This is a genomic window from Nocardia thraciensis (assembly GCF_054782435.1).
In genome coordinates, this window is the sequence record NZ_BAAGSM010000023.1 from 1 (window position 1) to 56,277 (window position 56,277).

54 protein-coding genes, 1 tRNA gene and 1 pseudogene (1 of these 56 only partly in view) are annotated in these 56,277 nt (G+C 68.0%); 21 read left to right on the forward strand and 35 right to left on the reverse strand.

Features of this window, described 5'->3' with window-relative positions:
* Positions 1-233: 233 nt before the first annotated feature.
* Together ACYVLQ_RS13700 and ACYVLQ_RS13705 are read left to right on the forward strand one after the other, a co-directional pair.
* Complete coding sequence (locus ACYVLQ_RS13700) at positions 234-668, forward strand: hypothetical protein (RefSeq protein ID WP_460697830.1); 435 nt, start codon at positions 234-236, stop codon at positions 666-668.
* 169 nt (positions 669-837) lie between these two features.
* Positions 838-2,403, forward strand: a complete 1,566-nt coding sequence (locus ACYVLQ_RS13705) for an HNH endonuclease signature motif containing protein (RefSeq protein ID WP_460697831.1) — start codon at positions 838-840, stop codon at positions 2,401-2,403.
* Between the two features lie 416 nt (positions 2,404-2,819).
* On the opposite strand, the gene ACYVLQ_RS13710 is transcribed toward ACYVLQ_RS13705, so the two are convergent.
* From ACYVLQ_RS13710 to infC, 4 genes are all read right to left on the reverse strand, one after another.
* Entirely contained in the window at positions 2,820-3,656 is an 837-nt protein-coding gene (locus tag ACYVLQ_RS13710; RefSeq protein WP_460697832.1) for a TrmH family RNA methyltransferase, read from the reverse strand.
* Between the two features lie 88 nt (positions 3,657-3,744).
* Entirely contained in the window at positions 3,745-4,125 is a 381-nt protein-coding gene (rplT, locus tag ACYVLQ_RS13715; RefSeq protein ID WP_068017719.1) for a 50S ribosomal protein L20, read from the reverse strand.
* Between the two features lie 63 nt (positions 4,126-4,188).
* Positions 4,189-4,383 (reverse strand): 50S ribosomal protein L35, encoded by a 195-nt coding sequence (rpmI, locus tag ACYVLQ_RS13720; RefSeq protein ID WP_068017722.1) that lies wholly within the window; start codon positions 4,381-4,383, stop codon positions 4,189-4,191.
* Between the two features lie 68 nt (positions 4,384-4,451).
* Complete coding sequence (gene infC / locus ACYVLQ_RS13725; protein ID WP_460698247.1) at positions 4,452-5,120, reverse strand: translation initiation factor IF-3; 669 nt, start codon at positions 5,118-5,120, stop codon at positions 4,452-4,454.
* A 408-nt stretch (positions 5,121-5,528) separates the two neighbouring features.
* On the opposite strand from infC, the gene ACYVLQ_RS13730 reads away from it, so the two are divergent.
* The 5 genes from ACYVLQ_RS13730 to ACYVLQ_RS13750 all read left to right on the forward strand — a co-directional run bounded on the left by ACYVLQ_RS13730 (position 5,529) and on the right by ACYVLQ_RS13750 (position 9,129).
* Positions 5,529-5,870, forward strand: coding sequence for a DUF1844 domain-containing protein (locus tag ACYVLQ_RS13730; RefSeq protein ID WP_460697833.1), 342 nt, complete (start codon positions 5,529-5,531; stop codon positions 5,868-5,870).
* A 90-nt stretch (positions 5,871-5,960) separates the two neighbouring features.
* A complete protein-coding gene (locus tag ACYVLQ_RS13735; RefSeq protein WP_460697834.1) occupies positions 5,961-6,659 on the forward strand; it encodes a formylglycine-generating enzyme family protein in 699 nt (232 codons plus the stop codon).
* 52 nt (positions 6,660-6,711) lie between these two features.
* Positions 6,712-7,416, forward strand: coding sequence for an alpha/beta fold hydrolase (locus ACYVLQ_RS13740; protein WP_460697835.1), 705 nt, complete (start codon positions 6,712-6,714; stop codon positions 7,414-7,416).
* A 178-nt stretch (positions 7,417-7,594) separates the two neighbouring features.
* Positions 7,595-7,816: a hypothetical protein gene (locus ACYVLQ_RS13745; protein WP_460697836.1), complete on the forward strand. Its 222-nt coding sequence runs from the start codon at positions 7,595-7,597 to the stop codon at positions 7,814-7,816.
* Complete coding sequence (locus ACYVLQ_RS13750) at positions 7,816-9,129, forward strand: hypothetical protein (protein ID WP_460697837.1); 1,314 nt, start codon at positions 7,816-7,818, stop codon at positions 9,127-9,129. Before ACYVLQ_RS13745 ends, ACYVLQ_RS13750 begins: the two co-directional genes overlap by 1 nt.
* Before the next feature lie 26 nt (positions 9,130-9,155).
* On the opposite strand, the gene uvrA is transcribed toward ACYVLQ_RS13750, so the two are convergent.
* From uvrA to ACYVLQ_RS13765, 3 genes are all read right to left on the reverse strand, one after another.
* Complete coding sequence (gene uvrA, locus ACYVLQ_RS13755; protein WP_460697838.1) at positions 9,156-12,128, reverse strand: excinuclease ABC subunit UvrA; 2,973 nt, start codon at positions 12,126-12,128, stop codon at positions 9,156-9,158.
* A 150-nt stretch (positions 12,129-12,278) separates the two neighbouring features.
* Complete coding sequence (locus ACYVLQ_RS13760) at positions 12,279-12,422, reverse strand: hypothetical protein (RefSeq protein ID WP_460697839.1); 144 nt, start codon at positions 12,420-12,422, stop codon at positions 12,279-12,281.
* A gap of 55 nt (positions 12,423-12,477) precedes the next feature.
* Positions 12,478-13,671, reverse strand: coding sequence for a beta-ketoacyl synthase N-terminal-like domain-containing protein (locus tag ACYVLQ_RS13765; RefSeq protein ID WP_460697840.1), 1,194 nt, complete (start codon positions 13,669-13,671; stop codon positions 12,478-12,480).
* 210 nt (positions 13,672-13,881) lie between these two features.
* On the opposite strand from ACYVLQ_RS13765, the gene ACYVLQ_RS13770 reads away from it, so the two are divergent.
* Entirely contained in the window at positions 13,882-15,222 is a 1,341-nt protein-coding gene (locus tag ACYVLQ_RS13770) for a diguanylate cyclase domain-containing protein (protein WP_460697841.1), read from the forward strand.
* A gap of 130 nt (positions 15,223-15,352) precedes the next feature.
* On the forward strand, positions 15,353-17,668 hold the full coding sequence (locus tag ACYVLQ_RS13775) for a HelD family protein (RefSeq protein WP_460697842.1): 2,316 nt from the start codon (positions 15,353-15,355) through the stop codon (positions 17,666-17,668).
* 151 nt (positions 17,669-17,819) lie between these two features.
* Here the strand turns inward: ACYVLQ_RS13775 and ACYVLQ_RS13780 are convergent, their stop codons facing one another.
* The 3 genes from ACYVLQ_RS13780 to ACYVLQ_RS13790 all read right to left on the reverse strand — a co-directional run bounded on the left by ACYVLQ_RS13780 (position 17,820) and on the right by ACYVLQ_RS13790 (position 20,164).
* Complete coding sequence (locus ACYVLQ_RS13780) at positions 17,820-18,272, reverse strand: universal stress protein (protein ID WP_460697843.1); 453 nt, start codon at positions 18,270-18,272, stop codon at positions 17,820-17,822.
* A gap of 430 nt (positions 18,273-18,702) precedes the next feature.
* Entirely contained in the window at positions 18,703-19,119 is a 417-nt protein-coding gene (locus ACYVLQ_RS13785) for a DoxX family protein (protein ID WP_460697844.1), read from the reverse strand.
* A 175-nt stretch (positions 19,120-19,294) separates the two neighbouring features.
* Positions 19,295-20,164: an AraC family transcriptional regulator gene (locus ACYVLQ_RS13790; protein ID WP_460697845.1), complete on the reverse strand. Its 870-nt coding sequence runs from the start codon at positions 20,162-20,164 to the stop codon at positions 19,295-19,297.
* A gap of 77 nt (positions 20,165-20,241) precedes the next feature.
* On the opposite strand from ACYVLQ_RS13790, the gene ACYVLQ_RS13795 reads away from it, so the two are divergent.
* Entirely contained in the window at positions 20,242-20,718 is a 477-nt protein-coding gene (locus ACYVLQ_RS13795) for a VOC family protein (protein WP_460697846.1), read from the forward strand.
* Between the two features lie 14 nt (positions 20,719-20,732).
* On the opposite strand, the gene uvrB is transcribed toward ACYVLQ_RS13795, so the two are convergent.
* Together uvrB and ACYVLQ_RS13805 are read right to left on the reverse strand one after the other, a co-directional pair.
* The gene (gene uvrB / locus ACYVLQ_RS13800; protein WP_460697847.1) at positions 20,733-22,904 is read right to left on the reverse strand and encodes an excinuclease ABC subunit UvrB; all 2,172 of its coding nucleotides are present in this window, start codon (positions 22,902-22,904) and stop codon (positions 20,733-20,735) included.
* Positions 22,905-23,029: 125 nt separating this feature from the next.
* Positions 23,030-23,242 (reverse strand): hypothetical protein, encoded by a 213-nt coding sequence (locus tag ACYVLQ_RS13805; protein WP_460697848.1) that lies wholly within the window; start codon positions 23,240-23,242, stop codon positions 23,030-23,032.
* A 342-nt stretch (positions 23,243-23,584) separates the two neighbouring features.
* On the opposite strand from ACYVLQ_RS13805, the gene ACYVLQ_RS13810 reads away from it, so the two are divergent.
* Positions 23,585-24,265 carry a hypothetical protein gene (locus tag ACYVLQ_RS13810; RefSeq protein ID WP_460697849.1) on the forward strand — a complete coding sequence of 227 codons (681 nt, stop codon included), beginning with the start codon at positions 23,585-23,587 and terminating at the stop codon, positions 24,263-24,265.
* A 57-nt stretch (positions 24,266-24,322) separates the two neighbouring features.
* A complete protein-coding gene (locus ACYVLQ_RS13815) occupies positions 24,323-24,847 on the forward strand; it encodes a ribonuclease FAU-1 family protein (protein WP_460697850.1) in 525 nt (174 codons plus the stop codon).
* Positions 24,848-24,851: 4 nt separating this feature from the next.
* Here the strand turns inward: ACYVLQ_RS13815 and coaE are convergent, their stop codons facing one another.
* A complete protein-coding gene (gene coaE, locus ACYVLQ_RS13820; protein WP_460697851.1) occupies positions 24,852-26,039 on the reverse strand; it encodes a dephospho-CoA kinase in 1,188 nt (395 codons plus the stop codon).
* Between the two features lie 280 nt (positions 26,040-26,319).
* Between coaE and ACYVLQ_RS13825 the strand changes: the two genes are divergently transcribed.
* Positions 26,320-26,532: a hypothetical protein gene (locus tag ACYVLQ_RS13825; protein WP_460697852.1), complete on the forward strand. Its 213-nt coding sequence runs from the start codon at positions 26,320-26,322 to the stop codon at positions 26,530-26,532.
* A 3-nt stretch (positions 26,533-26,535) separates the two neighbouring features.
* On the opposite strand, the gene ACYVLQ_RS13830 is transcribed toward ACYVLQ_RS13825, so the two are convergent.
* Both ACYVLQ_RS13830 and rpsA read right to left on the reverse strand, forming a co-directional pair.
* Positions 26,536-28,020 carry a phospholipase C gene (locus ACYVLQ_RS13830; RefSeq protein WP_460698248.1) on the reverse strand — a complete coding sequence of 495 codons (1,485 nt, stop codon included), beginning with the start codon at positions 28,018-28,020 and terminating at the stop codon, positions 26,536-26,538.
* Positions 28,021-28,218: 198 nt separating this feature from the next.
* Positions 28,219-29,691 (reverse strand): 30S ribosomal protein S1, encoded by a 1,473-nt coding sequence (rpsA, locus tag ACYVLQ_RS13835; protein WP_460697853.1) that lies wholly within the window; start codon positions 29,689-29,691, stop codon positions 28,219-28,221.
* 270 nt (positions 29,692-29,961) lie between these two features.
* Between rpsA and ACYVLQ_RS13840 the strand changes: the two genes are divergently transcribed.
* A complete protein-coding gene (locus ACYVLQ_RS13840) occupies positions 29,962-30,828 on the forward strand; it encodes a class I SAM-dependent methyltransferase (protein ID WP_460697854.1) in 867 nt (288 codons plus the stop codon).
* 66 nt (positions 30,829-30,894) lie between these two features.
* Here ACYVLQ_RS13840 and ACYVLQ_RS13845 read toward each other — a convergent pair whose 3' ends face one another.
* The 4 genes from ACYVLQ_RS13845 to ACYVLQ_RS13860 form a co-directional block, all read right to left on the reverse strand.
* The gene (locus ACYVLQ_RS13845) at positions 30,895-32,553 is read right to left on the reverse strand and encodes a hypothetical protein (protein ID WP_460697855.1); all 1,659 of its coding nucleotides are present in this window, start codon (positions 32,551-32,553) and stop codon (positions 30,895-30,897) included.
* 110 nt (positions 32,554-32,663) lie between these two features.
* A complete protein-coding gene (locus ACYVLQ_RS13850) occupies positions 32,664-32,831 on the reverse strand; it encodes a type II toxin-antitoxin system antitoxin (protein WP_460697856.1) in 168 nt (55 codons plus the stop codon).
* Positions 32,831-33,772 carry an SPFH domain-containing protein gene (locus ACYVLQ_RS13855; RefSeq protein WP_460697857.1) on the reverse strand — a complete coding sequence of 314 codons (942 nt, stop codon included), beginning with the start codon at positions 33,770-33,772 and terminating at the stop codon, positions 32,831-32,833. Before ACYVLQ_RS13855 ends, ACYVLQ_RS13850 begins: the two co-directional genes overlap by 1 nt.
* Before the next feature lie 74 nt (positions 33,773-33,846).
* Positions 33,847-35,208 carry an FAD-binding oxidoreductase gene (locus ACYVLQ_RS13860; RefSeq protein WP_460697858.1) on the reverse strand — a complete coding sequence of 454 codons (1,362 nt, stop codon included), beginning with the start codon at positions 35,206-35,208 and terminating at the stop codon, positions 33,847-33,849.
* A gap of 71 nt (positions 35,209-35,279) precedes the next feature.
* Here ACYVLQ_RS13860 and ACYVLQ_RS13865 point away from each other — a divergent pair, with 71 nt between their 5' ends.
* Positions 35,280-36,185, forward strand: a complete 906-nt coding sequence (locus ACYVLQ_RS13865) for a LysR family transcriptional regulator (RefSeq protein ID WP_460697859.1) — start codon at positions 35,280-35,282, stop codon at positions 36,183-36,185.
* Here ACYVLQ_RS13865 and ACYVLQ_RS13870 read toward each other — a convergent pair whose 3' ends face one another.
* From ACYVLQ_RS13870 to ACYVLQ_RS13890, 5 genes are all read right to left on the reverse strand, one after another.
* The gene (locus tag ACYVLQ_RS13870) at positions 36,186-36,659 is read right to left on the reverse strand and encodes a DUF4383 domain-containing protein (RefSeq protein ID WP_460697860.1); all 474 of its coding nucleotides are present in this window, start codon (positions 36,657-36,659) and stop codon (positions 36,186-36,188) included.
* A gap of 101 nt (positions 36,660-36,760) precedes the next feature.
* Positions 36,761-37,513 (reverse strand): amino acid ABC transporter ATP-binding protein, encoded by a 753-nt coding sequence (locus ACYVLQ_RS13875; protein ID WP_460698249.1) that lies wholly within the window; start codon positions 37,511-37,513, stop codon positions 36,761-36,763.
* A gap of 38 nt (positions 37,514-37,551) precedes the next feature.
* Positions 37,552-38,472, reverse strand: coding sequence for an amino acid ABC transporter permease (locus ACYVLQ_RS13880; protein ID WP_460697861.1), 921 nt, complete (start codon positions 38,470-38,472; stop codon positions 37,552-37,554).
* 5 nt (positions 38,473-38,477) lie between these two features.
* Positions 38,478-39,413, reverse strand: a complete 936-nt coding sequence (locus tag ACYVLQ_RS13885) for an ABC transporter substrate-binding protein (RefSeq protein WP_460697862.1) — start codon at positions 39,411-39,413, stop codon at positions 38,478-38,480.
* A gap of 121 nt (positions 39,414-39,534) precedes the next feature.
* On the reverse strand, positions 39,535-40,629 hold the full coding sequence (locus ACYVLQ_RS13890) for an isocitrate/isopropylmalate dehydrogenase family protein (protein WP_460697863.1): 1,095 nt from the start codon (positions 40,627-40,629) through the stop codon (positions 39,535-39,537).
* A 145-nt stretch (positions 40,630-40,774) separates the two neighbouring features.
* Between ACYVLQ_RS13890 and ACYVLQ_RS13895 the strand changes: the two genes are divergently transcribed.
* Both ACYVLQ_RS13895 and trxA read left to right on the forward strand, forming a co-directional pair.
* Complete coding sequence (locus tag ACYVLQ_RS13895) at positions 40,775-41,290, forward strand: 2'-5' RNA ligase family protein (protein ID WP_460697864.1); 516 nt, start codon at positions 40,775-40,777, stop codon at positions 41,288-41,290.
* 45 nt (positions 41,291-41,335) lie between these two features.
* On the forward strand, positions 41,336-41,713 hold the full coding sequence (trxA, locus tag ACYVLQ_RS13900) for a thioredoxin (RefSeq protein WP_460697865.1): 378 nt from the start codon (positions 41,336-41,338) through the stop codon (positions 41,711-41,713).
* 99 nt (positions 41,714-41,812) lie between these two features.
* On the opposite strand, the gene ACYVLQ_RS13905 is transcribed toward trxA, so the two are convergent.
* The 8 genes and pseudogenes from ACYVLQ_RS13905 to ACYVLQ_RS13940 all read right to left on the reverse strand — a co-directional run bounded on the left by ACYVLQ_RS13905 (position 41,813) and on the right by ACYVLQ_RS13940 (position 51,697).
* The gene (locus ACYVLQ_RS13905) at positions 41,813-42,247 is read right to left on the reverse strand and encodes a 2-keto-3-deoxygluconate kinase (protein ID WP_460697866.1); all 435 of its coding nucleotides are present in this window, start codon (positions 42,245-42,247) and stop codon (positions 41,813-41,815) included.
* 367 nt (positions 42,248-42,614) lie between these two features.
* A complete protein-coding gene (gene polA / locus ACYVLQ_RS13910; protein ID WP_460697867.1) occupies positions 42,615-45,359 on the reverse strand; it encodes a DNA polymerase I in 2,745 nt (914 codons plus the stop codon).
* Positions 45,360-45,449: 90 nt separating this feature from the next.
* On the reverse strand, positions 45,450-46,145 hold the full coding sequence (locus ACYVLQ_RS13915) for an ABC transporter ATP-binding protein (RefSeq protein ID WP_460698250.1): 696 nt from the start codon (positions 46,143-46,145) through the stop codon (positions 45,450-45,452).
* Positions 46,146-46,298: 153 nt separating this feature from the next.
* Positions 46,299-47,258, reverse strand: a pseudogene (locus ACYVLQ_RS13920) (ABC transporter ATP-binding protein); the annotation flags it as partial.
* The gene (locus ACYVLQ_RS13925; RefSeq protein ID WP_460697868.1) at positions 47,255-48,490 is read right to left on the reverse strand and encodes a branched-chain amino acid ABC transporter permease; all 1,236 of its coding nucleotides are present in this window, start codon (positions 48,488-48,490) and stop codon (positions 47,255-47,257) included. The gene ACYVLQ_RS13925 and the pseudogene ACYVLQ_RS13920, both read right to left, overlap by 4 nt.
* Positions 48,487-49,521, reverse strand: a complete 1,035-nt coding sequence (locus ACYVLQ_RS13930) for a branched-chain amino acid ABC transporter permease (protein ID WP_460697869.1) — start codon at positions 49,519-49,521, stop codon at positions 48,487-48,489. The genes ACYVLQ_RS13925 and ACYVLQ_RS13930 overlap by 4 nt, the downstream gene beginning before the upstream one ends.
* A gap of 98 nt (positions 49,522-49,619) precedes the next feature.
* Positions 49,620-50,855 carry a branched-chain amino acid ABC transporter substrate-binding protein gene (locus tag ACYVLQ_RS13935; protein ID WP_460697870.1) on the reverse strand — a complete coding sequence of 412 codons (1,236 nt, stop codon included), beginning with the start codon at positions 50,853-50,855 and terminating at the stop codon, positions 49,620-49,622.
* A 215-nt stretch (positions 50,856-51,070) separates the two neighbouring features.
* Complete coding sequence (locus ACYVLQ_RS13940) at positions 51,071-51,697, reverse strand: ANTAR domain-containing response regulator (RefSeq protein WP_460697871.1); 627 nt, start codon at positions 51,695-51,697, stop codon at positions 51,071-51,073.
* A 201-nt stretch (positions 51,698-51,898) separates the two neighbouring features.
* On the opposite strand from ACYVLQ_RS13940, the gene ACYVLQ_RS13945 reads away from it, so the two are divergent.
* Positions 51,899-51,985 (forward strand) — tRNA-Leu (locus ACYVLQ_RS13945).
* A gap of 18 nt (positions 51,986-52,003) precedes the next feature.
* On the opposite strand, the gene ACYVLQ_RS13950 is transcribed toward ACYVLQ_RS13945, so the two are convergent.
* Positions 52,004-52,456, reverse strand: a complete 453-nt coding sequence (locus ACYVLQ_RS13950) for a hypothetical protein (RefSeq protein ID WP_460697872.1) — start codon at positions 52,454-52,456, stop codon at positions 52,004-52,006.
* 161 nt (positions 52,457-52,617) lie between these two features.
* Between ACYVLQ_RS13950 and ACYVLQ_RS13955 the strand changes: the two genes are divergently transcribed.
* The 3 genes from ACYVLQ_RS13955 to ACYVLQ_RS13965 all read left to right on the forward strand — a co-directional run bounded on the left by ACYVLQ_RS13955 (position 52,618) and on the right by ACYVLQ_RS13965 (position 54,411).
* Positions 52,618-53,130: a phenylacetaldoxime dehydratase family protein gene (locus ACYVLQ_RS13955; protein WP_460697873.1), complete on the forward strand. Its 513-nt coding sequence runs from the start codon at positions 52,618-52,620 to the stop codon at positions 53,128-53,130.
* Positions 53,131-53,267: 137 nt separating this feature from the next.
* Positions 53,268-53,891, forward strand: a complete 624-nt coding sequence (locus ACYVLQ_RS13960; RefSeq protein WP_460697874.1) for an arsenate reductase/protein-tyrosine-phosphatase family protein — start codon at positions 53,268-53,270, stop codon at positions 53,889-53,891.
* Positions 53,892-54,048: 157 nt separating this feature from the next.
* Positions 54,049-54,411, forward strand: coding sequence for a hypothetical protein (locus ACYVLQ_RS13965; RefSeq protein WP_460697875.1), 363 nt, complete (start codon positions 54,049-54,051; stop codon positions 54,409-54,411).
* Between the two features lie 54 nt (positions 54,412-54,465).
* On the opposite strand, the gene ACYVLQ_RS13970 is transcribed toward ACYVLQ_RS13965, so the two are convergent.
* Positions 54,466-55,377 (reverse strand): acyl-CoA thioesterase, encoded by a 912-nt coding sequence (locus ACYVLQ_RS13970; protein ID WP_460697876.1) that lies wholly within the window; start codon positions 55,375-55,377, stop codon positions 54,466-54,468.
* 2 nt (positions 55,378-55,379) lie between these two features.
* A protein-coding gene (gene pyk, locus ACYVLQ_RS13975) for a pyruvate kinase (protein ID WP_460697877.1) crosses the window boundary here: on the reverse strand, positions 55,380-56,277 show its 3' portion. It continues 524 nt past the right edge of the window; only the last 898 of its 1,422 coding nucleotides appear in the window; its start codon lies beyond the right edge, outside the window; it ends in the stop codon at positions 55,380-55,382.

Sequence of the window (56,277 nt, forward strand, 5' to 3'; positions counted from 1 at the left end):
CGCACTCACCTGCTACAAGAAACTCACGAAGGCGAAATCAGCGACATGAGACACGGTCTAAGGCCGTGTTCAAGAAGTAGGAGTACGGTTCCGCTGTGTCGCATTTGCTCGGCTCTGACGGATGTCGGCAGGGCAGCAGGTTCCGAGCAGCTGTGGACGGCCCTGTGCGTAGGGCGATACGCTCGGAGCGTAGTCCCGGATCTGGTGCAGGCCGATGTAAAGGTTGTCAACGCGTGTTCCGAGTCGATGCCGATTCGCTGGAGAAGTACTTCGGGTTCGATCCTGGCCGGGAAGTGGATCTGCGTCAGGTCGATGAATTGATTCGAGCGGCCGGACCAACCTTGGAGCGTTGGTCCGTGAACGGAACCCCCTCGGACAAGCCCGGCATGGCAATGAACCTGATCGGATACGGCAGATTCGAATACACGGTCCAGAAGTCGCCCGAGCGCGTGATCTGGCCGATCATCGGCCTGGCGCTGCAGAAAAACTACCTCAGCCTCTATCTCGCCGCCGAGGTCGACGGGACTCCGTTCGCTCAAATCCACGCGGGCAACCTCGGCAAGGTCGATGTCAGCACCACCGGTGCAATCAGATTCGTCGGCGTCGACGATCTCGATATCACAGCGAAAACGATTTCAGTGCAGGGCGTCCCACTCCCACTCAGCTAGGCCTTGTTCGAGAAGCTGGTAGCCAGATGTTGATGGTGGCGATCTGGACGACTGCCTTGTAGCGGACGTTGCCCCTCAGCATTGTTCGATCGATCGTCCAGTGTGAACATGTCAAGTTCAGATAGTCGCCGGACTGTTGCCGGCGATCGATTCGCGGTAGAATTCGAACATGCATTCGAGCGGGGTGGGAATCGGGGAGCGGACATCCGGCCCGCTGCATACCGCCGCCGCCGCGCTGCTCGACCTGGCACTCGCGCCCCTGACCGATGACGAGGTCGTCGACCTCATGCGCGATGTCGAACGGTGCGCCCGCATGCTCACCGCGATGCAGCATCGGCTGCTGATCGAGGCCCGGGAACGTTCCATCCCGGCCCGCACCGGAGCGAAGTCGCTGAAGAAGTTCCTGATGGAGACCTTGCGCCTGGCGAGCGGCGATGCCGGGGCCCGCGTACACCAGGCCGAATGGGTGGGCATATTTCACGACATGGCCGGTGAGCCGTTGGATCCTCAGTTGCCGTCTGCGGCGAAAGCCCTTGCCTCCGGCGATATCTCGGCCGATCACGCCCGCGGTATCGCGACCGTAGTGAACCGGATGCCGCGCGGAGTCTCGGGCAACGACCGCGCAGCGGCCGAACAGATTCTGACCGAATTCGCCCGCTCCGGCTCCCCCGACGACACCGGCAAGATCGGCGACCGCCTTCTCGCCCACCTCGATCCCGACGGCCGCCTCACCACCGACAACGACCGGGCCCGCATGCGAGGCCTCACCCTGGGGCGGCAACGGCCGGACGGCATGTCCCCGATCCGTGGGGAGATCGACCCGGTGCTGCGCGCCCTGCTGGACCCGCTGCTGGCCAAATACGCCCGCCCCGGGGTCTGCAATTCCGAGGACCCGGAGAGCCCCGGCACCGACATCGACAGCGCCGACCCGGCCCGACTCGCCGATGCCGCACGCCGTGACCACCGGTCCACCACGCAGCGCAATCACGACGCGCTCCGGGCGATCCTGTCCTCGGGCATCCTCGCGGAGGAGTTGGGGACACATCGCGGCCTGCCGGTGACGACCATCCTGACGCTGAAGATCGAAGACCTGGAACAGATGTCGGGCGTGGCCACCACCGCGACCGGCGGCACCGTCCCCCTCCGCGACGCGCTGCGGCTCGCCGAACGCTCGCGCCCATACCTGGCCGTATTCGACCACGCCGGACTCCCGCTACACCTGGGCCGCACCAAGCGACTGGCCTCCCGGGAGCAGCGCCTAGCCCTCATCGCCGCCTTGAAGGGCTGTTCCCGTCCCGGTTGCGACGCGCCCGCCAGCCTGTCGGCCGTGCACCACATCCTGGAGTACCGCAACAACGGCACCACGGATATCGAGAACCTCGCCCTCGCCTGCGACGCGTGCCACGCCCTGATCCACGACGGACCCGGCGGCTGGAAAACCCTTGTGGAAGGCCCGAATTCACCCTATGCGGGCCGCGTAGCCTGGCTCGCGCCCCCACACATCGACCCCGACCAAATCCCCGAGGTCAACCACCGCCACCACGCCAACGAACTCTTCGCCGAGGTCCTGGCCCGCATCCACCTCCGGCACACCCCCATCCGCGAAGCACACCCGCAGTGGCCGCGCACCCACAACGAGGCGCACCGCCAACACCCGGCGCACTCCCAACACCCCGCCCCACCAACCAAACGCCGCGGCCCAACTCCCGCATACCCTCGGCTGCAGACTCCCTAGCCGCTGGCCACCAGTCACGCCGTGACCGATTGCCGCCGTCACCAACCAACCACTGCCAACCGACTATTGCCACCGAAAGAGCACATTCGATCCGCTGGACCGCAGATCGATGGTCCAGCCCCTCTGGATACGAAATCAGCCCGGATAATCTGGCAACCGTGATGAGGACTCGGCAGCTGATGCTGGCTGGCATTGTGGCGGCGAGTGTGGCCGCCTGCGGCGGATCGGGGTCGGACTTGCCGCGGCTGTCGCGCTCCGAGCCCGTTCAGGTGTGCGGCTGGGGCGGCACCCGGTCCACCGGAATTCTGCCCGCGTCCGGAAGCGATGGAGTAGATCGCTACCGATATCGACACCTTCGTCGATGGACTACAGATCGTGCCAACGTCTCCGGCCGGTTGAGCAGCGTCGTTTCCCGCTCACGCACGATGCTGTACGCGGGCGCTTGCGTAGAGGCAGATGGCTGCTGCGGCGGCTAGGTTCAGACTTTCGGCGCGGCCGTGGATGGGGATGCGGATGCGGTGGTCGGCGCGGGCGGCTACAGCGGGGGCGAGGCCGTGGGCCTCGTTGCCGAACAACCAGGCGATGCCGGTGGGCTCACCCTCTCCGCGCAGTATCTCGTCGGCGTCGTCGAGGTCGACCTCGCCGCGAGCGGTGGTGGCCAGCACCGTGATTCCCGCCTCCCGCAGGCCCGACAGCACCAAGTCGATATTCCGCTCCCTGGCGATCGGCACGTGGAAAAGGCTTCCGGCGCAGGCGCGGACGCACTTGCCGTTGTGCGGGTCGACCGAATCACCGGCCAGGACAACACCATTCGCTCCGACCGCGTCGGCGACGCGAATCAGCGTGCCCGCGTTGCCGGGATCGGAGATCTCCACCGGAACGGCGAGTAGCCGCGCGGAAACCTGGCCGCTGAACTCTCTCCCCGAAAGCACCTGCGGCAGCGGAACATCGACCTGGCGGCAGACCGCGACCAGCCCGGGCGGGGTGACGGTCTCCCCCAGCTGCGCCGCCGCCCGATCGCTCACCAGCGTCGTGCGGACACCCCGTGCGGCGGCGCTCGCCACCAACTCGTGTTCGCGCTCCGCGGCCCGCCCGGAGAAGAACAGCTCCTCCACGCGCTCGGTATCCAGCGCCGCCGCAACCGAATTCGCCCCCTCGGCGAGAAACAGCCCCGTCTTGCGGCGCTGCGGCGCACGATGCAGTTTCACCGCCGCGACGACCCGCGAATTGCGCCAGTCGATCACCTCAGCCACAGCTCACCAGCTCTCACGCCAGACATGGCAACGACCCGCGAATTGCGTTCCGGTAAGAGCGCTTCCGCGGGTCGTCGTTACAAGAAGCTTACGCAGCCGGCGCGTTGACGTCGGCCGGGAGGGCGGCCTTCGCCACGGCGACCAGACCGGCGAATGCGTCGGCGTCCGACACCGCCAGCTCGGCGAGGTTCTTGCGGTCCACCTCGACACCGGCGGCCTTCAGGCCCTGGATGAAGCGGTTGTAGGTGATGTCGTTGGCGCGGGCCGCCGCGTTGATGCGGGCGATCCACAGCTTGCGGAAGTCGCCCTTGCGCGCCCGGCGGTCCCGGTAGGCGTAGGTGAGCGAGTGCAGCTGCTGCTCCTTGGCCTTGCGGTACAGCCGCGAGCGCTGCCCGCGGTAGCCCTTGGAGGCCTCGAGGATGCTACGGCGCTTCTTCTGAGCGTTGACGGCCCTTTTGACGCGTGCCACTGGTCAGTCCTTGTTCGATCGAGGGCGCTCGCGGCGCCCGAAATGGTCGGGGATGGCGTTCAGTCAGATACCGAGCAGCTTCTTGATGCGAGGAACGTCCGACTTGGCGACCTCCACCGTGCCGTCCAGACGGCGAGTCCGAGTCGTGGGCTTGTGCTCGAAATTGTGGCGACGGTTCGCCTGCTGCCGCCGCAGCTTGCCGCGACCGGTCACCCTGAATCGCTTCGAAGCACCGCTGTGGCTCTTCATCTTCGGCATTGATTCCTCAAATCTGTCTCGTGCCGACGGCAGCGCGAAGTCACGCTGCCACCGGTGCTGTATCGGTTCTACTGCGGGGCGGCCGCTTCGGCCTCGGGGGCGGGCGCCGGGCTGGACCCGGGCGTCGGCCTCGGGCCGGGCGCGGGAGCGGCGGAACCGCCACCGGCCGGCGCGGGCCGCTGCGGCGCCGACTGCTGCTGCGCCTTCGCCGTCGCCCGCGTCTTCGCGCCCTTGTGCGGCGCGAGGACCATGGTCATGTTCCGGCCGTCCTGCTTGGCCGAAGTCTCCACGAAGCCGAGATCGGCCACGTCGGAGGCCAGCCGCTGCAGCAGCCGGAACCCGAGTTCGGGGCGCGACTGCTCACGGCCGCGGAACATGATCGTCACCTTGACCTTCGACCCGGCCTCGAGGAAGCGCATCACATGGCCTCTCTTGGTCGCGTAGTCGTGGTCGTCGATCTTCGGACGGAGCTTCTGCTCCTTGATCACGGTCTGCTGCTGGTTCTTCCGTGACTCGCGCGCCTTCTGCGCGGTCTCGTACTTGAACTTGCCGTAGTCCATGATCTTGCAGACCGGCGGTCGCGCATCCGGCGCGACCTCGACCAGGTCGAGATCTGCCTCCTGCGCGACGCGTAGTGCATCTTCAACACGCACGATCCCCACCTGCTCGCCACCGGGTCCGATGAGTCGGACCTCCGGCACGCGGATGCGATCGTTGATGCGGGTCTCAGTGCTGATGGGGCCTCCTAGGTCAAGCGGTGTCGTCCAACGACCGCGCGCTATAACTGCAACCCCATATCCAACACGAAAGCCCCGCCGCGGTATTTCACCGCCACGGGGCCCGAGTCGACCGGCCGTCGATGCATACACCCTCCGCATCGACCCTTGTGCTGGGGAAACCCCGCACGAGGAACCCATCGGCAACCGATGGGCGACCGGACCGTCGAGCCTGGCGTGTCGCTGCATCAACCTCACAGCACAACATCGGCTGACGGTGGGAGTCGGGCTCCACTTACGGCCCCGGCGCTGTCATAGAACAGACACGGGGCGGTCGTCGGCAGGCAGCTTAGCATCCACCCGCCCGCAACTCCCAATCGGCCACACCCGCGACCAGGCACATCGGCGCCGGGTGGAAAGGTATCGGGCATGAGTGAGGTGTCGAACGACGGGGTGCGGGAGCTGGCTGACGTTCCCGCCGTCGAGGTGATCAGCCGCGCGGCGGTGATGCTGATGAGTTCGGCGGCCGAGAAGCTGGGGCTGGCCGACGAGGATCCCGACTCCAGCCCGCGCCGCGACCTGGACGAGGCCCGCCGCGTTATCACCGCGCTCGCGGGACTGGTCACGGCCTCCGTCGAGTACCTGGGCCCGCACGCCGGACCGATCCGCGACGGCCTGCAGTCCCTGCAGCGCGCGTTCCGCGAATCCTCCGCCCACCCGGACGAGCCCGGCAAGGGCCCCGGCGAGAAGTACACGGGCCCGGTGTACTGAGCGGGTGGCGACGGTTCTCGCAGATCCGGCGACACCGGCTGCTCCGGGAGTGCCTGCGGGACTTGCAATCCGCCGACCGCGAAGCGGCTCATGATCGAGACAGCTGCGCTGCCTGCCGGGCGGATCACGCTGTCGGACCGCCGCACCCAGCGCAGCTGGACGGTGGAGATCGCCCCGTGCGATATGTCGGTGTATCCGATCACGCAGGCGCAGTACGCCGACCTCACCGGCGAGTGGCCGAGCGCGACGCGCGGCGACCGCCTGCCCGTCGAGAGCGTCTCATGGTGGGACGCCATCGAATTCTGCAATGCCCTGTCCCGGCGCGCGGGCTTGGCGCCCGTCTACCGCCGCGACGAAGCCCGAGCCGGCACGCACTACGAGCACGCTGCCGAGGACCGAGCCGATATCGTCCACTGGGACCGCGAAGGTGACGGCTATCGGCTGCCGACCGAGGCCGAATGGGAATTCGCCTGCCGCGCCGGAACTTCCGGCCCACGCTACGGACCGCTCGACGACATCGCCTGGTACCGAGGCAATTCCGACGGACGCAGCCACGAGGTCGGCGGCAAGCGCGCCAACGCTTTCGGGCTGCACGACATGCTCGGCAACGTGTGGAACTGGTGCTGGGACACCTACGACCCCGAGGTCTACGGAAGCTACCGGGTACTGCGCGGCGGCGGCTGGTTCGACGAACACTGGAGCTGCCGCGCCGGGGTCCGGCGCCGCAGCCACCCGGACGCCCGCATCGAGGACATCGGCTTCCGGGTCGCGCGCACGATGCCGCGCTGAACATACGGCCTCTCGCTTCGCCTCGAGAACACAGCCGTGCCATGCTCGGCGGATGGCGTGCATACTTCTCGTGCCGGGTTTCTGGCTCGGCGCGTGGGCGTGGGACGAGGTTGCCGACGATCTGCGGCGGCGCGGGAACGAGGTGCGTGCGCTCACGCTGCCCGGGCTCGATCCCGCCGATCCCGAGCGGCTGTCGGTGAGCTTCGAGACACAGGCGCGGGCCATTCTCGATGCCGCGGGAACCGAGGCGCCGGTGGTGCTGGTGTCACATTCGGGTGGTGCGCTGCCCGCCTATCTCGCCACCGATATTGCGCCGGAACGGTTTTCGCGCGCCGTCTATGTCGACACCGCGCCGATGCCGGACGGGTACGCCGTCCTCCCCGAACTGGGGTCGGCGCGCGAACTTCCGCTGCCGGACTGGGAGCGGTTGCAGGCCACCGGGAACAGCATCGAGGGACTCGACGCTGCCGCGCTGGCCCGGTTCCGGGAGCGGGCGGTCTCCGAACCGGCGAGCATCGCGGCCGCGCCGCTGAACCTCAGCGATTCCCCGGCGCGCCTTGCGATTCCGGCGACGATCATCTGCACCAGCTATTCATCGGATCTGGTGCGGCAGCTGCGCGACGCGGGCGAGTTGCCCATGTTCGCCGAGCTGACACGCATCGACGCCGAATACATCGACCTGCCTACCGGTCACTGGCCGATGTGGTCGCGCCCCGCCGAGCTGGCCGAACTCATCCACACCACGGCCGACCGCTGAACCGTGCCGCGGCCGCCCCCCCCCCCGAATTGTGAGCGCACCCGTATCAGCGCTGCTTTCGCTTGGTGCGTAGTGGAATTCATCCGTTTCTGAAAACATCTGCGACAACCCCTCGTATGATTCGACGGATGTCTTCGGGGGTACACACAGCTGCCAAGGGGCGAGATTCAGGAGCAGGATGACCGCCAGAAGAGACCTCGAACGCGAACTGCGCGGCCCCTCGGCCGCGCTGGACCAGCTCTCCGACGGGGAGACCGCCGATCTGCTCGCGCTGTTTCAGGCGGCCCGGCAGCAGGAGCGGTTCGCCCTGGCCGAATCGATCGACGGGATGATCGGCGCGCTGCCGAAACCGCTGCGCGGAGTGACGAAGCGGATCATGTTCGGAGATGCCGTCGGCTGATGAGTGAGCTGGTAACCCGCGCCCAGATCATCCTCTTGGCGCGCACCCTGCACGTATCCCCGCATCGGCTGGCGCATCTGGAGCGCCTGGGCGCGGAACACCTGCACGACCTGCAACAGCGGATGGCGGCCGTCATCTTCGACGAGCACGCCGAGACGTTCCGCCGGATCAGCAAGCTGGTGCCGTTCATCCCGCTGAGCATCTCGATGCCCCTGGTGCAGCGGATCGTGCCGCCGATGATGACCGGCCGGGCGGCGGGCGCCGTGGGAATCGACCACCCCCGCAAGGCCTCCGAGACGCTGACGCTGCTGCGCACGTCGTATGTGGCCGACTGCGCCCCGTACCTGGATACCAGGACGATCGGCACCGTGGCCGAGATCGCGCCGACCGAGTCGGTGATCGAGGTGGTGAACGAGGTGCTGCGCCGTCGCGACTACGTGACGGCCGGACCGTTCCTCGGCGCCGCCACTCCCGAACTGATCGCCGCGGTCGAGCGGGGCGTGCCCGACGACGAGGGGATGATCTTCTCCGCCGCGTTCGCCTATTCCGCGGAGAGCATCAGCGCGATCATGCGGCAGTTGCTCACCGGGCCCGCGCAGCGGGTGCCGCGGATGGTGCACACCGTCCTCGTCGGCTCACCCGAATTGCAGTCGGCCGCCCTGTCCGTCTTCGCCCGCTGCGATACCGATGTGGTCACCGCGGTCGGGGACATGCTGTTCAGCATCGGGTCGACGGAGTCGATCGGGACGCTCGTCACCAATGCCGGACGCATGGGCGTGACGGCCGAATTGCTGACCTTCACCGGCCAGCTGAGCCCGCTGTCGCGGGATCGGATGGCCGCCAATCCGGTTGTCACCGAGACGGATACGCTGACCGGGCTGGTCGGTGCGCTCGACGGCCGCAGCGGACCGGGGAGCTGGCGCGGCCTGCTGGAACTCGGAGTGTGCCTCGACGGCGGCAGCAAGCGGACGCTCGCCCGCTTACTTGCGCAGCTTCCCGAGCCGACCGTGGGCCAGCTGCCGCAGCGCGCCACCGAGGCCGGGCTGTGGCCGAAGCTGCTGGAACTCATCGCCGATGCCGACGCCGACGTACAAGCCCGCATCGGCGCGATCTGGGCGGCGCTGCCCGCGGAGCGGCGAACCGCCCTGCAACGCCACCTGGACGAGACCGTGACCGACCCACGCCTGTCGGTCCTCCGCGGCGCGATCCCGACGGTCTCGGTCGAGGAGGTCTTCTTCCGCCGACGGCAAATGCGCAGACACGGTCCTGGCGGGGCTGAATTCGGCGCGGCCACGGGGCGCCCCCGGTTCTGAGCCGCCAGCAGCACAATTCGCCTAGCTCAGCCGACTGCGACCTTGCGTTTGGCTGGGGTTTTCTTTGCCTTCGTGGCCCCGGTCTTGGTAGATCCAGCTTTGGTGGCCCGCGCCTTGGATTTTCCGGACCCTGACGCAGGAGGCTCGACCGCCAGCACCTCGCTCAGGAACTGCCCGGTGTAGCTCTCCGGCACCGCCGCGACGTCTTCCGGGGTGCCCTGCGCGATGACCGTGCCGCCACCCGAGCCGCCCTCCGGACCCATATCGATAACCCAGTCCGAGGTCTTGATGACGTCCAGGTTGTGCTCGATGACGATGACGGTGTTGCCCTTGTCGACCAGGCCGTTGATGACGCCGAGCAGTTTGCGGATGTCCTCGAAGTGCAGGCCGGTGGTCGGCTCGTCGAGGATGTAGACGGTGCGGCCGGTCGAGCGCTTCTGCAGTTCGGCGGCCAGCTTCACGCGCTGCGCCTCGCCGCCGGACAGCGTCGGCGCGCTCTGGCCGAGCCGGACGTAGCCGAGGCCGACATCGACGAGGGTCTTGAGGTACCGGTGGATCGAGGTGACCGGCTCGAAGAAGTCGGCCGCCTCCTCGATCGGCATGTCGAGCACCTCGGCGATCGTCTTGCCCTTGTAGTGCACCTCGAGGGTCTCCCGGTTGTACCGGGCGCCATGGCACACCTCGCACGGAACGTAGACGTCGGGCAGGAAGTTCATCTCGATCTTCAGCGTGCCGTCGCCCGAACACGCCTCGCAGCGACCGCCCTTCACGTTGAACGAGAACCGGCCCGGCTGGTAGCCGCGCACCTTGGCCTCGGTGGTCGCGGCGAACAGGGTGCGGATCTTGTCGAACACGCCGGTGTAGGTGGCCGGATTCGAGCGGGGGGTGCGGCCGATCGGCGACTGGTCCACCTGCACCAGCTTGTCCAGGCTGTCCAAGCCGTTGATCCGGGTGTGGCGGCCGGGCACCTGGCGCGCGCCGTTCAGCTTGTTGGCCAGCACCGTCGCCAGGATGTCGTTCACCAGGGTCGACTTGCCGGAGCCGGAGACGCCCGTGACCGCGGTCAGCACGCTCAGGGGGAAGTTCACGTCGATGCCGCGCAGGTTGTGCTCGTTGGCGCCGACGACGGTGAGCTGCTTCTTCCTGTTCACCGGGCGCCGCACCATGGGCACCTCGATCTGCTCGCGGCCCGAAAGGTACGCGCCCGTCAGCGAATTCGGGTCCTTCAGCAGACCTTGGTAGGGGCCGCTGTAGACGACCTGGCCGCCGTGCTCGCCCGCCATCGGGCCGATATCGACCACCCAGTCCGAGGAGTGGATTGTGTCCTCGTCGTGCTCGACCACGATCAGCGTGTTGCCGAGATCCCGCAGCCGCGACAGCGTTTCGATCAGGCGGCGGTTGTCGCGCTGGTGCAGCCCGATCGACGGCTCGTCGAGCACGTACAGCACGCCGACCAGGCCGGAGCCGATCTGGGTGGCCAGCCGGATGCGCTGCGCCTCGCCGCCGGACAGCGTCGCGGCCGCCCGCGACAGCGTCAGGTACTCCAGGCCGACGTCGAGCAGGAAGCCCAGGCGCGCCTGGATCTCCTTGAGCACCTGCCCGGCGATGGCCGCCTCCCGCTCCCCCAGCTCGAGGGAGTTGAGGAACTTCGAGCAGTCCCGGATCGAGAAATCACAGACCTCCGCGATCGACCGGCGGCCGCCCTCGGAATTGAGCGTGACGGCGAGGATTTCGGGCCGCAGCCGGGCGCCCTGGCAGACCGGGCACGGGATATCCCGCATGTACCCCTCGTAGTGCTCCTTCATCTGGTCGGACTCGGTGTTGTCCATGCGCCGCTGCAGGAACGGCATCACGCCCTCGAAGTCGGCGTAGTACGAGCGCTTGCGGCCGTAGCGGTTGGTGTAGGACACGTGCACCTGGTCGTTGCTGCCCTCCAGCACTGCCTTGCGGGCCTTGGCGGGCAACCGGTTCCACGGGGTGTCCATGGAGAAGCCGATCGCCTCGGCCAGGCCCGACAGCAGCCGGGTGAAGTATTCGGCGGTCTGCCCGCGCGACCACGGCGCGATCGCGCCCTCGTTCAGGCTCAGGTCGGGATCGGGGACCACCAGGTCGGGGTCGACCTCTTTGCGGATGCCCAGGCCGGTGCAGTCCGGGCAGGCGCCGTAGGGCGAGTTGAACGAGAACGAGCGCGGCTCCAGATCCTCGATATCCAGGGGGTGGCCGTTGGGGCAGGCCAACCTCTCGGAGAAGCGGCGCTCGCGGTCGTGCGCGTGCTCCTCGCGATCGACGAAATCGAGCACCACGATGCCGTCGGCCAGCCGCAGCGCCGTCTCGATCGAATCGGTCAGGCGCTGCTTGGACGTCGGCTTCACGGCGAGGCGGTCGACGACCACCTCGATATCGTGCTTCTCCTGCTTCTTCAGCTTCGGCGGATCGGTCAGCGGGTACACCACGCCGTCCACCCGGACGCGCGAATAGCCCTGCGTGTTCAGCTGATCGAACAGGTCGACGAATTCGCCCTTGCGGGTGCGGACCACCGGCGCCAGCACCTGGAACCGGATGCCCGCCTCCATCTCCAGCACCTGGTCGACGATCTGCTGCGGGGTCTGCTTGGCGATCAGCTCGCCGCAGACCGGGCAGTGCGGGGTGCCGGCGCGCGCGTACAGCAGGCGCAGATAGTCGTACACCTCCGTGATGGTGCCGACGGTGGACCGCGGGTTGCGGTTGGTGGACTTCTGGTCGATGGAGACCGCGGGCGACAGGCCCTCGATGAAATCCACATCCGGCTTGTCCATCTGGCCGAGGAACTGCCGCGCGTAGGCCGACAGCGACTCCACGTAGCGGCGCTGGCCCTCGGCGAAGATGGTGTCGAACGCGAGGCTGGACTTGCCGGACCCGGACAGTCCGGTGAACACGATGAGGCTGTCGCGGGGGAGGTCGATATCGACCCCCTTGAGGTTGTGCTCCCGCGCTCCGCGCACCGTCAGGCGATCCGCCACAGGCCGTCCCTTCTCGATCGTGTTTCGGCGTCCAGAACTACCCCCGCCGCCATGCTAAGCACACCCACCGACAAGTTTGAGCTCTAGCGGGCATCGAGACACCGGACCAGGGATTTCGCGTTCGCTCCCCCGCGACCGCACTGATCCAGCTTACGCGCCGCGGCCGGCAGCGGCCGCTGTGAGCTGCCGGACACCTCCGGCGGCTCGCATCCTGCGGCCACCCGACACGGCCGCGTGCGCGGCGGGCACCAGCAGCGTGAGATCCCCGTCGTAGCGGCGATACAGCAGCATCACCCGCCGAGTGCGCGGGTCGGTGCAGAACAGGAACGGCAGCCCCGCGCGGAGCGGACTACCCGGTCGGGCCGAGCACGATCACCGAGTTGTGCCCGCCCATGCCGAGGGAGGTCTTGACGGTGTAGCCACCGGCAAACGAGGTCGGCCCGTCCAGCAACCGCGGATGCGCGGACGCGACGATCGGCGCGGCGGGCACGACGCCGCGCTCGTAGCCCAGCGCCGCCGCGGCCACCTCGACCCCGGCGGCCGCGCCCATGCAGTGGCCGGTCAGCGGCTTCACCGAGTAGACGAGCGGGCGATCGGCGAACAGCTCCGACAGCAGCGTCGTCTCGGCGACGTCGCACTGCCGGGTGCCGGGCCCGTGCGCGTTGTAGTAGGCAATATCGGAGGCCTGCACACCGGCGAAATCCAGTGCGCGGCAGGCACATTCGAAGAACTGCGCCAGACTCGGCTCGACCGAGACGACGTGGTGGGCGTCGTTGGTCATGGCGCCGCCCAGCATCGAGACATAGGGCCGATCGGCGGCGCGGGTAGCCACGAAGGCCACCGACGCCTCGCCGAAGCTGAAACCCCGGCTCCCCTCCTGAAACGGACGGCACGCGTCCAGCGGCTCGGTATCCGACACCGCCGCCCCCATCTTCACGAAATGCTCGACCATGTCGGGAGTGCCCGACAGGTCGGTCGTCACCACGATCACGTCATCGGCGAAACCCTGGTCCAGCCATAGTTTCGCGGTGATCAGCGCGACGTTGGCCGAACTGCACGCCGCCGACACGTTCATCGACGGGCCGTGGAAACCGAACTCCTTCATCAGGACCGCGATCGGGGTGGACGGGAGTAATCGCAGGTAGTCGCGCGAGCGCCGATGGCCGTGGTCGACGCTGTAGAAATCGCGCCAGTCGTAGACGTCGCCGAGCACGATCGCGTGCAGCAGGCCCACCGTGCGGCCGGGCCGCCAGCCGCGCTCGGTGGCGTCGGCGATCGCCTCGCGCGCCGACTGGTGCATGGCGCGCGCGTAGCGGCTGGGGCTCACCGCCGGATCGCCGCCGTCGGGTAGTCGGGCCACCCAGGCGTGCTCGTCGCGGCCGGGGCCGTACCCTGGGTACAGCCGGGCCGCGGACTTGCCGCTCAGCAGACCCTGCCAGAGAGTCTCGCGCCCCCAGCCGTACCCACTGACGACACCGATCCCGGCTATCGTCATATGATCTTGATACTGTTCCGCGGGCTGCGGAGTGGTGGTGCTCGGCATCGCATCGCTCCTTCACCGGTCCCGGGCCGGATAGCGAACAATCTGCCATCACTGAGCAAACCGGTAGCTGTAATGATCGCCAATCAGGGCCCGATGAAGTGCCCGAACTGTGACTGATCCAATACCGTCGACGCTGTGATCTTGTGCACGTCGATACCAGAATGATCCCGTGTGCCGTTGACGTAAATCATCGATGATCAGGGGGTTCGTGTGGTTGAGGCGGGTGACGACCGGGACGATCCGGTCGATGCCGAACAGCTTGCCCAGCGGTACCGGACCCTGGTCGAGCACAGTCCCGACGGGGTCGTGGTCCATGAGCGCGGCATCATCGTATTTGCTAATCCAGCAATAGTAGGGCTACTCGGAGCCGAGTCTACCGACCAGGTCGTGGGGCTGCCGGTGGCCCAGTTCGTCGACCCGAGGTCGGTCCCCGGCATGCTCGAGCGGATCGGTCGCCTCGAGTCCACCGGGGACGCGTCCGACCCGGCCGAGATGACCCTCATCCGCACCGACGGGGACACCGTCGACGTCGAGACCGTCTCGGTGCTCACCGTCTGGCACAACCGGCTCGCCTACCAGGTGGTCATCCACGACCTCACCGCCCAGCGCCACGCCGAGGCCGCCCAGCGGCGCGCCGAACAGCACTTCACGACCGTCGTCTCGCAGCTCGAGGAGGGCGTGGTGGTGATCGACCGCGACGGCCGCGTCGAGTCGGTCAATCCGGCGGCCATGCGGATCTTCGGCCACGACGGCGGCGATCTGGTCGGCACCCGGATCGACGCGCTGCCGCTCGCGCTGCTCGATGCCAACGCCCAGCCGCTGCCGCCGATGCGACACCCCGTCGCCCGCACCCTCGCCACCGGCGAGACCATCACCCGCTACGTGTTCGGGGTGGACCGGCCCGACGGGCAGCGCCGCTGGCTGTCGGGCTCGAGCCGGTTGCTGAACCCCGGCGACCCCGCGTCCCCCGCGGTGTCGTCGTTCAACGACATCACCGAATTCCGGGCCAGCCGAAGGCAATTGGAGTACCAGGCCACCCACGATCCGCTGACCGGGCTGGCCAACCGCTCGCTGGTGCTGTCACGGCTGGCGGCCGCGCTGGGCACCAGCGAGGAGCTGCCGGTGTCCACGGTGCTGTTCATCGATCTGGACGGCTTCAAGACCATCAACGACTCGCTGGGCCACGCCATCGGCGACACCGTGCTGCAGATCGTGGCGCAGCGCCTGCAGCGCAGCCTGCGCGGCGACGACGTGGTGGGCCGCATCGGCGGCGACGAGTTCCTGGTGCTGCTGTCCGGCCACACCCTGCCGGTCGACCTGGACACCCTGGTGCTGCGGCTGCGGCAGAGCATGGCCGAGCCCATCATCGCCCGCGGACACCGCATCCACGTCGATGCCTCCATCGGCGTCACCCCCCTGCACCCCGGCGACACCCGCACCCCCGAGGCCGTCCTGCACGACGCCGACCTGGCGATGTACCGCGCCAAACCGGACACCCGCCGCGACGGCAACAGCCTCGGACGGCGCCCGAACAACACACACGCCTCCTGATAGCGCGCGTGCCTGACACCTCACCTGGGATTACGGCGAGCGAGGCGAAGCCGAACTAGACTCGACAACTCTGTTTTCCTCTGCACGCGGCCCCTCCGCGGCCGACCCGTGGTGACAAGGAGTTGACGTTTTGCCCGACCGCCTCACCGAGGATCGCCCGGCCGACCGCGCCGCCGACATCGACCGCGAGCAGAAGCACCTGACGCGGCTGTACCAGCGGCTGGACGCCATGCGCGAATACGCCCAGCGCCGCTTGAAGACCGTGCTGCTGGAGGCGGGCGGCACCCCGCAGGCACGCAGCGAGCGCGAATCCTTCACGCAGCTCTATACCGAAGACCTGGCCAAGTACGACGCCGCCGAGCACGGGTTGTGCTTCGGCAGAATAGATCTGGCGGTGGAAGCGACGGGCCACGACCAAGAAATCCGCTATATCGGCAGGCTCGGCATCTTGGACGAGGACGACGACTACGCGACGCTGCTGCTGGACTGGCGCGCGCCGCTGGCCCGGCCGTTCTATCTCGCCACCACCGCCAAACCCGACGGCGTCACGCGGCGGCGGCACATCCGTTCGCGCAATCGCGAGGTCACCGCCGTCACCGACGAATTCCTCGACCTCGACGCCGCCCGGGAGGCCGGGGCCATCGACTCCGACGGCGGCAGCGTGGGCAGCGAGAGCGCGCTGCTCGCCGCGCTCAACGCGGCCCGCACCGGGCAGATGAGCGACATCGTCGAGACCATCCAGAGCGAGCAGGACGCCATCATCCGCTCCGAGCACAAGAGCGTGCTGGTGGTGCAGGGCGGGCCGGGCACCGGGAAAACGGCCGTGGCGCTGCACCGCGCGGCCTACCTGCTCTACACCTACCGGCAGCAGCTGGACAAGGCGGGCGTGCTGATCATCGGCCCGAACACCACCTTCCTCGACTACATCGGCCAGGTGCTGCCGTCGCTCGGCGAGACCGGCGTGCTGCTGTCCACCATCGGCGACCTGTATCCGGGAGTGCGTGCGGAGCTGGAGGATTCGCTGCGTGCGGGCGAGCTGAAGGGCTCGACGGACATGCTCGAGGTGCTCAAGAAGGGCGTGCGGGACTGGCAGCAGGCGCCGCGCGAGCCGGTCCGGCTGCATTTCGACGGCTACGACCTGACGCTGGACCGCAAGGTCGTCACCAAGGCCCGGGGCCGCGCGCGTTCGTCGCGGCGGCCGCACAACCTGGCGCGGCCCATCTTCGCCGCCTCGGTGGTCGACGCGCTGACCGATCAGCTGGCCGAGATCCTCGGCCGCGACGTCACCGGCGGCGCCCGGAACCTGCTGAGCCAGGCCGATCTCACCGAGATCCGCGACGAGATGCGCGCCGACGCCGACATCCAGCGCGAGATCGCGAAGCTGTGGCCGATCCTGTCGCCGCAGGAGGTGCTGGCCGGCCTGTGGGCCGATCCCGACCGGCTGGCCCGCGCCGCCGGGGAACTGACGCCGGAGGATCGCAAGGAGCTGTACCGCCCCGACGACGGGCGATTCAGCGCCGCGGACGCGCCGCTGCTGGACGAGCTGGCCGAACTGCTCGGTGTCGACGACGCCGAGGAGCGGGAGCGGTCCCGCCGCCGCTGGCGCGCCCAGCTCGCCGAGGCGCAGGACGCCCTGGACATCCTGACCGGTTCCGCGCCACAGGATCTGGAGGACGAGCTGGACCCGGAGATCCTGATGGCCTACGACCTGATCGATGCGAGCCAGCTGGCCGAGCGCCAGCACGTCGGCACCCGGCAGACCACGGCCGAACGCGCCGCCGGGGACCGCACCTGGACCTACGGCCACGTGATCGTCGATGAGGCACAGGAGCTTTCGGAGATGGCGTGGCGAATGGTGATGCGGCGCATCCCCAATCGCTGGGTCACGGTGGTCGGGGATGTCGCGCAGACCGGCGATCCGGCGGGCGCCTCGTCGTGGCAGGACATGCTGGAACCGTATGTGGCCAAGCGGTGGAAGCTCGCCGAGCTGACCGTCAACTACCGGACCCCGGCCGAGATCATGGCGGTGGCGGCCGATGTGCTGGCCGCGGTCGACCCAGGCGCCGAGGCTCCTCGCTCGGTACGCGAATCGGGTTGTCCGCCAGAGGCTTTCCGGGTCGCCGCCGACGATGCCGTGGCGACGGTGCGGCGGCTGGTGGACGAGGAGGCCGAGCGGCCCGGCATCACCGCGGTGCTCGCGCCGCACGCCCAGGTCGGCGACTACACCGAACTCGCCGGAGATTCCGTCCGCGTCCTGACGGTGTCGGAAGTGAAGGGCCTCGAGTTCGACGCGGTGATCCTGGTGGAGCCCCGAACGGTGCTCGACGAGTCCCCCCGCGGCCTCAACGACCTCTACGTAGCCCTCACCCGCGCCACCCAACGCCTCACGGTAGTCCACACCGGCGACCTACCCGACGTCCTCCACAGCCTGAACCAGCCCGACTGAACCAAACACGAAAGTGGCCGTGAGCAAACGACACTCACGGCCACCGCATTCGGCATACAACACGCGCCGCCCCGGCGGGCGGTGCACCTCCCCTATCCCGGCGGGCGGTGCACCTCCCCTATTCCCGGCATGCTTTTCGCCGGGATCTCGCTCAGCGCACGGTGTGGACGATCAGGACGTCCGTGCGGGACTTGCGGGCTACGTCCGAGGGCACCGAGCCCAGCAGCCGCCCGGTGAGGGTGTTGAGCCCGCGGTTGCCGACGACCAAGAGGTCGGCCTCGACCTCCTTCATCAGGGTCAGCAATGACTCCACGGGCTCGCCGACGATGGCCTTCTCCACGATGTTGGCGGCGCCCGCGGCGGCGGCGCGGTCCCGTGCGACGCGCAGGATCTCGTTGGTCGGCGCGGAGCCGCGCACCTGGTAGGCCTCCTCCTTGAGCACATCGGCCGCGGCCGCGATATCGCGATCATCGGTCGGGTAGTACGCGCAGGCGATGTACAGGGTGGCGCCCGCGTCACCGGCCAATGCGGCGGCCTTCTCGACGGCGACATACGACGAGTCCGAGCCATCGGTACCGACGACAATGGATCGGTAGGCGGTCATCTCTCCTCCAAACGTGCAACGGGTCGGATGCCGTCGCGTTTCGCCCGCTACTGCGGGCACCGCGCGGCAACTGCGCTAGACCATAACCGGTGCCAGGCCGGAAATATCCCAAATCGCAACACATCACACCCGCGTGCCGAGTAACGCGCAGCACACATTCGCCGACCGGCCACGGAAAGGACCCGCACTACCAGCGGCGATTCCGGTAATGCGGGGTGCCGTCGCGATCCACAACACCGGATCGAACGGTATTGTGCCACTGGGATTTTCGTCACAGCACCGCATTTCGGGAAGTTGTCCGCGGCGCGTTGTCCCGGGTCCGGCGCAGGTCGGGGGCGGTTCGTGAGAATTCACAATTGTGCCGTCCCCGCCGCTGCTGGTAGTTCGCCCGGAAATGCCCGTTATTGCCGCGAATAGCTCCACTGTTCCATCAACCGAGGCTGAAAAGCGGCCCGGTGATCGTCAATCCGAGATCGGACACGTGCGCGAAGAAGGCGAACAGCATGAGCGCCGCGCCCGCGAGTGCGAGATCCTTGTTGAATTGGATCATCTCGGTCTGCTTGGCCTGAGCGTCGGATTCCTTCCAGAACGGATGCATCAGGACCGCGGTCGGCAGCAGGAACACCAGCAGCAAAAGCGCCCCGAGGTCGGCCCACACGCCGAGCAGGATGCTCACCGCGCCCAGCACCTGCAGCACGCCCGATCCGAGCACCGCCAGTTTCGCGGCGGGCACGCCCTTGCTCTCCGCGTAGGGCGCCATCGCGTCGGACTGGGTGAGATGCCCGAACGCCGAACCGAGGAACAATACGACGAACAAGATCCGCCCGATCAACACCAGAACATCCATGGCCCACGCTCCCTCTGACTTGTCGGCAGGTCGGCGGCACTCGACGGCAGGTCGCCTGCCGGGGCTGGTAATGCAGTATTCAACTACCTTCCCGGCGAAAAATTCCCGGCAGTACGAAGAATACCGAGGTCCGGGACTTTTCAGGCCGGTATGGCAGCGGCAAGTCCGTCAGCGGTCATAAAGCAACCACGGTGCGCGCGTACTCCAAGGGCGCCATTCCGACCTCGTTGGCGAACTCGCGGGAGAAGTGCGCCTGATCGAAGTAGCCGAGGTCGAGCGCGAGGGCCGCCAGGTCGGCGGTGCGGCCGTCTGAGAGCAGCTGGGCGCCGTCCTGGAGGCGGTAGCGGCGCAGCACCCACTTCGGGCCCGCGCCCACGTATCGGCGGAACAACCGCTGCAGGGTGCGAATCGGCACGTCGAACCGCTCGGTCACCTGGTCGACCCGGGTCAGGTCGCGGTCGGATTCCATCGCGGCGACGATGCGCAGCAGCGATCGGTAGGACTCGTCGGCCTGCGCGTGGCGGGCCGCCTCGGTGAAGAAGTCCTCGACGATATCGCGACGCCCCTCGAGAGTGGGTTCGGACAGCACCTTGTCGCTCAGCCCCGACGCGGCGGGCAGCACCTCGGTGAGTTCCACCGCCGTATCCCGGAACGAGCCGACCTCGAGCCCGGTGAAGGCGCCGAAGCCACCGACCCGGAATTTCAGGGCGAAGGTCTCCCCCTGCCCCGCCAGCTCGCGGGTGAACTTGCTGGTGCAGACGCCGTTGACCCAGCCGCCGCTGCGGGTGTGGCTGCGTTCGAAGGTGACGTTGACGCACGGGAACGGCAGCACCTCGGCCACATACGGCGGGCGGCCCCGCAGATCCCAGCGCACCGACCAGTACCACTCGACGAACCGGGACATCTCCGGTCCAGCGGGCAACCGTTCCAGAGTGCGGTGCCGCGCCTGTTCCCGCGGATGCAGGATGCCCTTGGCAACCTCGGGCGGCGGCACCGGAATCAGCTCGGGGGCACCGTCTTTCGCGTCGCCTGCCGCACCGGTCACCGGCGCCTCCCGGGAGGGAAGCACAGCTGTCGCGTTCTTACAAGACCCTTGCGCCGCCACCGACGAGAGTGGGTTCCATGACGAACACCGACACAGTGAATCCCATCGCCGAGGGCTACCACTCCATCACCTGCTTCCTGGCCGTCCCGGACGGCAACAGGGCCATCGAGTTCTACACCGCCGTCTTCGGCGCGAAGGTGTTGAGCCGCAACGACATGCCCGACGGCCAGCCCGCACACGCCGAACTGCGGATCGGCGACTCGACCATCCAGATCGGCATGCCGGTGCCCGAACACGGGGTGCAGGCGCCGAACGGCGAATGGGTGCACACCAGCATCGTGCACTACTGCCCCGACGTGGACGTGGTGATCGCGCTGGCCCGCGAGCACGGCGCCCGCAGCGCCGACGACCCGCAGACCTTCGTCACCGGCGACCGCTACGGCGCGATCAACGACCCGTTCGGCCACCGCTGGGTGTGCATGACGCGCGTCGAGGAGGTGTCGCGGGAGGAGGCGGAACGCCGGGTGAACGACTGGATGGCCACCCAGTCCTGAGCGCGCCGCACCGCTCATTTCAACCCGGCCGCATCCATCCCGCGCAGCTCTTTCTTCAAATCCTGGATCTCGTCGCGCAGGCGACCGGCCAGCTCGAACTGCAGCTCGCGGGCGGCGTTCATCATCTGGTCGGTGAGCTCCTTGACCAGGTCGGCGAGTTCGGCGCGCGGCATGCTCTTGATGTCGCGGCCCTCGTACACGCCCGCGCTGACGGCGCGCCCGGGTTCGCCCTGGGCGCGCCGGCCGCGGCTGGCGTTGCGGCCGGAGCCGCCGACCTCCACCTCGGTCTCGTCGGCCTCCTTGTAGACCTGGTCGAGGATGTCGGCGATCTTCTTGCGCAGCGCCCTGGGCTCGATCCCCTGTTCCTCGTTGTAGGCGATCTGCTTGGCGCGGCGGCGCTCGGTCTCCTCGATGGCCTGCTGCATGGAATCGGTGATCTTGTCGGCGTACATGTGCACCTCGCCGGACACGTTGCGCGCGGCGCGGCCGATGGTCTGGATGAGGCTGGTGGAGCTGCGCAGGAAGCCCTCCTTGTCGGCATCGAGGATGGCGACAAGCGAGACCTCGGGCAGGTCCAGGCCCTCGCGCAGCAGGTTGATGCCGACGAGCACGTCGTACTCACCCAGCCGCAGCTGCCGCAGCAGCTCCACCCGGCGCAGGGTATCGATCTCCGAGTGCAGATACCGCACGCGGACCCCGAGCCCGAGCAGATAGTCGGTGAGGTCCTCGGCCATCTTCTTGGTGAGGGTGGTGACCAGGACGCGTTCGTCGCGTTCGGTGCGCTCGCGGATCTCGTTCACCAGATCGTCGATCTGGCCCTTGGTCGGCTTCACCACCACCTGCGGGTCCACCAGGCCGGTCGGGCGGATGACCTGCTCGACGAACTCGCCGCCGGTCTGGCCCAGCTCGTAGGGGCCTGGGGTCGCCGACATGTAGATCGTCTGCCCGATGCGGTCGGCGAACTCCTCCCAGGTGAGCGGCCGGTTGTCGACCGCAGACGGCAACCGGAAGCCGTACTCGACCAGGTTGCGCTTGCGCGACATGTCGCCCTCGAACATGCCGCCGATCTGCGGGACGGTCACATGCGACTCGTCGATGATCAGCAAGAAATCCTCGGGGAAGTAGTCGAGCAGCGTGGCCGGGGCCGATCCGGCCGGGCGGCCGTCGATATGCCGCGAGTAGTTCTCGATGCCGGAGCAGAATCCGACCTGGCGGATCATCTCGAGGTCGTACTGGGTGCGCATGCGCAGCCGCTGCGCCTCCAGCAGCTTGCCCTGGCGCTCGAGTTCGGCCAGCCGCGCCTCGAGTTCGGCCTCTATATCGCCGACCGCCCGCTCCATCCGCTCGGCGCCCGCGATGTAGTGCGTGGCCGGGAAGATGCGCAGGTTGTCGACCTGGCGCACGACATCTCCCGTGAGCGGATGCAGGTAGTACAGGGCCTCGATCTCGTCGCCGAAGAACTCGATGCGCACCGCCAGCTCCTCGTAGGAGGGGATGATCTCGACCGTGTCGCCGCGCACCCGGAACGAGCCGCGGGTGAACGCCATGTCGTTGCGCGTGTACTGGATGTCCACCAGCAATCGCAGCAGCCGGTCGCGGTCGACCTCACCGCCGACCTCCAACTGCACCGAGCGATCCAGATACGACTGCGGCGTGCCCAGGCCGTAGATGCACGACACCGACGCCACCACCACCACGTCGCGCCGCGACAGCAGGTTCTGCGTGGCCGAGTGCCGCAGGCGCTCGACGTCGTCGTTGATCGAGCTGTCCTTCTCGATGTAGGTATCGGTCTGCGCGATGTACGCCTCGGGCTGGTAGTAGTCGTAGTAGGAGACGAAGTACTCCACGGCGTTGTCGGGCAGCATCTCCCGCAGTTCGTTGGCCAGCTGCGCGGCGAGCGTCTTGTTCGGCGCCATCATCAGGGTGGGGCGCTGCATCTTCTCGATGAGCCACGCCGCCGTCGCCGACTTGCCGGTGCCGGTGGCGCCGAGCAGCACCACGTCCCGCTCCCCCGCCGTGAGCCGGCGCTCCAGTTCGGCGATCGCGGCGGGCTGGTCGCCCGCGGGCTTGTGCTCGCTGACCACCTCGAACCGGCCGTCGGCCCGCTCGATCGCACCGATGGGCCGGAACTCGGAATGCGCCAGCGGTGTGTTCCCCTCCGCGGGGACTTCGGTTGCGAAAGCCATGCCAACCAGCCTAGGACGAGCCACCGACAACAAACAGCAGAGCGCGCTGTCCAACCCGACACGCCCGGGCGGCGGACAACTGCCATATGGAATGGATCACAGCCGCCGCGGACGCGGCGGCGCTGTCACACCGGGCGCGGCACACTTCCGGCGCACGCGCTCGTCCGGCGCGCCCGCACGACGACCACGCCCGTGCGGATCGGCCGGGCGCGCTCCGGACGCGCTGCCGGGCAACCGAACCCACCCGCGGCGGGCGCGGCAGCCTGGGCGGCGAGGCCGAAAACCGTGCCGAGATCCCGATTTCCCGCGGCCGCCTCGGGAAGACCTCGGGAAGGCATTGCACCACAGCGCGATTCGTGGCGACCCGAGGCGCGGCACCCCACCCGGGCAGCCGCCGAGGGCTGGCCACCGGCCCGGAGACCCCGCCTGCCCGCCCGCCACGGCGCCGCCCCGGGCAGCCGCCCGCGCGCCGGTAGCCAGCCCCGCCCGGCACCGCGACGACCGACCCCGGACAGCCCCCGCACGCCATCGAGATGGTGTCCGAATTGTCCGGCGCTACAAGAGCATTCACAATTCTCAGCAAATATATGACATGACATTATTCACCAGCTCTGGCTCGCCCTCCAGCGATTGCCCGGGTGTAATCTGATCCGGTCCAAGACGTCGAGAGGACGGGTGTCATGGCCGTTTTGCCTGCACTACGCGTCACACGGCCCGCGGTCACGGATACCGCGGAGCGGACCGCGCGCGGCTCGCGCACACGTGACGGAGTCATCGAACACAACGGAGTCGCAGCCACTCGGACGAGCGACAGCAGACCCGATCCGCACCACGACGACGCCGCCAACGGGTCGGCCCCCGCGCACCGCCCCCGCGTCGAGTACTTCGACCTCGCCGATCTCACCATCACCGACGCGCGCGGCTTCGTCCACCCGGTCGAGCGGTATCACGTCGAACCGTGGGGCCTGTACCTGATGCGCGCGGCCGACACGCCGCCGAACCGCTACACCGAGACCTGGCTGCTCCCCAAGCTGTCGGTCCGGGTCGGCATGCAGCACGTCAACGCCGCCCACGACCGCGATCCGCACTACCACATCAGGCTCGGCGACTACGCCCGCATCGAGCCGAAGCGGTGGGCCGCGCACGACCACTACATCGAGCTGGTGGCCCGCAACGGCCGCCCCGTCGAAATGCACGGCGTCGCCGATCTGCTCGCCGCCCACGCCGCCGACTGCCTCGGCGGCCCGCAGGCACAGCGCATCATCGAGCATGCCAACACCGTCGTGGCCGGGATCGCCGCGCACGACCACAGCGTCGAGCGCTGGCTGCGTTCGCACGGCATCACACTCACCTGGCTGTAAGCCCGCGAGATCGCCAACGCCGAGAACCCGACCGCGATCCTGGGTAGATTTCGACATATGACCCAGGCGCACGCGGTGGACCTGCACCGGCCCAAGGTCGAGTACTTCGATCTGGCCGAACTGACCAACACCGACCCCAAGGGGTTCGTCCGGCCGGTCGAGCGGTATCACGCCGAGCCCTGGGGGCTGTACATGGCTCGGACCGCCGACCATCGCGAGTTCCACTATCTGGAGTCCTGGCTGCTGCCGAGCCTGTCGATCCGCGCCACGGTGTTCCACTACAACGCCACCCACGACCGCGACCAGGACTTCTACCTCGATATCGGTGAATTCGGCGCGGTCGCGCCCGACCGGTGGAGGTCCGTCGACCACTACCTAGACATCGTGGTGCGCACCGGCCGCGATGCCGAACTGCTCGATATCGACGAGTTGCTGGCCGCCCACGGCGCGGGCTATCTCGAACCGGCCGAGAGCGAGCGGGCCATCGCCGCGGCCACCACCGCGATCGACGGGATCGCCAGCCACGGGCACGATTTCGAACGCTGGGTGGGCTCGCTCGGCCTGGAACTGAGCTGGCTGTGAGCGACTAGGGCAGCTCCCGGCTCGCGAGCACGCGCGGGTAGATCTCGTCGAACCAGGGCGTCTTCACCTCGAGGTACGCCTGGACCGCGGGCTCGCCGGTCAACCCCGCCGCCGCCGTCTCGGCCTTCTGCTTTACGGCCAGATACTCCTCCAGCGCGGCCGGATCAGCCCGCAGCCAGTCCCGGAAAGCCAAGGCCCACTGCTGATTCGGCCATCCGTCGACACGCACGTGCACATTCGCCGCCCGGCCCGGGTCGGCGTTGACATGGACGCGCTTACCCCACACCGCCGGATCGGAGCCGAGCTTCGGATCGTCGGTCGTATAGGCCTCGACGCGCGGAAATCCCGCCGCCTCCAACGCCTCTCGGAGTCCGTCGGCGGCCGCGAGGTCCGCGACGGTGACCTGGATGTCCAGGACGTCCTTGGCGGGCAGCCCCGGCACCGCCGTGGATCCGATGTGGTCGATGCGCCGCGCCTCGGCCCCGCACGCGACGGCGAGGCGGGCGATGAGCCGCTGCGCCTGTTCGGCCCAGGTCGGGTCCGGGCCCACCAGCCGCACCTCGCCGCGCGGCGCCTGGACGCGGTCGCGCAGATTGCGTTCGAACGGCACCAGCCGGTGCTCCCACAGCGCATCCACCTGGAGTTCCAGTTCGGCGGTCTCGCCGCTGTTGTCCAACAGCACATCGGCCGCGGCACGGCGCTGGTCGTCGGTGGCCTGCGCCTTGATCCGAGCCAGCGCGTCCGCCCGGGCGATATCGCGGAACTGCTCGAGCCGGTGCACGCGGGTCTCGACGTCGGCCATGACCACGACCACGAGATTCATCATCGCGCCGAGCCCGTTCTCCACCAGCAGTGGAATATCCTGCACGACAACCGAATCCGCGGGTGCGGCGGCGAACAGTTCGGAGGTGCGGCAGCCCACCAGCGGGTGCACGATGCCGTTGAGGGTGGTGCGGGACTCGTCGTCGGCGAACGCGCGCGCCGCCAGCGCCGGGCGATCCAGGCTGCCGTCGGCGGCGAGGATGCCGGATCCGAACGCCTCGACCAGCGCCGAAAGCCCCTCGGTACCTGGGGCCACCACCTCGCGGGCGATCACATCGCTGTCGATCAGCACGGCGCCCCGCTCGACAAACAGCCGCGCGACCGTCGACTTGCCCGCTCCCATGCCTCCGGTGAGACCGATACGCAACATTCGACCAGTTTCGCATCTCGGCCCGGACGAGCCCGCGGCGGCTCAGCTCCGCTGATTACCCAACCCATCCGCATTTCTCACACCGGTATCAGCAATTTACTCATTCCGTGATGACGGCGATATCAATTCGCAACTTCTTCCGGCCGATCCAGACCTGGGGTCGGCAACTTTCCGACACGCCGGGACAAAAGTCGCGCAAAATACGCGGCCCCACACTTTTGTTCCGCTAATGTTTCGCCGCAGGCGATCCAGGCCGCATCAAGCAAGCAAAGGAACACCATTGGGCACCAGAAACATCCAGACGGGTCGCCACCGGCTGGGCACGCCAGGCACGGCACACTGCATCAAGATCCCCGAAGTAGCAAGCGCACTGGCCGAGTTTCGCCGCCCGTGGCTCACCGCCCTGATCAGCCCCGCCCGCCACAGCCTGGCCGCCATCCGCAAGCGCACGGCGGATGCCGCGGCGCAGTGGGTTCCCGCGACGGCCAGCTGACACCTACACGATCGCGCCGCTCGGCCGCCCCCGCGTCCCCGGATCCTGCACCGGCATGCTGTTCGGCGGCACCGGATATGGCACACCCTGCCCAGCCGTACCGAGCGCGATATTCGGCCCGCATTGCGCGAGTGCGGCATCGGCACGAGGTTTCGGGTCCGTGATCCGCGGCGGCACCGCGTCGGGACCGGTGGCGAAATCGAATGCCGTTGTCATATCGTCGGTGACACCGCGCCGCCACGACGTCAGATTGGGCACCTCGACGCCGAAACGGCGCTCCAGCAAACGCAATTGCGAGGTGTGGTCGAAGGTGTCCGAACAGACCAGGCCGCCCCGCGAATACGGCGAGACGACCCAGCACGGCACCCGGTAGCCCAGCCCGATGGGACCGGTGATGCCCTTGGCGGCGGGCAGCCGGTTCAGATCGACGGTGAGGAACTCCCCCGGCGTGCCCGGCGGCGGCGTGGGCGGGGTGACGTGGTCGAAGAATCCGCCGTTCTCGTCGTACATGACGATCAGCGCGGTCTTCTCCCACACCGCCGGATTCGAGGTCAGGATGTCGAGCACCTGCATGATGCCGACCGCGCCCAGCGCCGGGGGCAGCGCGGGATGCTCGCAGTTGACCAGCGGCGGAATCACCCAGGACACCGCGGGCAGGCGGTTCGCGGCCGCGTCGGCGGCGAAGTCGTTCGGATAGACCGGCGCCTTACCGCGTTGCGCCAGTTCGGAATTCGGGTCGGCGGCCTGCTTGAAGCAGCCCATCATGCCGTCCAGGATCACCGAGGAGATGGGGCCGACATCCCGATTGTTGTAGATCTTCCAGCTCACCCCAGCCTCGGACAGATTCTCCGGGTAGGTGCGCCAGCTGTAGGCGTTCTGCGGGATCAGGGTCGGCGTCTCGATCAGCGGGCCACCCGCCGCACCGTCCGGATCGATGGTGGCCGAGACCCAGTACAGCCGGTTCGGGTCGGTGGGCCCCAGCACCGAGCAGTGGTAGGCGTCGCAGAGGGTGAACGCGTCGGCCAGCTCGTGATGTATCGGGATGTCCTCGCGGGTGTAGTAACCCATTGCGGCAGCGGCGTTTCCGGGGCCCACGCTCGCGACCGACATCGGCATCCAGCCGTCGTTGCGGCCGCCGTTCCACGCCTCGTGCATGCCCGCCCAGCTGTGGTCCGGATCGTTGACGCATTCGCCGTCGAGCGTCGCGCCCCGGGTGGTGTCGAGCCGGAACGGCAGCTGGTAACCGTCGGCGGTCGGCCCGACGCCGGGGGCGTAGCCGTACTGCTGCCAGGAGGGCGACGCCTCGCCGAACCCCCGCACCCCCGACATGGTCCCGAAGTAGTGGTCGAAGGACCTGTTCTCCTGCATCAGCAGCACGAAATGCTCGATATCCCCGAGCCCGCCCATCCCGGCCGGGTCGGCGGCATGCGCCCGCTCGATGATCGGGCTCGCCCACGACGCCAGCGCCCCCACACCTCCGGCGGCCATCGCCTTGGCCAGGAACTCACGCCGATTGATGCCGTCGAAGAGAGCCACGCTGTGCCGACCTCCCGCCGCGTCCGGACCATCTCAAAGTCTGAAAAGGGTTAGTTTCAAGAATCTTGCCGAGAATAGCTCACCCGCAATAACAGACGACGGCCCCGGTCACACTGACCGGGGCCGTCGTCTCAGCTAATGCCGCACGCCCTACGCGTTGCCGGACAGCTTCTCGCGCAGCGCGGCGAGCTGCGCGTCGCTGGCCAGCGAACCGCCGGTCGACTCCGGCTGCGCGGCCGACTCGGACCGGGCGCCGCCGCTCTCGGAGGAGTAGTTCGACGAGCCGCCGCCATTCGCGGCCTCGGCCGCGGCGTCGGCCGCCATCTTCTCCATCTGCGCGGTGTGCATCTTGTGACGACGCTCCGCCTCGGCGTAGCGGCCCTCCCACTCCTCGCGCTGCTTCTCGAAGCCCTCGAGCCACTCGTTGGTGTCGGGGTCGAAGCCCTCGGGGAAGATGTAGTTGCCCTGCTCGTCGTAGCTGTCGGCCATGCCGTACTTCGACGGGTCGAACTCGGCGTGGTAGTCCTCGTTGGCCTGCTTCAGCGACAGCGAGATCCGGCGCCGCTCCAGGTCGATGTCGATGACCTTGACCATCGCGTCGTCGCCGACGGAGACGACCTGGTCCGGGACCTCCACGTGGCGCTCGGCCAGCTCGGAGATGTGCACCAGGCCCTCGATGCCCTCCTCGACGCGCACGAACGCACCGAACGGAACCAGCTTGGTGACCTTGCCGGGCACGATCTGGCCGATGGCGTGGGTGCGGGCGAACTGCCGCCACGGGTCTTCCTGAGTCGCCTTGAGCGACAGCGAAACCCGCTCGCGATCCAGGTCGACGTCGAGCACCTCGACGGTGACCTCCATGCCGACCTCGACGACCTCGGAGGGGTGGTCGATGTGCTTCCAGGACAGCTCGGAGACGTGCACCAGGCCGTCGACGCCGCCGAGATCGACGAACGCGCCGAAGTTGACGATGCTGCTGACCACTCCCTTGCGGACCTGGCCCTTCTGCAGCTGGTGCAGGAACTCCGAACGCACCTCGGACTGGGTCTGCTCGAGCCAGGCGCGGCGGGACAGGACCACGTTGTTGCGGTTCTTGTCCAGCTCGATGATCTTGGCCTCGATCTCCTTGCCGACGTACGGCTGCAGATCGCGGACGCGGCGCATCTCGACGAGCGAGGCGGGAAGGAAGCCGCGCAGGCCGATGTCGAGGATCAGACCACCCTTCACGACCTCGATGACGGTGCCCTTGACGGCCTCGTCCTTCTCCTTGAGCTCTTCGATGGTGCCCCAGGCCCGCTCGTACTGCGCCCGCTTCTTCGACAGGATCAGCCGACCCTCTTTGTCCTCCTTGGTGAGGACCAGGGCTTCGACCTCATCGCCCACGGAAACGACCTCGGCAGGGTCGACATCGTGTTTGATGGACAGTTCGCGGGAAGGAATGACACCTTCGGTTTTGTAACCGATGTCGAGCAGAACCTCGTCCCGGTCGACCTTGACGATGGTGCCTTCGACGATATCGCCGTCGTTGAAGTACTTGATCGTCTTGTCGATGGCGGCGAGGAAGTCCTCGGCGGAGCCGATGTCGTTGACGGCTACCTGCGGCGAGGTCACGGTGGTGGGCATATGTTGGGTTGCTCCGGACGGATTGTGGTCGGTAGTGGACATGTGGACTTTCGGTTTTGCTGTGAATCCACAGCGATGGAACTAGCGTTGGTCGTGCACACAGCGCATCGCTGCGACACAGCACAACGCTGTACTCATAGCAGGCGGAACTCACAGCGCGCGCGGCCTCGATACGCAAGTACCGAAGACACTCGCGGGAAACAGCGTACGCGACGTGAGTTGCGGCAAGCAAACACGGGTCCCCCCTTGTCAGATGGCTACTCTTACATGATGCCCGAAGATCATCCCGACGTGCGCCACGCCCAGGCGAACGCCCTGCTCGGCACCGCCGCGGTGGCGCTGACCGAGATCGACTCGGTCGGCAGCGAACGGGCCAACCGGCGCTGGTGGGATGCCGACGCCGCGCAATATCACGACACCCACGCCGACTTCCTCGGCGTCGACTCCCCGACCGGAGAATTCGTGTGGTGCCCGGAGGGTATGCACGAAGGCGATTGGCATTTGCTCGGCGATATCTCCGGTAAGCGGATCCTGGAAATCGGTTGCGGCTCGGCGCCGTGCTCGCGGTGGCTTTCGGCACATGGCGCGCACCCGGTCGGCCTGGATGTCTCCGGTGCGATGTTGCGGCGCGGACGCGCGGCGATGGAACGCGGCGGGCCGCGGGTTCCGCTCGTCCAGGCCGGGGCCGAGGCGCTGCCCTTCGCCGATGCCTCGTTCGACCTGGCGTGCTCGGCGTTCGGGGCCGTGCCGTTCGTCGCCGATTCCGCGCTGGTGATGCGGGAGGTGGCCCGGGTGCTGCGGCCGGGCGGGCGCTGGGTGTTCTCGGTGAATCACCCGATGCGCTGGATCTTCCCCGACGACCCCGGGCCGAAGGGTCTGCGCGCCAGTCTCTCGTATTTCGATCGCGCCCCGTACGTGGAGGTCGACGGCGACGGCGTACCGATCTACGTCGAGCACCACCGCACCCTCGGCGACCGGGTCCGCGAGATCGTGGGCGCGGGCCTGGTCCTGCGGGACGTCATCGAACCGGACTGGCCCGAGTGGCTCGACCGGGAGTGGGGCCAGTGGAGCCCGCTGCGCGGCGAAATCTTCCCCGGCACAGCAATTTTCGTCACGGAGAAGCCGGCGGGCCGCTAGGCCGGCGCCCCGCGCGCTTTCGCGACCCACTGCCCTGCCGGATCTGCCCGCCCTGCCGGATCTGCGTCAATGCTTCGGGATCGGGCGAGTCTCCGCCCCCGCGACGGTCTCGGCGTCCACCGACGCCGATCCGCCGGTCAACGAGCGGCCCGCATGTCCCCGCCCGGACGGTATCGCCGTCGTCTCCGCCGCCTCGGAGGGCACCCGCGGAATGGCCGCTGAGTGTGGCTCGTCCGGCACCCGCGGAATCGCCGCAGACTTCGGGTCGTCCGGCTCGGACGATTGTTCTGTATTCGCGGGCGAGCGGGGGCCGCTCCCGCCTGGGGGCGCCGGCGAATCGGACGACAAGCGCCCGGCAAGCCCCCGGATCGGCCCGGTGGGTATGGCCGCGGTCTGCGCGGCACTCGCCCGCTCGGCGGCGTCCTCGAAGGTCGGACCCGCCGGAAATACCGTGGTCTCGGCGGAGTCGGACGGGAATCGGGCGCCGCCCTCCGAGGCGGAACCGGCGGGGATCGCCGTGGTCTCGGCCGAACTCGCCGAGCTGTCGCTGCCCGGCGCGGATTCACGCTGCGCGGCGGACTCCAGGTCTTGCGAGGGCAGTCGCGCCGACCCGGCAGGCATGGCCGTCGTCTCCGGCGCGTCCTCCGGTAACCACGGGCCACGCTCCGACGGCGAGCCTGCGGCCAGGAATCGGGAACCGATATCCGCAGGCCTGCCCGTCTCACCCGCCGGTTCCCGCGGCGCGCTGCCCAGCGCCATCGCGGTGGGGATGGGCGCGGTTTCGGTGGCGTCCATCGGGGACTGCGGGCTGCTCAGGGAGCCGCGGGCGCCAACGTCGGTCGTGGCGGACCCGGGATCGCCCGCCCCGGTCGCCTTGGCGAGCAATGCCGACCGCCGGTCGACGCGATTGGGCGTCGCGCCGATCGGCGAACCCGCGTACTGCCTGGCGGCCGCGGGGAGCCGCGAGATGCTGCTCGGGACCGGACGATCGGCATCGGGCGCGACGGGGGCCGAAGCGTCGCCGGTGGACATCGGCGCGGGTTCCGCCGCATCGGCCGTGTTCGGCGAGTCCACCGTCGAGTGGCCCACGGCGGGAGCCACCGCCTCGGCCGGATCGTCGGCGGGCTCGGGTACGGTCGCCGGGCCGGTGAACGGCGGCAGCGCGGCGAAGCGCGGGTCGACCTGCGCGGTGCGGCTGATATGCGAGATCCAGCGGCGGGCGCGGCTGAGCGGGTGATCGGGGAACTGCGGATCCCAGTGCGCGTCGTCGGCCACGTTGTAGGGCAGCTTGCCCTTCACCTCGGGCGCGTACGGGTGCGCCGGAAACATGTTCTGGAAGCCCACCTTCGGCACGACCGCCGCCTCCCGTACGCCGGAGCGGCCGGTCTCGCGGCACATGATCTTCAGAATCGCGCTGCAGGTGGCCTTCGGCAGCACGATCCCGGCCGTGAAGCCCAGCCCGGGCCGGTCCGGCAGCGGGAACTTCTCCAGCCGCAGCAGCGCGGGCTGTCCCGCCACAGTGAGTACGTGCGCCTCGATCAGGCAGCCGAACTCGGACTGCAGTTCGGTGAGCCGGCGGCGTAACGCGTCGATGTCCTCGAGGGGCACCGGAAGGTCGGGGACGGCATCGACGTAGGCGAGCGTGACCAGATCGCCGGTGGCAGGGTTTCCCCAGGTGCTTGGATCGAGTTGCTGCAGTCCGCCGGTTTCGAACGCGATAGGCACGCGACCACGTTACCGATTCGACGCATAGACGCACGTCCTTGTGCATTCTGTGCCCAATACGTGACTTGTTGGTGATCAATTCCAGGCGAAACGGGTATTCGGTCTTTTTTTCAATCTCGGAACTTCGGGGAGCGGCCGGACTGCTCCAACGCCAGCCGCAGGGCGTATTCGATCTGCGCGTTGACGCTGCGGAGGTCGTCGGCCGCCCACTTCGCGATCGCCTCGTGGACGGCCGGGTCGAGCCGCAGCAGTACCCGCTTCGGCTCCCGCTTCGCCATCAGGCGTAGAGGGTTCCGGTGTTCACCACGGGCTGCGCCGACCTGTCGCCGCACAGCACCACCAGCAGGTTCGACACCATGGCCGCGCGACGCTCCTCGTCGAGTTCGACCATGCCCTCGGCGGTGAGGCGGTCCAGCGCCATCCCGACCATGCCGACCGCGCCCTCGACGATCCGGCTGCGCGCGGCCACCACCTGCGCGGCCTGCTGCCGGACCAGCATCGCCTGCGCGATCTCCGGCGCGTAGGCGAGATGGGTGATGCGCGCCTCCAGGACTTCGATGCCCGCGAGCAGCGTGCGCTCCCGCAACTCGGTCGTCAGTTCCTCGGCGACCTCCGTCCCGTTGCGCAGGCTGGTGCGCTCCGGGCCGACGACGGGAGCGTCGAAGCCCGACGCACCCTGCGTAATCGCAGACGGCACGTCGGGTGCGGCGTCGTACGGGTGCACGGTGGCCAGGTGCCGGACGGCGGCCTCGGACTGGGTCTGCACGTACTCCTCGTAGTCGTCGACCGCGAACGCGGATTTGAAGCTGTCCACCACCCGGTAGACGACCACCGCCGCGATCTGGACCGGATTGCCGTCGGAGTCGTTGACCTTCAGCGTCTGGGTCTCGAAGTTGCGCACCCGCAACGAGATTCGGCGCTTGGCGGTCAGCGGCACCACCCAGAAGAAGCCCGCCTCGCTCACCGAACCGATGTAGCGGCCGAAGAACTGCAGCACCTTGGCCTCGTTGGGGCTGACCGTGGTCAGGCCGGTCAGCAGCAGCACCGCCGCGGCCGCGACCACGTAGCCGACCGCGGCGCCCACCCCCGCCCCGGCACTGCCGCCCTCCGAGGCGGCGCTGGTCGCGGCGACGGCGCCGATCAGCGCCCCGCCACCGACGACGACCAGCGCCAGCAGCATGAGGAACCCGTTCACCCGGAACGCCGGACGAAGCTCCATGACATCCTCCCAATATCTAAGTGATATCACGAAGATAGCATGAGACTGCGCCGCGGGCAGTGGGGCTCGGCTTGTCAGACCGCTGGGCGAATGTTGCGGTTGAAACGGAACAGATTGGTGGGATCGTGTTGTGCCTTCAGCGCTGCGAGGCGGTCGTAGGTCTCGGTACGGTACCCGCTTCGCGTCTGGTCTTCGCCAGCCCACTCGCCCGCGCCGTACAGGAAGTTCAGGCTGTGGCCGATCGTCCACGGGGACAGCGCCTTACCGATCAGGTCGTGGCGATCGCGGACCGCCGTGCCGTCGCCCTCCGGCACGGTGATGAACCGTGCGACGTACTCCGCCTCCCGGTGGTCCACCGCGATACCGGCCGGGCCGGGACGGCGTAGCGCTCCCCCTAGATGACGGAACCCGGCGACCACCGGCACCGGTGAGTCCGGGCCGGTGGCGTCCAGGAATGCCCGCGCCGTCTCACCCGTCAGCTCGGCCAGCAGCACGTTGGTGGCGGCGTAGGCGTGCGGGAAGTCCGGATCCCGATAGATGCCATGGGATTCCGAGTAGGGCATGACGCGCAGATCGTCGTTCAGGCGGGGGCCGATCGCGCGCAGCGGGGCGACCAGCCGCTCCCCCTCGTCCGCCGATCCGGTGTACGCGATGGTGATCGTGGCGATGTACCGCCCGCGCAGCGACTCCGGGATCGCCGGGATGTCGGGCATCGTCATGATCGTGATCGCCGAGGTCATCTCCTCCGGCAGCGCACCGGTCCACTGCCGCCAGGCCGCCAGCGCCGGTTCCACCAGCGGGGTGTCGAAGGTCAGCTGGCCGCCGTAGACGGTGGCGACCGGGAACAGGTCGAGCTCCAGCGCGGTGACCACGCCGAAATTGCCGCCGCTGCCGAGCACCGCACCGAACAGCGGATCGCCCGGGGTCAGGCGGCGCAGTCTGCCGTTGGCGGTGACCAGTTCGATCGCGCGGACGTGGTCGGCGGCGTAGCCGAAGGTCCGGGCCAGGATGCCCAGGCCGCCGCCCAGGTGATAGCCGACGACGCCGACCGACAGCGACGAGCCGTTGAGCGGGGCCAGCCGGTGCGCCACGGCAGCCTCGATCAACGCCTCCGCCCGCACTCCGGCGGCCACCCGCGCGGTGCGGGCGTCGGGGTCGACCGAAACCTCGGTCATGCGGCTGGTGTTGATCAGCACGCCGCCCTCGGCGGCCACCGAGCGCCCGTGGCCGGTGGCCTGGACCGCCACCGGAAGGCCTTGGCGCGCAGCGTATTCCACGGCGGCGCGGACGTCTTCGGCGTGGGCCGCGCCGACGACCAGGGCGGGCCGATGGGCGTCGGCGGTCTGGAATCCGGTGGTCTCGGCGTCGTAGCCGGTATCGCCGGGGCGGAAGACGGGGCCGGTGAAGGCGGGGATGTCGGTGTCCGTATTGCTCATGACTCCTACTGTTCCGCCCCGGCATCGAGAAGTGAAACAGATAGATCTTCTGGTAGCTAGAATTCACGGTTATGGAACTTCGGCAGCTGCGCTACCTCGTCACCGTGGTCGAGGAAGCGAACTTCACCCGGGCCGCGGCCCGGCTGCACCTGGCGCAGCCCGGATTGTCGGCTCAGATCCGGCAGTTGGAGCGGGAACTGGGGCAGCGGCTGCTGGACCGCTCGGGCCGGGCCGTGACCCCGACCGCCGCGGGCGCCGCGGTGCTGCCGCACGCCCGCACGGCGCTCGCGGCGGCCGAGCAGATCCGGCACACCGCCGACGAGTTCAGCGGGCTGCTGCGTGGCCACATCCGGCTCGGCACGGTATCCGGCGCCGCCACGGGGGAATTCGACGTCGCGTCCGTGCTCGCGGACTTCCACGACGATCATCCGCAGGTCGAGATCACCCTCACCGAAACCAATTCCGATCTGATGCTCGCCGAGTTGGAGCGCGGCACGCTCGACATCGCACTCGTCGGACTCACCGGCGCCGATCTCGACCCGCGTATCGGGGTCGATGTCGTGCTCGACACCCGGATCGTCGCCGCCGTGGCCGACAACGACCCGGATCCTCGTCGGAGTATCATGCTCGACGAGCTGCGTGACCGGCGGCTGATCTGCTTGACCCGCGGCACCGGCGTCCGCGGTCGGTTCGAACGTGCCTGTGCCACAGCCGGTTTCGAGCCCAATATCGCCTTCGAGGCGGCCGCTCCCCCGCTGCTGCTACAACTGGCGGCCCGCGGCCTCGGCACGGCGGTCGTCCCCGCCCTGACACCCGAGGAGGCGGCCGCGTTCGGCGTCCGCACCCTCCCGATCGTCGACCCCGAACTCCGCGGTCAACTCGCCCTCGCCTGGCGCACCGACCGCCTCACCGCCCCGGCAGCGAAAGTCCTTCTGGGCCAACTCCGTATCGCCCTTTCGGTCACCGAGGCGTTGTGATCACCTTGCGGCGGTGGGCAATCCGAGGGTGGTACGCGCGCCGCCGTCCCGGACCGCCTGGATTGCGACCAACGCCAGCAGCACCACGCCGGTGACGATGTGCTCGAGGGCGTCGAGGCGGTGGTTCGGGAAGCTGAGCACCAACACCTGGTGCGAGAACAGCGCCCAGATGCCGACCACGAAACCGCCGCCGACCGCGGCGACCACGCAGTACCAGGCCGACCACGACTTGCGCAGGGCCGCACCGAGAGCCGGGGTGAACAGCAGCAGTCCCGCCACGGCGTGCCAGCCGTTGTAGTCCATGCCGAGCACCGGCGTGGCGGGCGCGTGGTGGCCGATGGCGAAGCTGGGCTCGGCGATCCAGCCCACGATCGCCCACACGATATGCACCACGCCGACCACGAAGACTGACCACTGCAGAAAACTCCACTGCCCCACCGAGATTCGCCGCCCATCCAACACCCGTGCACCCATGACGCCCTCCCATTAGCCCGGCGGAGATTTCTACTACAAAGTGTAGTTGACACCTTCGGGGAACGGAACCCCACCACGGGCCGGGGTGAGGCCGGGGTGCGCTAGAGGATCCTGGAGAGGAAGGCCTTGGTGCGATCGTGCTCCGGGTTGGCCAGCATTTCGCGGGGGTTGCCCGCCTCCACGACCACGCCCGCGTCCATGAAGACCAGTTGGTCGGCGACCTCGCGGGCGAAGCCCATCTCGTGGGTCACCACCACCATCGTCATGCCGGAGGCGGCCAGTTCGCGCATGACGCCCAGCACCTCGCCGACCAGCTCCGGGTCGAGGGCCGAGGTCGGCTCGTCGAACAGCATCAGTTTGGGATCCATTGCCAGCGCCCGGGCGATGGCGACCCGCTGCTGCTGACCGCCGGACAGCTGCGCCGGGTAGGCGTCGGCCTTCTCGGGCAGCCCGACCCGGTCCAGCAGCTCCTTGGCCCGCGTCACGGCGTCGGCCTTGCGCAGCTTCTTCACCTGGGTCGGCGCCTCGATGATGTTCTCCAGCGCCGTGCGGTGCGGGAACAGGTTGAAGTGCTGGAACACCATGCCGATATCGCGCCGCTGCCGGGCCGCCTCGCGCGGGTGCAGCTCGTAGAGCTTGCCACCCTTCTCCTGATAGCCGACCAGGTCGCCGTCGACGTACAGCCGCCCGGCGTTGACCTGCTCCAGATGGTTGATGCAGCGCAGGAATGTCGACTTGCCCGAGCCGGACGGCCCGATCAGGCACATCACCTCGCCGCGCTCGACCTCGAGCGAAACGCCCTTGAGCACCTGCAGCGCGCCGAAGCTCTTGCACACCTGCTCAGCGCGGATCATCGCGACGGCTTCGTTCGCGGGAGTGCTCGCGGCCGCGGTCATTTGCCCACCTCCGACATCTGGGCATCGGCCAGCGCCTGCAGTTGTTTCGCGGTCAGCTGCCGGGTGGCGCCCCGGGAGAAATACCGCTCCAGATAGTGCTGACCCACCATGAGCACGCTGGTGACCAGCAGATACCACGTGGCGGCCACCAGCAGCAGCGGAATCGGCTGCAGGTTGACCGCATAGATGTCGCGGGCCCGGCCGTACACGTCGGTCGTCAGCGGGATGGCGGTCACCAGCGAGGTGGTCTTCAGCATGCTGATCAGCTCGTTGCCGGTCGGCGGGATGATCACCCGCATCGCCTGCGGCAACACCGTGCGGCGCATGGTCTGCCCCCACGACATACCGAGCGCGGTGGATGCCTCGCGCTGGCCCTCGCCCACGGAATTGATTCCGGCGCGGACGATCTCGGCCATATAGGCGGCCTCGTTGAGGCCCAGGCCGATCATGGCGAACAGGAACGGCGTCCGCCAGTCCTGGATATTCCAGTGCAGCAGCTGCGGCCCGAACGGCACACCGAGATCGATGATCTTGTAGAGCGAGGGGAACAGGCCCCAGAACACCAGTTGCACGTACACGGGCGTGCCGCGGAAGATCCACAGATACACCCACGCCGCCGAGCGCAGCACCGGATTCGGCGACAGCCGCATCACCGCCAGCAGCATGCCCAGCAGCACACCGATGGCCATGGCCAGGACGGTCAGCTCCAGCGTGATCAGGACGCCGGATTCGATCCGCGAATCGAACAGGTACCTCCAGTAGATGTCCCACCGGTAGGCGGGGTTGGTGGCGGCGCCGTAGATGAACAGGGCCAGCAGCGCGAGGATGATCGCCGCGGCTATCCACCGGCCCGGGTGCCGCAGCGGCACCGCCTTGATCGGCGTCGGGTCGGTGGGCGCCGAGTCGTGCGTACTCACCGGCGTCAGCCCACCGCGCCGTTGATCGTGGCCTTGGTGATCGCACCCTCCTGGACGCCCCAGTTCTCGGCGATCTGCCGGTACTCACCGGAGTCGATCAGATGCTGCACGGCTTCCTGCAGCACGGGAGCCAGCGGCGCGCCCTTGGGCACGGGCCAGCCATAGGGCTGGGATTGGAACAGCGGACCCGCCGACTCGATCTTGTCCTGGTTCTGCTTGATCGCGTACGCGGTCACCGGCGAATCGGCCGACATCGCGTCGACCTGCCCGAGCACCAGGGCCGTGGTCGCGGCGCTCTGCTCGTCGAAGGCGACGATTTCGATCTTGGGCTTGCCCGCCGCCTCGCACGCCTTGCTCTTGTTCGGCACGTCCTCGGTCTCCTCGATGGTGGTGCGCTGCACCGCCACTCGCTTACCGCAGGCGTTGCTCGGGTCGATGGGCTTGCCCTTCTGCTGCGCCCACTGAATACCCGCGTTGTAGTAGTCGACGAAATCGACCGTCTGCTCGCGCTCCTTGGTATCGGTCATCGACGACATGCCCGTGTCGTAGGTACCGGCCTGGATCGCGGGAATGATCTTCTCGAAGTCCGACTCCTGGTACTCGGCCCGGACGCCGAGCACCTGCGCCACCGCATTCATCAGGTCGACGTCGTAGCCGACGATCTGGCCGGAGGCGTCCTTGTATTCGTTGGGCTGATACGGGATGTTCACCCCGACCACCAGCTTGCCGGACTGCTTCACCTTGTCGGGCAGCTTCGCGGCGATCGCGTCGACCTTGGCGACCTGGATCTTCTCCGCCGTAGGCGCATTGTCCTCGGTGTTCTTGGTACAGCCGGCCAACGCCAGCGCACCGCCGGCGAGTAAACAGACGGCCCGCAGAGCAACCCCGCGGGCACCGATTCGAACAGACACAGCAGCCCTCCATGTTTGGGCGGGCGACATGTGGAGGTCTCCCGCCGTTCGAAATTTAGGCGATTCGGACCGACTGTGTCGGTCGGTTACCGAAGGTTAATCCGCACCGGATACGGCGCAGGCCCTTACACGCCGAGTTCGAAACCCTATATCACCACCGATGCAGCCGGGCCCGCACCTGTTCGGTGAATTCGGCGGTCGAGGCCAGCCCGCCCAGATCCGCGGTGGCGATGCCCGCGGCGACGGTGGCCGCGACGGCCCGCTCGATATGGTCCGCCGCCTGCGACAGGCCGCGGTCGGCCCGACGAGAACCCAACCACCGCAACAGCATTGCCGCCGATAGCTGCAGCGCGGCCGGATTGGCCCGATTGTGTCCCGCCAGGGCCGGCGCCGCGCCGTGTACCGCCTGTGCCATCGCCCGGGTGGCCGAGCAGTTCAGCGAGGCGGCGAGGCCGAGCGACCCGCTCAGTTCACCGGCGAGGTCGGACAGGATGTCGCCGAAGAGGTTCTCGGTCACCAGCACGTCGTAATCGCCGGGGGCGCGCACCAGGTGCGCGGCCGCGGCGTCGACGTGCTCGTCGTCGGCCACCACGCCCGGATACTCGGCGGCCACCTCGTAGCAGACGTCCCGGAACAGGCCCATCGTCATCGGCAGCACGTTCGCCTTGTGCACGATGGTCAGGCGGTGACGGCGGGCGGCGGCGAGGCGGCAGGCCTCGTGCGCGATACGCTCACAGGCGGCCCGGGTCACCACACCGACCGACAGCGCCACGTCCGGGGTGGGCGCGAACTCGCCCGATCCGGCGAACATATTGCGATCGGCGTAGAGGCCCTCGCTGTTCTCGCGCACGATCACCAAGTCCATATCGGCAGCCGCGCGCACGCCCGCGAATGCCCGCGCCGGGCGGATGTTGGCGAACAGGCCGAACCGCTTGCGGATGGCGCCGCCGGGAGGGGCGCCGGTGCGGTGCTCGGGGGCGTAGGAGGCGTTGTCGTGCGGGCCCAGAATCCAGGCGTCGAGCCGCTCCAGCGTCCGCAGCGTCGACTCGGGCAGCGGATCGCCGAACTGCTCGATCGCCTTGTGCCCCATGAGTAATGGCATCCAGTCGATCCCGGGTGCGCCGACGGCGACCAGCGCCTCGTCGACCACCTCGCGGGTCGCGCCCACAACCTCCGGACCGATCCCGTCCCCCTCGATCAACCCCAGCCGCGGTCGTCCTCGTTCGTTGCCACTTCGTTCGGTCACGGCACCATCCTCGACTGCGCGGTTTGCCCGATAGTGGCCGGGGGCGCCCCGCCTGCCGCACCCCGCACCCGGCACCGACGATTCCGGCCGAAAGCACGCCGGAATGGCGAAGAGTGGTTCGCGACCAGGTAACTTGGCCTAGGCCATGGTTCAGTCCGTCGAACTTCTGCTGGACGACACCGCCGAGGCGGAGGTTCGTCGGCAGTGGCGGGTGCTGGCGGAGGCGGGCGTGCACAGCCCCGCCGCCGAGCGCCGTCCGCATGTCACGGTGGCGGTGGCCCGGGAGATCTGGCCGCGCCTCGACAAGGCCCTCGCCGCCGAGGAGTTCCACCCGCTCCCGGTCCGGCTCGGCGGGCTGGTGCTCTTCGGCGCGCGCCGCCCGGTCCTGGTCCGGCTGGTGGTGCCCACGACGGAACTGCTGGATCTGCAGCGGCGACTGTTCTCGGTGATCGCGCAGTGCCCCGGGATTCCGGCGAATGTGCGGCCCGACGCGTGGACCCCGCACGTGACCCTCGCGCGGCGAGTGAATCCCCAGCATCTCGCGACGGCCGTCGACGCGGTGGCGAGCGATCGTGATTTCCCCACTACGGTGGTGGGTATCAGACGTTGGGACGGCGATTACCGGCGTGAATGGCCGGTCGCACGCGGAAGCGGAAGATAACCGACGTGCCCGACGTTGTACGGGGCACCACGACGAGAGGATCCCATGGCCACCCAGACCCTGACCACGCAGAACTTCGACGAGGTCGTCACCGGAAACGACGTGGTGCTCGTCGACTTCTGGGCCGACTGGTGCGGCCCGTGCAAGCAGTTCGCGCCGACCTTCGAGAAGTCCTCGGAGAGCCACCCCGACGTCGTCCACGGCAAGGTCGACACCGAGGCCGAGCAGAGTCTGGCCGCGGCGGCGAACATCCGCTCCATCCCGACCATCATGGCGTTCCGGGAGGGTGTGCTGGTGTTCGCGCAGCCGGGCGCGCTGCCGGCGAGCGCGCTCGAGGACCTGGTCACCCAGGTGAAGGCCCTCGACATGGACGAGGTCCGCAAGCAGATCGCCGAACAGCAGGCGCAGCCGGAGCAGAGCTAGGCCGGGCCGGTCTGTCGCTTCGCGCGCCGCCTCCGCATCCCGTCGGTGCCGCGAGATCCGAACAGGGTCTCGCGGCATCGGCGTATGGAACCCCCGGCCTCAGCCGCCCAGCTTGTTGACCCCGGCGATCATCGCCCGGACGGCGGATTCGGCGCCGTCGTCGGCGACGGCGGCGCCCCAGCCCCGGCGGCCGTTGAATTCGCACTGCACGAAGGTGGCCGTGCCGGATTCGGTGCGCCGCTGGTGGAACTTCAGGATCTCCACCGGGAAGCCCTCGTCGTAGAGGGCGGAGGTGAGCGCCGCCACCGGGCTGCCCGCCGAAACCACGGTCCGCAGGTGATCGGCGAACTCCAGGGTCGCGGTGTACTCGCCGCCGTGCCGGTGCCCCGCCCGGCTCCAGTCGCTGAGTTGCACCGGTCCGGTGTGTCCGCACAGGCGGTCGTAGAACTCGGCGGGACTCAGTCCCGTGCATTCGGTCCGCAGGCCCTTGGGCGCAGCGGTGATGAAGTCATGTGTGTCGATTGTGATCGTCATTGAACTAGGTCTTCCCGAACCTTGTCGTGTCTGAGTGACAGTCGTGTCTGAAATGACAGAAGGGGACCAGCGCAATAAATCTGTACGGCCGCAGCGAGGGGGCCGGTCCGAATCAGACCTCGCTACGGCGAGGTACTACGAGAAGTCGTGCGGCAGCCACCATCGCGGTCAGCGGAAGGCGGGCAGCGCGGTCGCGGTCGGCGACGTTCGGCGCTGCACTGTGGCTTGCGGCGGGATTCGGCACGGCAACGACAATATGGACTTCGCTGCCCGTTGGCAACCACATACCCGCGGAACCCACGAGTAACTTCGTCACACCGTTTCGTGAACGGGATACCAACGCCCGATGACCGGGCTGGACAACCCTCTAGTGCGCCGCAGCGTCCCAGCTACGCCCGACTCCCACCGACACTTCCAGCGGCACCGACAGATCGATGGCCCTCGACATGTGTTCCCGGGCAAGGGATTGCAGGGCATCCCGCTCACCGGGGGCGACCTCGAAGACCAGCTCGTCGTGAATCTGCAGTAGCATCCGCGATTTCAGCCCCGCGTCCTGGATGGCGTGCTGCACGTTGATCATCGCGACCTTGATGATGTCGGCGGCGGTGCCCTGGATGGGGGCGTTGAGGGCCATCCGCTCGGCGGCCTCGCGGCGCTGACGGTTGCTGGAGTCCAGGTCGGGCAGGTAGCGGCGGCGCCCGAACAGAGTCTCGGTGTAGCCGACCTTGCGGGCCTGGTCGACGGCGTCGCGCAGGTAGTCGCGGATGGCGCCGAAGCGGTCGAAATAGACCTCCATCTGCGCCTTCGCCTCGTCGGGGGTGATCTTCAACTGCTGCGACAGGCCGTAGGCCGACAGCCCGTAGGCCAAGCCGTAGGACATCGCCTTGATGCGGCGGCGCATCTCCGGGTGCACCTCGGAGAGCGGAATGTCGAAGGCCTTGGAGGCGACGAAGGTGTGCAGGTCCTCGCCCGAATTGAAGGCCTCGATCAGCCCGGCGTCCTTGGACAGGTGCGCCATGATCCGCATCTCGATCTGGCTGTAGTCGGCGGTCATCAGCGATTCGAAGCCGGGGCCGACGACGAAGGTGTCGCGGATGCGGCGGCCCGTGTCGGTGCGGATCGGGATGTTCTGCAGATTCGGCTCGGTGGAGGAGAGCCGTCCGGTGGCGGCGATGGTCTGGTTGAAGGTGGTGTGGATGCGGCCGTCGTCGGCGACCGACTTCAGCAGCCCGTCGACGGTCACCTTCAGCCTGGTCGCGTCGCGGTGGGCCAGCAGGTGTTCCAGGAAGGGGTGCTGGGTCTTCTCGAACAGCGACTCCAGCGCGTCGGCGTCGGTGGTGTAGCCGGTTTTGGTGCGCTTGGTCTTGGGCATGTCGAGCTCGTCGAACAGCACCACCTGCAGTTGCTTCGGCGAGCCGAGGTTGATCTGCTTGCCGATCACCTCGTAGGCGGCGTTGGCCGCGTCGGCGACGCGGTCGGCGAATTCGGACTGCAGTTGCTGCAGTTCGTCGATGTCGACCGCGATGCCCGCCTCCTCGAGCTGGGCCAGCACGCCGAGTAGCGGCAGCTCCATCTCGGTGAGCAGCCGGGTGGATTCGATGCCCTCGAGCTCGCTGTCGAAGGCGTCGGCGAGATCGGAGACCGCACGGGCGCGCAGGATCTCGGTCTGCGCGAGCTCGGCGTCGACCTGGTCCTCGTCGTCGAGTAGGGACAGCTGGGTGTCGTCGGGCGACTCGACCCGCAGCTCGCGCGACAGGTAGCGCAGCGACAGGTCGTCGAGGTTGAAGGTGCGCTGGCCCGGGCGGACGAGATAGGCGGCCAGCGCCGTATCGCTGGTGAGGCCCGCGAGCGTCCAACCGCGGCCGCGCAGCGCATGCTTGGCGGCCTTGGCCTCGTGCACGGCCTTCGGCGTCGCCGGGTCGGCGAGCCAGGCGCCCAGGGCCCGCTCGTCCTCCGGGGTCAGACCGATGACGTCGAAGTAGCCGCCCTCGCCGTCGGCCGCCGAGAGCGCTATCGCCTTCACATCGCCCTGGAATGGGGTACCGGTGCCCACGACGGAAATACCGTGCCGCACACCGGCTTTCGCGTGTTCGGCGAGCCAGTCGGCCACGGCGCCGGGAGCCACCGCGCCGCCGCTGATCTCGAAGCCGCCCTCGGCCTCCGGCTCCGGCGGGGCCAGGGTCTCGAAGAGCCGGTCGCGCAGCACCCGGAATTCCAGGTCGTCGAACAGGCGGTGGATCCGGTCGCGGTCCCACGGCTGCTGGGCCAGCTGCTCGGGGGTGTAGGGCAGCGCGACATCCTTGACCATCTCCGTGAGCTGACGGTTGAGCACCACGCTGGACAGGTTGGCGCGCAACGCGTCACCGACCTTGCCCTTCACCTGGTCCACCCGGTCCACCAGCGTGGCCAGGTCGCCGAACTCGCGCACCCACTTGGCCGCGGTCTTCTCTCCCACGCCGGGAATGCCGGGCAGGTTGTCGCTCGGGTCGCCGCGCAGGGCGGCGTAATCCGGGTATTGGGCCGGGGTCAGCCCGTACTTCTCCGCCACCGCGGCGGGGGTGAACCGGGTCAGCTCGGAGACGCCCTTCTTCGGGTACAGCACGGTGACATCGTCGTTGACCAGTTGCAGCGCGTCCCGGTCACCCGTGACGATCAGCACTCGATAGCCCTGCGGCACAGCCTGAGTGGCCAGGGTGGCGATGATGTCATCGGCCTCGTAGCCCTCGAGCTGCATCGTCGGGATGCCGAGCGCGCCGAGCACCTCCTGGGTGACCTCCACCTGGCCGCGGAACTCGTCGGGGGTGGTGATGCGGTTGGCCTTGTACTCCGGGTAGGCCTCGGTGCGGAAGGTCTTGCGGTTGACGTCGAACGCGGCCGCCACGTGGGTGGGCTTCTCATCGCGCAGCAGGTTGATCAGCATGGCGGTGAAGCCGTAGACCGCGTTGGTGGTCTGCCCGGTGACGGTCTTGAAGTTCTCCGCGGGCAGCGCGTAGAAGGCGCGGTAAGCCAGCGAGTGCCCGTCCAGCAGCAACAGCGTGGGCCGCTCACCGGGGGCATTCGGGGTCGCTGCGGACACACTGCTCGGGCGCTGATCGGTGGTCGCTGGAGTCACGGCCCTGAGTCTATGTACAGGCACCGACAAGCGGGGGCACCGGGGATGACGTGGGACACATCGGCAACACCCCTCCGCCGTGCGCGATTCCTAGGCGACGCCGAGATACGCCGACTTCACCGCCGGATCGGTCAACAACTCCCGTCCGGACCCGGTCTTGGTGACCTCGCCGGTCTCCAGGATGTAGGCGCGGTCGCTGCGGGTCAGCGCCTGCTGGGCGTTCTGTTCGACCAGCAGCACCGTGGTGCCCTGCGCGTTGATCTCCCCGATGATGCGGAAGATCTGCTTGATCACCATCGGCGCCAGGCCCATGGACGGTTCGTCGAGCAGCAGCAGCTTCGGCCGCGCCATCAGGGCGCGGGCGATGGCCAGCATCTGCTGCTCGCCGCCGGACAGCGTGCCGCCCACCTGTTTGCGCCGCTCGGCCAGCCGCGGGAACAACTCGAACACCCACGCGAGGGTCTTGGCGTACTCCGAGCGCTCCCTGAAGGGCCGGGCGTGACAACCCATGTCGAGGTTCTCCTGCACCGTCATGCCGGGGAACACGCCGCGGCCCTCCGGCGCCTGGATGAGCCCCGTGACCACCCGCTCGTGCGCCTTCATCCGGGTGATGTCCTTGCCCTCGAAAAGGATTCGGCCGCTGGTGAGCGGCAGCAGCCCGGACAGCGCCCGCATGGCGGTGGTCTTCCCGGCGCCGTTGGCGCCCAGCAGTGTCACCAGCTCGCCCTGCGTCACCCGCAGCGAGATGCCGTGCAGCGCTTGAATTCTGCCGTAGTTGACGACCATGTCCTCGACCACCAGCAGCGGTTGGTCGGTCCCCGCATTCGCGGGGACGACGAGCGGGGAGCCCGGCTTGCGGGAGGGAGATTCCGCGACGACCGAGGGCTCCGTGACGCCGGCAGCGGAATCCGACACATCCGCTGCCGCGCCTCCTGTTTCGGCGACCTCGTCGTCGGGAACGCCCAGATAGGCCGCGATGACCGCCGGATCGTTCCGGATCTCCTCCGGCAGCCCGTCGGCGATCTTGCGGCCGAACTCCAGCACCACGATCCGGTCGGTCACGCCCATCACCAGCCGCATGTCGTGCTCGATCAGCAGCACGGTGAACCCGTCGTCACGGATCTTGCGGATCAGATCCATCAGCGCCGACTTCTCGCTCGGATTGAACCCGGCCGCGGGCTCGTCCAGGCAGAGCAGCTTGGGCTCGGTGGCCAGCGCGCGGGCGATCTCCAAGCGGCGCTGATCGCCGTAGGAGAGGTTACGCGCCTTCTCGACCGCCCGCGGCGCGATGCCCACGAACTCCAGCAGCGCCATGCCGCGCTCGATGGCGTCGTGTTCCTCGCGCCGATGCCGCGCCGTGCGAAAGGTGGCCCCGGGCACCGAGGTTCGGTGCCGCGCGTCGGTGCCGACCACCACGTTCTCCAGCGCCGTCATCTCGCCGAACAGCCGGATGTTCTGAAAGGTCCGGGCGATGCCGAGCCGCGTGATCTCGTTGCGCTTGGTCTTGGTCAGCGGCCGCCCGTCGAAGAACACCCGCCCCGCCGCGGGCCGGTAGATCCCGGTGATGGCGTTGAAGCAGGTCGTCTTGCCCGCCCCGTTCGGGCCGATGAGCCCGAGGATCTCGCCGCGGCGGATCTCGAAGCTCACCTCGTCGAGCGCGGTGAGGCCGCCGAACCGCACGGTCAGGCCCTCCGTGCTCAAAAGCGGTGCGCCGACCTCGGTTTCGATCACGCGGGTGGGCGCCACCACCTCGGCCACGGCCCCGGCATCGGCCAGCTCCGGCAGTACGTCGCTGACCTCGACCACACCCGCGCTCGGCGCCGCCTCCGGCGCCTCGGCGTACCCGGCCGCCATATCCTCGTTGTCGAACAGCGCGCCACCCGCGCCCGGCCCGGTCATCGTCCCGCTCCCTCGCCCATGGCCGGCGGCGCCGCCGGCCGCCGCACCGCCTGGTACACCTGACGGCCATAGGCCAGCAGTTTCTGCCGCACCGGGAACAGCCCCTGCGGACGGAAGATCATGACCACCACCAGAGTGAGTCCGAAGAACAGATACTTGTAGTCGCCCAGCGACTGCCCGCCGACCTCGATCGACATGAGCCGGTTGGGCAGGTAGACGATCAGGAACGCGCCCACGAGCACGCCCAGCTTGTTGCCCTGCCCGCCGAGCACGACCGCGCACAGGAACAGCATCGAGTTGATGATGTTGAATCCGGTCGGGTTGATGAACTGCACCTGCCCCGCGAACAGCGCGCCCGACAGGCCGCCGATCGCGGCGCCGATGGTGAACGCCCACAGTTTGAACTTGAACGTCGGCACGCCCATCATCTCCGCGGCGTCCTCGTCTTCGCGGATCGACACCCACGCGCGACCGACCCGGCTGCGTTCCAGATTGCCGACCATCAGCAGCACCAGGATCACCAGCACCATGCCGATCCAGAACCACCAGGTGCCGGAGTTGGCGCGGTCCAGCAGATTCCACGAATCCGAGTCGCCGAGATTGCCCGAGGAGAAGTACCCGGTGGGATGGCTCTCCGATTCGCCCAGTCGCGGATAGGCGATACCCGCCAGCCCCAGGCTGCCGTTGGTGATGTCGCCGAGGTTGTCGGCCAGCAGCCGCACGATCTCGCCGAACCCGAGCGTGACGATCGCGAGATAGTCGCCGCGCAGGCGCAACGTGGGTGTGCCCAGGATCAGACCCGACATCGCGGTCAGCACGATCGCCAGCGGCACACACGCCAGCCAGGCCCACCGGGAATTCAGGAAGCCGCCGTCGGTCTGGTTCCACGGACTGTTCGGACTGGTGAGCAGTCCGACCGAATACGCGCCGACCGCGTAGAAGCCGACGTAGCCCAGGTCCAGCAGACCCGCCTGTCCCACAACGACATTCAGACCGATCGCGATCAGCGCGTACATGGCGAACTGAGCCATCACGCCGCCGAAACTCGTGCCGGGGGTATCCAGCAGCGGCGGCGGGAACAGCGGCAGCAACGCCAGCGCCACGACGGCCGGGACGCCGACGGCCCACTGCATGGGCCGCGACAGTCCGTCCCACCACGAGCGCAGCGCGTCGCCGATGCCGTGCATGGGCCGTGCCGCCTTCTCCTCCGGTTCCTGCGTCGCGGTAGTCATACCCGTGACCTCCCCAGGCTCTCGCCGAGGATTCCGGTCGGCCGGAACATCAGCACCGCCACCAGCAGTACGAACGCGACCACGTCGCGCCATTCGGTGCCGAACAGGATCTGGCCGTAGTTCTCCGCCAGGCCCAGCAGCAGCCCGCCCAGCAGCGCGCCGCGCAGATTGCCGATACCGCCGAGCACCGCGGCGGCGAATGCCTTGATGCCCAGGATGAATCCGCCCGAGTAGATGATGCCGTTGGGGATCTTGAGCGTGTACAGCATCGCGGCGGCGCCCGCGAGCAGGCCGCCGATCAGGAAGGTGAGCATGATGACCCGTTCCCGCGACACACCCATCAGCGTCGCGGTGTCCGGGTCTTGGGCCACCGCGCGTATGCCGCGGCCGAATTTCGTTCTGTTGATGACCAAGTCGGTAATGACCGCCAGGATCACCGCGGAGAAGACGATCACCAGCGCCACGTTGGTCACCGAGGCGTCGAAAACGTGGAACGCGTCGGTCGGCCGGACCAGGATGATCGGCTGCTGGGCATTGGTGCCGCCGAGATCCGGATCGATCTTCGGCAGCACGTAGTGCACGAATTCCTGCAGCACGAACGACATCCCGATCGCGGTGATCAGGAAGATCAGCCGTTTCGCCCCGCGTCTTCGCAGCGGCCGGTAAGCCACGCGCTCCAATCCGACCGCCGCTCCCCCGGATACCAGCATGCCGACGATCATGGCCGCCCCGAGATAGACGACCGTCAGCGCCGTCCCTTGCGAATAGATGTCACCGCTGGCCGCGAACCCGAGCAGCATCAACCCCACCAGCTGCCCGAACAGACCCAGCATGAATATTTCCGAATGCGCGAAATTGATCAGCAGCAGCACCCCGAAAACCAGGGTGTATCCGACCGCGACCAGCGCGTAGATGGAACCGTACGTCAATCCGTCGACCGTGAGCCGCCAGAACTGATCGACGACACCGGAGACGTTGAAATCGATGGAGCCGTTGGCAAGCAAGGTCGCATCGGCCAGACCTGAACTCATCGTTACCCTCATTGTGGAAAAACCAGCGTGCGCCCGGCGGGTGCCCGTGTAATCGGGCTATCGGCAGGCCGGGCACACGCTGTTTCGAATCGAGAACGCTACTTGACCTGGTACATCCAGATCAGCGCATTGGTCAATTCACCGGTCGGATCCCACTTGTACTGGCGGGCCACACCCTGGCCCTCGTAGGTGCGGACATACTCGACCAGGTCCGCGCGCGACACCTTGCCCTGGGCCAGGCCCTTCAGCACGATCGTGGAGAGGTCGTAGCCCTCGGTCGAATAGGTGCCCGCCTCGAATCCGCTCAGCGCCTTGTATTCCTCGGCGAACTTGTCCGGCGCCGGGCCGCACGGGCACGACACCACCGCGTCCTTGGACGCGTTACCGGCCTGCTTGACGAATTCGACGTCCTTGGTGCCGTCGTCGGAGATGAACGTCGCCGTCACCCCGCCGGACCGCAATTGCTGCACGAGCGGCGCGGCCTCGGCGTAATAGCCCGCGTAGAAGATGCCGTCCGGCTGCGCCGACGACAGCTTCGACACCGCGGCCGAGAAGTCCTTGTCGCCTTCCTTCACATTCACCGCGCAGCTCGGATCGGCCAGCGGGCCGAGCGTCTCGGTCAGCGATTTCGCCAGGCCGGTGCCGTAGTCGGTGTTGTCCTGGACCACGCAGATCTTCTTGTATTTGCCGGTGCCCTGCAGGTATTTCGCCACCGACGGACCCTGGATGCCGTCGTTGCCGAGGCCGCGGAAGAAGGTCTTCCAGCCGTTCTTGGTGAGGTCGACGTTGGTGGCCGACGGGGTCAGCGACAGCAGGCCGGTATCGCTGATCCGCTGGCCCGTCGCCTTCGTCTCGCCGGAGAACGTCGGCCCGATCAGCGCGACGATCGACTGGTCGCCGAGGATGCGGTCGATCACCTGACCGGCCTTCTGCGGATTGCCTTCGGTGTCGAATTCCTTGAGCTTGACCTGGCAGTCGGCGTTGGCCTTGTTGTGCTTGTCCAGCGCGAGCTTCACACCCCGGACGATATTGAGGCCGAGGTTGGCGTTCGGCCCGGTCAGCGGGCCCGCCATGGCGATCGATGTCTCGGGCGCGCATTTCGTCTTGCCGTCGCCGGCGGGATCGGCGGCCGCGGACGTATCGGCCGCCGGGACTTCCTTGCCGTCCTTGTCGACCTGGACCAGCGGGGTGATCTTCAGTCCTCCGGCGCCGGAATCGCCGCCGGAGCCGTTATCTGTCGACTTGCTGCTACACCCGGCCACCGCTAGCACCGCCGCGGCTCCGATCACCAGCGCGCCACGGGTCACACGGCTACGTGCGACCCTCCGCGTCATTGAACCAAGCACGATTACACCTCTATGTCCTGCTGACCCTCGGGATCGCCGAGGGGGCCGACCATGTCGGCCCGGCTCAGAACATAGCGGCGCGACGTTAGCTCTGCATCACATTCGAGTCATTTATGTGACTTCGATCCCGAGTATTTATCCGGGGGTGTTGCCGCGGCGTTAATTTCCGGCAATCAATGCGCAGTGTGCAACGGCACCCGGTACTACGATTTCGGCGTCAGGTTCTCCAACACCACCTCGGCGACCGCCTTCATCGTGGTGCGGCGATCCATCGCGGTGCGCTGAATCCATTTGAACGCCTGCGGCTCCGAGAGCCCCTGGGTCTGCATCAGCACCCCCTTGGCCCGCTCGACCAGCTTGCGGGTCTCCAACCGGTCGGCCAGGCTCGCCACCTCGCCCTCCAGTGCGGTGATCTCGTGGAAGCGACTGGCCGCCAGTTCGATCGCCGGGACCAGATCCGACTTGGTGAACGGCTTCACCAGGTACGCCATCGCCCCCGCGTCGCGCGCCCGCTCCACCAGGTCGCGCTGGCTGAAGGCGGTCAGAATCACCACCGGCGCAACGCGTTTCGTCGCGATCTCGGCCGCCGCGTCGATGCCGTCGCGACGCGGCATCTTGACGTCCATGATCACCAGGTCGGGGCGCAGTTCCTCGGCCAGGTCGACCGCCTGCTGACCGTCGCCCGCCTCGCCCACCACCTGATAGCCCTCCTCGGAGAGCATTTCCACCAGGTCCATCCGGATGAGCGCCTCATCCTCGGCCACCACCACCCGCTTGGCGGCGGTCGCCGCGTCCTTCTTCGCGCCCGCGCCCCCTGCTGTCGTTCCCATAGATAGACCCCTCGTGATTCCGATGCCAAATACTCGCCGCGCGCCCGTCCGCCCCACCCTTGCCGGACCGGCCCACACTCCCGAGTGCCCTAAAGCGTACAGTTCAACCTCGACCAGAACCCATCTACCCAGCGCCGACCGGTAATCGTCACACCGATTCGGTCACCGGGGTACACACCGGCTATGATTTCCACCCGGTGCGCCGAGTTGGCGGAACTGGCAGACGCGACGGTCTCAAAAACCGTTGTCCTCACGGACGTGTGGGTTCGAGTCCCACACTCGGCACCAGGTCAGGCACAAAGCATTTCAGCTCTCCACGATGCCCGCGGCGGCGAGTCCCCGCCTGAACCAGGGCGGCATGAAAGCCTCGGTGCGCGGGAACCGTTCCTGCTCCAATGCGAAGTCGTCCGGGGAGGGGTAGGGCCGAAAGTCGGGCTCGTTCGTCCAGTTGTACTGGACGGAGTATCGCGACGGGGGATCGATGGTGAATCTCGCCGAGAACCATGTCCCCTCACCCTGCTCGTACATTCCACCGCGAAGCCGTTGGAACATGCGCCAGACCTCGCCGGGTGGATCCCACAGCTGATAGGTGCCGTGCGGGTCGAGTACACCGACCGCGACATCGATGTTCTTGCCGACGGCGCGGAAGTCGATCATCACCTGGCGCCAGCCGGGTGCCAGCGCGTCGACCACCAGAGAGGTCATCTGCTCGAGCAGATCGTTCTGCTGCACCGGGTCCAGTTGCGGCCATTGCGCCATGGGGCGTCCCTTCGAAGATTCCGAACGTCGGGCCGCCATACTGCCAGATTTCCCGTCCCCGGCGCCGCGGTCCGAGCGCACGACCGCATCGAACCGCGACCGCGCCGTCTCCGTAATCCCAGTGACAGCACACGACGCCGACTCGAGTGGAGAATGCACGTATGCGGGTGAACCGGCTGACGGCGGACCTGTCCGGATATCCGGACCTGGTCGTCATCTATCTCGGCATGCGCGTGCGAAAGCCCCGCGGCGTACTGCGCCTGCTGGGCCTCGGGCCCAAGTTGTATCGGTCGCATCGCGACCGGCCCGACGGGCTGCTGCTGCACGAGGACGTCATCTGGTCGCTGTTCCCGCCGCATTGGGGCGCCCGGCAGTACTGGCGCGATCTCGACAGCCTGGAACGCTGGACGCGCTCCGAGCCGCACCGCGAATGGTGGCAGCGGTTCCTGCGCGACTCCGGCGGCACCGGATTCTGGCACGAGGCGTATTTCATGCGCGGCGGCATCGACACCATGTACGACGATATGACCACCCCGACCGGGCTCGGCCGGGTAGCGCCCACCGTGGCTATGCGCGGACGCCTGTTCTCCGCGCGCGGGCGGGTGCGTCAGGGGACGCCGACGGTGGCGCCCGTGGTTCGCGAAAGCGCCTATTACCCAGACGATTCCGAATGAGATCAATTTCCGGCTATCCGTCACTCGGGCCAGCGGCGGCAAACGACTCGCTACGCCGGGATGAACATCGAAATAAATCAGCGGGTTTCGGACTTTTCGTGCTATTCGTTTTGTTTCTCGCGTTCTACCGTACTGCCATGCATGTCCTGTTCGTCTGCAACGGCAACGTGTGCCGGTCGGTCATCGCCGAACGCCTCACGCGCGCCCTGGCGGCCGAACACGGGCTCGACGACCTGACCGCGGAAAGCACCGGGACCCGAGCGCTGGTGGGATTCGGCGCGGATCCGCTTGCCGCCGAAACGATCAGCGGGCTCGGCGCGGATCCGAGCGATTTCAAGGCCCGTAAACTCAAACCCGCCATGGTCGAGGGCGCGGATCTGGTGCTGGCAATGGCCGAGCAGATCCGCGACGACGTCGTCGCCCTGGTGCCCGCGGCCGCGGGCCGGGCGTTCACGCTGCTCGAGGCGCACCGTATCGCGAAGGTCAGCGGCGCCCGCACCATCGCCGAAATCGACCGCGCCCGTGACGATCTCGCGCTGGTCGGCCGCGAGAACATCGCCGATCCGGTGGGTCTGTCGGCCGAGAGGTACTGCGAGGTCGGCGATCGCATCGCGCAGGCGCTGGTACCGCTGTTGCTGGCGTTGCACATTCACCAGGGCCGCGGCGCCGACGCGCACGGGCGGCCGCGGCTGGTGGTGCTGCCCGGCGGCCGCAGCGAACCGCCGTACGTGGACGCCATCCGAATCGGCCGTCACGCCTGAGGGATCCGGCAAAACTCCCGGACACGCATGTGTCCTCCCCATTTCGGGTAAAGAGGGACTACACTCCCGGCCGGATACTCCCGCCGACGGATTCGACACAAGAACAGGACTGAACGACATGCCGAAACGCATTTCGGATGTTTCGCTCCATGTTTATGTGACAGCCGAAACCCTCGAACGTGTCGTGGAAACCGTGCGCCGCGTGGTCGACGACCACGTGGCCGAGCGCGACGTGTTCGCCTGGCGCTTCACCCTTCCGCTCGACTCCGATCAGCAGCCGCACCCGCTGCTCGAAACCCAGTGGCTCCTGGACCATCCCGGCACCGACCCGGGCGACCGCCGCACCTACGAGATCGCGCTGAGCCTGGTGGGCGACAAGAAACTGCTCACCGAGGCCAACCTGTCGGCCCTGGAACAGCAACTGATGCTGAGCATTTCGAACGAGGACGCCGTTCCCTATTCGCTGCACGCCCTGCAACGCGAAAGTTTCGATATGGAAGAAAATCGGGAGTTGATCTAGATCCCGGCCCAAAAGCGGGCCGGGAACGGGCGTGCTGGGCCGCAGGCCGGGGGTTCAGCTGCGGGGTGGGAAGTGGCGGATGACGCCCTCCTGGACGACGGTGGCGAGCAATTCTCCGGCGCGCGAATAGAAGTGGCCGGTGGCCAGGCCGCGGGAGCCCGCGGCGACGGGCGACTGGGTCGCGTACAGGGCCCAGTCGTCGAAGCGGAACGGACGATGGAACCACATCGAGTGGTTCACCGTGGCGGCGACGATGCGGTCGAAGCCCCACGACAGGCCGTGTGTGGTGATGATCGAATCGAGCACGGTGGTGTCCGACGAATATCCCAGCGTCGCAACGTGAATCAGCGGATCGTCGGGCAGGGCGCCGTCGGCCCGCATCCAGACCCGGTTGTATTCCAGCGTCCCGCCGGTGCCCTTGAGGGTCCACGCCGTGTCGTTGGTGTAGCGCATATCGATCGGGTGCGGGGCGTTGACGAACATCTGCAGCCGGTCCTCGAGACCGGCGAAGGACTCCTCCACCCGGGGCAGGCTGTCGGGATCGGGCACCTGCGGCTGTGGGACGGCGTGCTCCAGGCCCTTGGCGGAGTCCTGGAAGGCCGCCAGCATGACGAACAGCTCCTGGTCGCCCTGGTAGGCGGTGACGGTCCGGTTCGCGAACGAGCGGCCGTCGCGGTGGCGTTCCACGCGGTACTCGATCGGTTTCTTCACGTCACCGCCGCGCACGAAATGGGCGTTGATCGCGTGCACCGGGCGTTGCGGCCGGGCCGGGTCGGTGGCCACCGTGCGACCGGCCGCGATGATGGCCTGCGCCACCAACTGCCCGCCGAAGGTCCGGCTCCACACCTTCTCCGGATGCTGTCCGAGGAAGGTGTCCTCGCCGGTCTGCTCCAGATCGAGCAGCCCGAGCAGCACCTGTAGGTCGCTCGTACCGGTGTCGGTGGATTCGCCCAGTGACGCATTCACTTTCAGTGGTCCTCTTCGCCGATCCTGTGCACGTGGATGAGGTTGGTGGAGCCAACGGTACCCGGCGGCGAACCGGCCACGATCACCACCAGGTCGCCCTTGGTGTACCGGTTCAGCGACAGCAGTTCCTTGTCGACCTGGCCGATCATCTCGTCGGTGGTGCCGACCGGCGGCACGATGAACGTCTCCACGCCCCACGTCAGCGCCAGCTGGCTGCGCACCTCCGGCAGCGGCGTGAAGGCCAGCAGCGGCAGCGTGGTGTGCAGGCGGGCCAGGCGGCGCACCGTGTCCCCGGACTGGGTGAAGGCCACCAGCGCCTTGGCGTTGAGCCGCTCGCCGATATCGCGTGCGGCGTAGGAGATCACGCCGCGCTTGGTGCGGGGCACGTGGGTCAGCGGCGGCACCTGGGCGGAGGATTCGGATTCCACGGCGTGCACGATGCGGGCCATCGTCCGCACCGTCTCGATCGGGTACTGGCCGACCGAGGTCTCGCCCGACAGCATCACCGCGTCGGCGCCGTCGAGCACCGCGTTGGCCACGTCGGAGGCCTCCGCGCGGGTGGGCCGCGAATTGCCGATCATCGACTCCAGCATCTGGGTGGCCACGATGACGGGTTTGGCGTTCTCCCTTGCCATTTGGATGGCGCGCTTCTGCACCAGCGGCACCTGCTCGAGCGGCAGCTCCACGCCGAGGTCGCCGCGCGCGACCATGATCGCGTCGAAGGCCAGCACGATCGCCTCGAGGTTGTCGATGGCCTCGGGCTTCTCCAGCTTGCCGATCACCGGCACGCGGCGGCCGACGCGGTCCATGATGTCGTGCACCAGCTCCACGTCCGACGGGGAGCGCACGAAGGACAGCGCGATGAAGTCGACGCCCAGCTGCAGCGCGAATTCCAGGTCT

Excerpts from the sequence above, each read along its gene's own strand:
- ACYVLQ_RS13905 (WP_460697866.1), bottom strand. The coding sequence starts at position 42,247 with ATGACGATCACAATCGACACACATGACTTCATCACCGCTGCGCCCAAG.
- ACYVLQ_RS13810 (WP_460697849.1), top strand. The coding sequence starts at position 23,585 with ATGGCCGTTTTGCCTGCACTACGCGTCACACGGCCCGCGGTCACGGAT.
- uvrB (WP_460697847.1), bottom strand. The coding sequence starts at position 22,904 with ATGGCTTTCGCAACCGAAGTCCCCGCGGAGGGGAACACACCGCTGGCG.
- ACYVLQ_RS13765 (WP_460697840.1), bottom strand. The coding sequence starts at position 13,671 with ATGCCGAGCACCACCACTCCGCAGCCCGCGGAACAGTATCAAGATCAT.
- ACYVLQ_RS13960 (WP_460697874.1), top strand. The coding sequence starts at position 53,268 with ATGCATGTCCTGTTCGTCTGCAACGGCAACGTGTGCCGGTCGGTCATC.
- ACYVLQ_RS13780 (WP_460697843.1), bottom strand. The coding sequence starts at position 18,272 with ATGACCGCCTACCGATCCATTGTCGTCGGTACCGATGGCTCGGACTCG.
- ACYVLQ_RS13935 (WP_460697870.1), bottom strand. The coding sequence starts at position 50,855 with ATGACGCGGAGGGTCGCACGTAGCCGTGTGACCCGTGGCGCGCTGGTG.
- ACYVLQ_RS13830 (WP_460698248.1), bottom strand. The coding sequence starts at position 28,020 with ATGGCCGCCGGAGGTGTGGGGGCGCTGGCGTCGTGGGCGAGCCCGATC.
- ACYVLQ_RS13875 (WP_460698249.1), bottom strand. The coding sequence starts at position 37,513 with ATGATCCGCGCTGAGCAGGTGTGCAAGAGCTTCGGCGCGCTGCAGGTG.
- ACYVLQ_RS13750 (WP_460697837.1), top strand. The coding sequence starts at position 7,816 with ATGAGTGAGCTGGTAACCCGCGCCCAGATCATCCTCTTGGCGCGCACC.
- ACYVLQ_RS13860 (WP_460697858.1), bottom strand. The coding sequence starts at position 35,208 with ATGAGCAATACGGACACCGACATCCCCGCCTTCACCGGCCCCGTCTTC.
- ACYVLQ_RS13785 (WP_460697844.1), bottom strand. The coding sequence starts at position 19,119 with ATGGATGTTCTGGTGTTGATCGGGCGGATCTTGTTCGTCGTATTGTTC.
- ACYVLQ_RS13840 (WP_460697854.1), top strand. The coding sequence starts at position 29,962 with ATGCCCGAAGATCATCCCGACGTGCGCCACGCCCAGGCGAACGCCCTG.
- rpmI (WP_068017722.1), bottom strand. The coding sequence starts at position 4,383 with ATGCCGAAGATGAAGAGCCACAGCGGTGCTTCGAAGCGATTCAGGGTG.
- ACYVLQ_RS13950 (WP_460697872.1), bottom strand. The coding sequence starts at position 52,456 with ATGGCGCAATGGCCGCAACTGGACCCGGTGCAGCAGAACGATCTGCTC.
- ACYVLQ_RS13895 (WP_460697864.1), top strand. The coding sequence starts at position 40,775 with ATGGTTCAGTCCGTCGAACTTCTGCTGGACGACACCGCCGAGGCGGAG.
- ACYVLQ_RS13745 (WP_460697836.1), top strand. The coding sequence starts at position 7,595 with ATGACCGCCAGAAGAGACCTCGAACGCGAACTGCGCGGCCCCTCGGCC.
- ACYVLQ_RS13925 (WP_460697868.1), bottom strand. The coding sequence starts at position 48,490 with ATGACTACCGCGACGCAGGAACCGGAGGAGAAGGCGGCACGGCCCATG.
- ACYVLQ_RS13940 (WP_460697871.1), bottom strand. The coding sequence starts at position 51,697 with ATGGGAACGACAGCAGGGGGCGCGGGCGCGAAGAAGGACGCGGCGACC.
- ACYVLQ_RS13735 (WP_460697834.1), top strand. The coding sequence starts at position 5,961 with ATGATCGAGACAGCTGCGCTGCCTGCCGGGCGGATCACGCTGTCGGAC.
- ACYVLQ_RS13805 (WP_460697848.1), bottom strand. The coding sequence starts at position 23,242 with ATGCCTTCCCGAGGTCTTCCCGAGGCGGCCGCGGGAAATCGGGATCTC.
- ACYVLQ_RS13795 (WP_460697846.1), top strand. The coding sequence starts at position 20,242 with ATGACGAACACCGACACAGTGAATCCCATCGCCGAGGGCTACCACTCC.
- ACYVLQ_RS13865 (WP_460697859.1), top strand. The coding sequence starts at position 35,280 with ATGGAACTTCGGCAGCTGCGCTACCTCGTCACCGTGGTCGAGGAAGCG.
- ACYVLQ_RS13915 (WP_460698250.1), bottom strand. The coding sequence starts at position 46,145 with ATGGTCGTCAACTACGGCAGAATTCAAGCGCTGCACGGCATCTCGCTG.
- ACYVLQ_RS13870 (WP_460697860.1), bottom strand. The coding sequence starts at position 36,659 with ATGGGTGCACGGGTGTTGGATGGGCGGCGAATCTCGGTGGGGCAGTGG.
- ACYVLQ_RS13815 (WP_460697850.1), top strand. The coding sequence starts at position 24,323 with ATGACCCAGGCGCACGCGGTGGACCTGCACCGGCCCAAGGTCGAGTAC.
- ACYVLQ_RS13885 (WP_460697862.1), bottom strand. The coding sequence starts at position 39,413 with ATGTCGCCCGCCCAAACATGGAGGGCTGCTGTGTCTGTTCGAATCGGT.
- ACYVLQ_RS13730 (WP_460697833.1), top strand. The coding sequence starts at position 5,529 with ATGAGTGAGGTGTCGAACGACGGGGTGCGGGAGCTGGCTGACGTTCCC.
- ACYVLQ_RS13930 (WP_460697869.1), bottom strand. The coding sequence starts at position 49,521 with ATGAGTTCAGGTCTGGCCGATGCGACCTTGCTTGCCAACGGCTCCATC.
- ACYVLQ_RS13705 (WP_460697831.1), top strand. The coding sequence starts at position 838 with ATGCATTCGAGCGGGGTGGGAATCGGGGAGCGGACATCCGGCCCGCTG.
- trxA (WP_460697865.1), top strand. The coding sequence starts at position 41,336 with ATGGCCACCCAGACCCTGACCACGCAGAACTTCGACGAGGTCGTCACC.
- ACYVLQ_RS13955 (WP_460697873.1), top strand. The coding sequence starts at position 52,618 with ATGCGGGTGAACCGGCTGACGGCGGACCTGTCCGGATATCCGGACCTG.
- ACYVLQ_RS13855 (WP_460697857.1), bottom strand. The coding sequence starts at position 33,772 with ATGGAGCTTCGTCCGGCGTTCCGGGTGAACGGGTTCCTCATGCTGCTG.
- rpsA (WP_460697853.1), bottom strand. The coding sequence starts at position 29,691 with ATGCCCACCACCGTGACCTCGCCGCAGGTAGCCGTCAACGACATCGGC.
- coaE (WP_460697851.1), bottom strand. The coding sequence starts at position 26,039 with ATGTTGCGTATCGGTCTCACCGGAGGCATGGGAGCGGGCAAGTCGACG.
- ACYVLQ_RS13740 (WP_460697835.1), top strand. The coding sequence starts at position 6,712 with ATGGCGTGCATACTTCTCGTGCCGGGTTTCTGGCTCGGCGCGTGGGCG.
- ACYVLQ_RS13850 (WP_460697856.1), bottom strand. The coding sequence starts at position 32,831 with ATGGCGAAGCGGGAGCCGAAGCGGGTACTGCTGCGGCTCGACCCGGCC.